The organism is Streptomyces sp. R-74717 (assembly GCF_047305335.1).
In the GTDB taxonomy this organism is placed as follows: domain Bacteria; phylum Actinomycetota; class Actinomycetes; order Streptomycetales; family Streptomycetaceae; genus Streptomyces; species Streptomyces atratus.
Genome location: NZ_CP102361.1, coordinates 1,254,775 through 1,309,308, shown reverse-complemented (window position 1 = coordinate 1,309,308; position 54,534 = coordinate 1,254,775). Strand labels below are relative to the sequence as shown.

At 68.9% G+C, this 54,534-nt stretch carries 57 protein-coding genes and 4 pseudogenes (2 of these 61 cut by a window edge); 29 read left to right on the top strand and 32 right to left on the bottom strand.

Going from position 1 to position 54,534, the window contains the following annotated elements; all coding sequences use genetic code 11:
- Window positions 1-375, top strand: partial view of a TetR/AcrR family transcriptional regulator gene (locus tag NRF20_RS06020; RefSeq protein WP_413752160.1) — the 3' portion only. The gene continues 222 nt to the left of window position 1, outside the view; 375 of the gene's 597 nt are visible here — the last part of the coding sequence; its start codon lies beyond the left edge, outside the window; it ends in the stop codon at window positions 373-375.
- A 100-nt stretch (window positions 376-475) separates the two neighbouring features.
- Here the strand turns inward: NRF20_RS06020 and NRF20_RS06015 are convergent, their stop codons facing one another.
- A complete protein-coding gene (locus NRF20_RS06015; RefSeq protein WP_413752159.1) occupies window positions 476-841 on the bottom strand; it encodes a hypothetical protein in 366 nt (121 codons plus the stop codon).
- Between the two features lie 189 nt (window positions 842-1,030).
- Complete coding sequence (locus tag NRF20_RS06010) at window positions 1,031-2,245, bottom strand: IS110 family transposase (RefSeq protein ID WP_413751981.1); 1,215 nt, start codon at window positions 2,243-2,245, stop codon at window positions 1,031-1,033.
- A gap of 419 nt (window positions 2,246-2,664) precedes the next feature.
- Between NRF20_RS06010 and NRF20_RS06005 the strand changes: the two are divergent.
- Both NRF20_RS06005 and NRF20_RS06000 read left to right on the top strand, forming a co-directional pair.
- Window positions 2,665-2,721, top strand: a pseudogene (locus NRF20_RS06005) (hypothetical protein); the annotation flags it as partial.
- Window positions 2,722-2,925: 204 nt separating this feature from the next.
- Window positions 2,926-3,168 (top strand): hypothetical protein, encoded by a 243-nt coding sequence (locus tag NRF20_RS06000; protein ID WP_413752158.1) that lies wholly within the window; start codon window positions 2,926-2,928, stop codon window positions 3,166-3,168.
- A gap of 483 nt (window positions 3,169-3,651) precedes the next feature.
- Here NRF20_RS06000 and NRF20_RS05995 read toward each other — a convergent pair whose 3' ends face one another.
- Together NRF20_RS05995 and NRF20_RS05990 are read right to left on the bottom strand one after the other, a co-directional pair.
- Window positions 3,652-4,893: an IS4 family transposase gene (locus NRF20_RS05995; RefSeq protein ID WP_413754530.1), complete on the bottom strand. Its 1,242-nt coding sequence runs from the start codon at window positions 4,891-4,893 to the stop codon at window positions 3,652-3,654.
- 140 nt (window positions 4,894-5,033) lie between these two features.
- Complete coding sequence (locus tag NRF20_RS05990; protein WP_398634966.1) at window positions 5,034-5,237, bottom strand: hypothetical protein; 204 nt, start codon at window positions 5,235-5,237, stop codon at window positions 5,034-5,036.
- On the opposite strand from NRF20_RS05990, the gene NRF20_RS05985 reads away from it, so the two are divergent.
- Entirely contained in the window at window positions 5,236-6,138 is a 903-nt protein-coding gene (locus tag NRF20_RS05985) for an NAD-dependent epimerase/dehydratase family protein (RefSeq protein ID WP_413752157.1), read from the top strand. The genes NRF20_RS05990 and NRF20_RS05985 overlap by 2 nt on opposite strands.
- A 364-nt stretch (window positions 6,139-6,502) precedes the next feature.
- Here the strand turns inward: NRF20_RS05985 and NRF20_RS05980 are convergent, their stop codons facing one another.
- Window positions 6,503-7,837 (bottom strand): alpha/beta fold hydrolase, encoded by a 1,335-nt coding sequence (locus tag NRF20_RS05980; protein WP_398635171.1) that lies wholly within the window; start codon window positions 7,835-7,837, stop codon window positions 6,503-6,505.
- A gap of 68 nt (window positions 7,838-7,905) precedes the next feature.
- Between NRF20_RS05980 and NRF20_RS05975 the strand changes: the two genes are divergently transcribed.
- Window positions 7,906-8,523 (top strand): TetR/AcrR family transcriptional regulator, encoded by a 618-nt coding sequence (locus NRF20_RS05975; RefSeq protein ID WP_398635170.1) that lies wholly within the window; start codon window positions 7,906-7,908, stop codon window positions 8,521-8,523.
- Between the two features lie 319 nt (window positions 8,524-8,842).
- On the opposite strand, the gene NRF20_RS05970 is transcribed toward NRF20_RS05975, so the two are convergent.
- Both NRF20_RS05970 and NRF20_RS05965 read right to left on the bottom strand, forming a co-directional pair.
- Window positions 8,843-9,358 carry a hypothetical protein gene (locus tag NRF20_RS05970; protein WP_398635169.1) on the bottom strand — a complete coding sequence of 172 codons (516 nt, stop codon included), beginning with the start codon at window positions 9,356-9,358 and terminating at the stop codon, window positions 8,843-8,845.
- A 781-nt stretch (window positions 9,359-10,139) separates the two neighbouring features.
- Window positions 10,140-10,430 carry a hypothetical protein gene (locus tag NRF20_RS05965; protein ID WP_398635168.1) on the bottom strand — a complete coding sequence of 97 codons (291 nt, stop codon included), beginning with the start codon at window positions 10,428-10,430 and terminating at the stop codon, window positions 10,140-10,142.
- A gap of 532 nt (window positions 10,431-10,962) precedes the next feature.
- Between NRF20_RS05965 and tcmP the strand changes: the two genes are divergently transcribed.
- Window positions 10,963-11,415, top strand: a complete 453-nt coding sequence (tcmP, locus tag NRF20_RS05960) for a three-Cys-motif partner protein TcmP (protein WP_398635167.1) — start codon at window positions 10,963-10,965, stop codon at window positions 11,413-11,415.
- Here the strand turns inward: tcmP and NRF20_RS05955 are convergent.
- Complete coding sequence (locus tag NRF20_RS05955; protein WP_413752156.1) at window positions 11,412-12,119, bottom strand: nitroreductase; 708 nt, start codon at window positions 12,117-12,119, stop codon at window positions 11,412-11,414. The two genes, tcmP and NRF20_RS05955, sit on opposite strands and share 4 nt — an antisense overlap.
- Before the next feature lie 102 nt (window positions 12,120-12,221).
- On the opposite strand from NRF20_RS05955, the gene NRF20_RS05950 reads away from it, so the two are divergent.
- On the top strand, window positions 12,222-12,815 hold the full coding sequence (locus tag NRF20_RS05950) for a TetR/AcrR family transcriptional regulator (RefSeq protein WP_398635165.1): 594 nt from the start codon (window positions 12,222-12,224) through the stop codon (window positions 12,813-12,815).
- Window positions 12,816-13,113: 298 nt separating this feature from the next.
- The gene (locus tag NRF20_RS05945; RefSeq protein ID WP_413752155.1) at window positions 13,114-13,776 is read left to right on the top strand and encodes a class I SAM-dependent methyltransferase; all 663 of its coding nucleotides are present in this window, start codon (window positions 13,114-13,116) and stop codon (window positions 13,774-13,776) included.
- A 63-nt stretch (window positions 13,777-13,839) separates the two neighbouring features.
- Here NRF20_RS05945 and NRF20_RS05940 read toward each other — a convergent pair whose 3' ends face one another.
- Window positions 13,840-15,090 (bottom strand): IS256 family transposase, encoded by a 1,251-nt coding sequence (locus tag NRF20_RS05940; protein WP_413752154.1) that lies wholly within the window; start codon window positions 15,088-15,090, stop codon window positions 13,840-13,842.
- Between the two features lie 110 nt (window positions 15,091-15,200).
- Between NRF20_RS05940 and NRF20_RS05935 the strand changes: the two genes are divergently transcribed.
- Both NRF20_RS05935 and NRF20_RS05930 read left to right on the top strand, forming a co-directional pair.
- Entirely contained in the window at window positions 15,201-15,551 is a 351-nt protein-coding gene (locus NRF20_RS05935) for a hypothetical protein (protein ID WP_398635164.1), read from the top strand.
- Window positions 15,494-15,897, top strand: a pseudogene (locus NRF20_RS05930) (IS6 family transposase); the annotation flags it as partial. The gene NRF20_RS05935 and the pseudogene NRF20_RS05930, both read left to right, overlap by 58 nt.
- A gap of 41 nt (window positions 15,898-15,938) precedes the next feature.
- On the opposite strand, the gene NRF20_RS05925 reads toward NRF20_RS05930, so the two are convergent.
- Together NRF20_RS05925 and NRF20_RS05920 are read right to left on the bottom strand one after the other, a co-directional pair.
- Window positions 15,939-16,337, bottom strand: a complete 399-nt coding sequence (locus NRF20_RS05925; RefSeq protein WP_413752153.1) for a TnsA-like heteromeric transposase endonuclease subunit — start codon at window positions 16,335-16,337, stop codon at window positions 15,939-15,941.
- A complete protein-coding gene (locus tag NRF20_RS05920) occupies window positions 16,334-16,903 on the bottom strand; it encodes a class I SAM-dependent methyltransferase (protein ID WP_413752152.1) in 570 nt (189 codons plus the stop codon). Before NRF20_RS05920 ends, NRF20_RS05925 begins: the two co-directional genes overlap by 4 nt.
- A 630-nt stretch (window positions 16,904-17,533) precedes the next feature.
- Here NRF20_RS05920 and tap point away from each other — a divergent pair.
- The 4 genes from tap (at window position 17,534) to NRF20_RS05900 (ending at window position 21,261) form a co-directional block, all read left to right on the top strand.
- Window positions 17,534-19,654, top strand: coding sequence for a telomere-associated protein Tap (gene tap, locus NRF20_RS05915; protein ID WP_413752151.1), 2,121 nt, complete (start codon window positions 17,534-17,536; stop codon window positions 19,652-19,654).
- Between the two features lie 88 nt (window positions 19,655-19,742).
- On the top strand, window positions 19,743-19,886 hold the full coding sequence (locus NRF20_RS05910; RefSeq protein WP_398635120.1) for a hypothetical protein: 144 nt from the start codon (window positions 19,743-19,745) through the stop codon (window positions 19,884-19,886).
- 8 nt (window positions 19,887-19,894) lie between these two features.
- Window positions 19,895-20,452: a telomere-protecting terminal protein Tpg gene (gene tpg / locus NRF20_RS05905; protein ID WP_398635119.1), complete on the top strand. Its 558-nt coding sequence runs from the start codon at window positions 19,895-19,897 to the stop codon at window positions 20,450-20,452.
- 335 nt (window positions 20,453-20,787) lie between these two features.
- Window positions 20,788-21,261, top strand: a complete 474-nt coding sequence (locus NRF20_RS05900) for a nuclear transport factor 2 family protein (protein WP_413752150.1) — start codon at window positions 20,788-20,790, stop codon at window positions 21,259-21,261.
- Window positions 21,262-21,478: 217 nt separating this feature from the next.
- Here the strand turns inward: NRF20_RS05900 and NRF20_RS05895 are convergent, their stop codons facing one another.
- The 3 genes from NRF20_RS05895 to NRF20_RS05885 all read right to left on the bottom strand — a co-directional run bounded on the left by NRF20_RS05895 (window position 21,479) and on the right by NRF20_RS05885 (window position 23,748).
- Window positions 21,479-22,216, bottom strand: a complete 738-nt coding sequence (locus NRF20_RS05895) for a hypothetical protein (protein ID WP_413752149.1) — start codon at window positions 22,214-22,216, stop codon at window positions 21,479-21,481.
- A 92-nt stretch (window positions 22,217-22,308) separates the two neighbouring features.
- Entirely contained in the window at window positions 22,309-22,974 is a 666-nt protein-coding gene (locus NRF20_RS05890) for a hypothetical protein (protein ID WP_398635116.1), read from the bottom strand.
- 39 nt (window positions 22,975-23,013) lie between these two features.
- Entirely contained in the window at window positions 23,014-23,748 is a 735-nt protein-coding gene (locus NRF20_RS05885; protein ID WP_398635115.1) for a hypothetical protein, read from the bottom strand.
- Window positions 23,749-23,768: 20 nt separating this feature from the next.
- On the opposite strand from NRF20_RS05885, the gene NRF20_RS05880 reads away from it, so the two are divergent.
- On the top strand, window positions 23,769-24,173 hold the full coding sequence (locus NRF20_RS05880; RefSeq protein ID WP_398635114.1) for a hypothetical protein: 405 nt from the start codon (window positions 23,769-23,771) through the stop codon (window positions 24,171-24,173).
- 55 nt (window positions 24,174-24,228) lie between these two features.
- Here NRF20_RS05880 and NRF20_RS05875 read toward each other — a convergent pair whose 3' ends face one another.
- The 4 genes and pseudogenes from NRF20_RS05875 to NRF20_RS05860 form a co-directional block, all read right to left on the bottom strand.
- On the bottom strand, window positions 24,229-25,764 hold the full coding sequence (locus NRF20_RS05875) for a hypothetical protein (protein WP_398635113.1): 1,536 nt from the start codon (window positions 25,762-25,764) through the stop codon (window positions 24,229-24,231).
- Between the two features lie 356 nt (window positions 25,765-26,120).
- Complete coding sequence (locus NRF20_RS05870; protein WP_398635112.1) at window positions 26,121-26,447, bottom strand: hypothetical protein; 327 nt, start codon at window positions 26,445-26,447, stop codon at window positions 26,121-26,123.
- A gap of 388 nt (window positions 26,448-26,835) precedes the next feature.
- Window positions 26,836-27,231, bottom strand: coding sequence for a RidA family protein (locus NRF20_RS05865; protein ID WP_398635111.1), 396 nt, complete (start codon window positions 27,229-27,231; stop codon window positions 26,836-26,838).
- Window positions 27,232-27,410: 179 nt separating this feature from the next.
- Window positions 27,411-28,250, bottom strand: a pseudogene (locus NRF20_RS05860) (IS3 family transposase); the annotation flags it as partial.
- 51 nt (window positions 28,251-28,301) lie between these two features.
- Here NRF20_RS05860 and NRF20_RS05855 point away from each other — a divergent pair.
- A protein-coding gene (locus tag NRF20_RS05855; RefSeq protein ID WP_413752148.1) for an IS3 family transposase occupies window positions 28,302-29,554 on the top strand; the annotation gives its coding sequence in 2 pieces (ribosomal slippage) (window positions 28,302-28,584 and window positions 28,584-29,554; 1,254 coding nt in all).
- On the opposite strand, the gene NRF20_RS05850 is transcribed toward NRF20_RS05855, so the two are convergent.
- Window positions 29,538-29,948 (bottom strand): MarR family transcriptional regulator, encoded by a 411-nt coding sequence (locus NRF20_RS05850; RefSeq protein WP_413752147.1) that lies wholly within the window; start codon window positions 29,946-29,948, stop codon window positions 29,538-29,540. The genes NRF20_RS05855 and NRF20_RS05850 overlap by 17 nt on opposite strands.
- Before the next feature lie 26 nt (window positions 29,949-29,974).
- The gene (gene xerC / locus NRF20_RS05845) at window positions 29,975-31,153 is read right to left on the bottom strand and encodes a tyrosine recombinase XerC (RefSeq protein ID WP_413752146.1); all 1,179 of its coding nucleotides are present in this window, start codon (window positions 31,151-31,153) and stop codon (window positions 29,975-29,977) included.
- A 569-nt stretch (window positions 31,154-31,722) separates the two neighbouring features.
- Here xerC and NRF20_RS05840 point away from each other — a divergent pair.
- From NRF20_RS05840 to NRF20_RS05810, 7 genes are all read left to right on the top strand, one after another.
- Window positions 31,723-32,184: a hypothetical protein gene (locus NRF20_RS05840; RefSeq protein WP_398634570.1), complete on the top strand. Its 462-nt coding sequence runs from the start codon at window positions 31,723-31,725 to the stop codon at window positions 32,182-32,184.
- Window positions 32,185-32,224: 40 nt separating this feature from the next.
- On the top strand, window positions 32,225-32,884 hold the full coding sequence (locus NRF20_RS05835; RefSeq protein WP_413752145.1) for a Crp/Fnr family transcriptional regulator: 660 nt from the start codon (window positions 32,225-32,227) through the stop codon (window positions 32,882-32,884).
- 105 nt (window positions 32,885-32,989) lie between these two features.
- Window positions 32,990-33,820: a hypothetical protein gene (locus tag NRF20_RS05830; RefSeq protein WP_398634568.1), complete on the top strand. Its 831-nt coding sequence runs from the start codon at window positions 32,990-32,992 to the stop codon at window positions 33,818-33,820.
- A gap of 50 nt (window positions 33,821-33,870) precedes the next feature.
- Window positions 33,871-36,018 (top strand): hypothetical protein, encoded by a 2,148-nt coding sequence (locus NRF20_RS05825; protein ID WP_398634567.1) that lies wholly within the window; start codon window positions 33,871-33,873, stop codon window positions 36,016-36,018.
- On the top strand, window positions 36,015-36,725 hold the full coding sequence (locus NRF20_RS05820; protein ID WP_413752143.1) for a hypothetical protein: 711 nt from the start codon (window positions 36,015-36,017) through the stop codon (window positions 36,723-36,725). Before NRF20_RS05825 ends, NRF20_RS05820 begins: the two co-directional genes overlap by 4 nt.
- Window positions 36,722-36,925: a hypothetical protein gene (locus tag NRF20_RS05815; RefSeq protein WP_398634565.1), complete on the top strand. Its 204-nt coding sequence runs from the start codon at window positions 36,722-36,724 to the stop codon at window positions 36,923-36,925. Before NRF20_RS05820 ends, NRF20_RS05815 begins: the two co-directional genes overlap by 4 nt.
- A gap of 987 nt (window positions 36,926-37,912) precedes the next feature.
- Window positions 37,913-38,158, top strand: a complete 246-nt coding sequence (locus tag NRF20_RS05810) for a hypothetical protein (protein WP_413752142.1) — start codon at window positions 37,913-37,915, stop codon at window positions 38,156-38,158.
- A 131-nt stretch (window positions 38,159-38,289) separates the two neighbouring features.
- Here the strand turns inward: NRF20_RS05810 and NRF20_RS05805 are convergent, their stop codons facing one another.
- Window positions 38,290-39,222, bottom strand: coding sequence for a LysR family transcriptional regulator (locus NRF20_RS05805; RefSeq protein WP_413752141.1), 933 nt, complete (start codon window positions 39,220-39,222; stop codon window positions 38,290-38,292).
- Window positions 39,223-39,317: 95 nt separating this feature from the next.
- Between NRF20_RS05805 and NRF20_RS05800 the strand changes: the two genes are divergently transcribed.
- Both NRF20_RS05800 and NRF20_RS05795 read left to right on the top strand, forming a co-directional pair.
- Window positions 39,318-40,256, top strand: a complete 939-nt coding sequence (locus NRF20_RS05800; protein ID WP_413752140.1) for a DMT family transporter — start codon at window positions 39,318-39,320, stop codon at window positions 40,254-40,256.
- Between the two features lie 57 nt (window positions 40,257-40,313).
- Window positions 40,314-41,525 carry an MFS transporter gene (locus NRF20_RS05795; RefSeq protein WP_413752139.1) on the top strand — a complete coding sequence of 404 codons (1,212 nt, stop codon included), beginning with the start codon at window positions 40,314-40,316 and terminating at the stop codon, window positions 41,523-41,525.
- On the opposite strand, the gene NRF20_RS05790 is transcribed toward NRF20_RS05795, so the two are convergent.
- The gene (locus NRF20_RS05790) at window positions 41,515-41,742 is read right to left on the bottom strand and encodes a hypothetical protein (RefSeq protein ID WP_398634561.1); all 228 of its coding nucleotides are present in this window, start codon (window positions 41,740-41,742) and stop codon (window positions 41,515-41,517) included. The two genes, NRF20_RS05795 and NRF20_RS05790, sit on opposite strands and share 11 nt — an antisense overlap.
- Window positions 41,743-41,799: 57 nt before the next feature.
- Here NRF20_RS05790 and NRF20_RS05785 point away from each other — a divergent pair, with 57 nt between their 5' ends.
- Window positions 41,800-43,041, top strand: coding sequence for a cytochrome P450 (locus tag NRF20_RS05785; RefSeq protein WP_398634560.1), 1,242 nt, complete (start codon window positions 41,800-41,802; stop codon window positions 43,039-43,041).
- Between the two features lie 68 nt (window positions 43,042-43,109).
- On the opposite strand, the gene NRF20_RS05780 is transcribed toward NRF20_RS05785, so the two are convergent.
- Together NRF20_RS05780 and NRF20_RS05775 are read right to left on the bottom strand one after the other, a co-directional pair.
- Window positions 43,110-43,802 carry a formylglycine-generating enzyme family protein gene (locus tag NRF20_RS05780; protein ID WP_413752138.1) on the bottom strand — a complete coding sequence of 231 codons (693 nt, stop codon included), beginning with the start codon at window positions 43,800-43,802 and terminating at the stop codon, window positions 43,110-43,112.
- Window positions 43,803-44,075: 273 nt separating this feature from the next.
- Window positions 44,076-44,447: pseudogene (locus tag NRF20_RS05775) on the bottom strand (metallophosphoesterase family protein); the annotation flags it as partial.
- Window positions 44,448-44,876: 429 nt separating this feature from the next.
- Here NRF20_RS05775 and NRF20_RS05770 point away from each other — a divergent pair.
- Complete coding sequence (locus tag NRF20_RS05770) at window positions 44,877-45,983, top strand: PP2C family protein-serine/threonine phosphatase (protein WP_413752137.1); 1,107 nt, start codon at window positions 44,877-44,879, stop codon at window positions 45,981-45,983.
- A 47-nt stretch (window positions 45,984-46,030) separates the two neighbouring features.
- On the opposite strand, the gene NRF20_RS05765 is transcribed toward NRF20_RS05770, so the two are convergent.
- The 6 genes from NRF20_RS05765 to NRF20_RS05740 form a co-directional block, all read right to left on the bottom strand.
- Entirely contained in the window at window positions 46,031-46,531 is a 501-nt protein-coding gene (locus tag NRF20_RS05765; RefSeq protein WP_398634557.1) for an NUDIX hydrolase, read from the bottom strand.
- A gap of 143 nt (window positions 46,532-46,674) precedes the next feature.
- Window positions 46,675-47,088 carry a hypothetical protein gene (locus NRF20_RS05760; protein ID WP_413752136.1) on the bottom strand — a complete coding sequence of 138 codons (414 nt, stop codon included), beginning with the start codon at window positions 47,086-47,088 and terminating at the stop codon, window positions 46,675-46,677.
- A gap of 305 nt (window positions 47,089-47,393) precedes the next feature.
- Entirely contained in the window at window positions 47,394-48,293 is a 900-nt protein-coding gene (locus NRF20_RS05755) for a hypothetical protein (protein ID WP_398634555.1), read from the bottom strand.
- Entirely contained in the window at window positions 48,290-49,303 is a 1,014-nt protein-coding gene (locus NRF20_RS05750) for an SPFH domain-containing protein (RefSeq protein WP_413752135.1), read from the bottom strand. Before NRF20_RS05750 ends, NRF20_RS05755 begins: the two co-directional genes overlap by 4 nt.
- A gap of 55 nt (window positions 49,304-49,358) precedes the next feature.
- Complete coding sequence (locus NRF20_RS05745) at window positions 49,359-50,165, bottom strand: SDR family oxidoreductase (protein ID WP_398634553.1); 807 nt, start codon at window positions 50,163-50,165, stop codon at window positions 49,359-49,361.
- Window positions 50,166-50,406: 241 nt separating this feature from the next.
- Window positions 50,407-51,030 (bottom strand): TetR/AcrR family transcriptional regulator, encoded by a 624-nt coding sequence (locus NRF20_RS05740; RefSeq protein WP_398634552.1) that lies wholly within the window; start codon window positions 51,028-51,030, stop codon window positions 50,407-50,409.
- Between the two features lie 165 nt (window positions 51,031-51,195).
- Between NRF20_RS05740 and NRF20_RS05735 the strand changes: the two genes are divergently transcribed.
- Together NRF20_RS05735 and NRF20_RS05730 are read left to right on the top strand one after the other, a co-directional pair.
- A complete protein-coding gene (locus tag NRF20_RS05735; protein ID WP_413754529.1) occupies window positions 51,196-52,074 on the top strand; it encodes a phosphatase PAP2 family protein in 879 nt (292 codons plus the stop codon).
- On the top strand, window positions 52,071-53,036 hold the full coding sequence (locus NRF20_RS05730; protein WP_413752134.1) for a DMT family transporter: 966 nt from the start codon (window positions 52,071-52,073) through the stop codon (window positions 53,034-53,036). Before NRF20_RS05735 ends, NRF20_RS05730 begins: the two co-directional genes overlap by 4 nt.
- Window positions 53,037-53,126: 90 nt before the next feature.
- On the opposite strand, the gene NRF20_RS05725 is transcribed toward NRF20_RS05730, so the two are convergent.
- Both NRF20_RS05725 and NRF20_RS05720 read right to left on the bottom strand, forming a co-directional pair.
- A complete protein-coding gene (locus tag NRF20_RS05725) occupies window positions 53,127-53,666 on the bottom strand; it encodes a PadR family transcriptional regulator (RefSeq protein ID WP_413752133.1) in 540 nt (179 codons plus the stop codon).
- A 91-nt stretch (window positions 53,667-53,757) separates the two neighbouring features.
- A protein-coding gene (locus NRF20_RS05720) for an FAD-dependent oxidoreductase (RefSeq protein WP_413752132.1) crosses the window boundary here: on the bottom strand, window positions 53,758-54,534 show its 3' end. Its footprint extends 1,239 nt past the window's final position; the window shows 777 of its 2,016 coding nt (coding positions 1,240-2,016); its start codon lies beyond the right edge, outside the window; it ends in the stop codon at window positions 53,758-53,760.

The following is a 54,534-nucleotide window of genomic DNA, read 5'->3' as shown; positions in this document are numbered from 1 at the left end:
CACGTCGTACGTGACCGTAAGTCCGGCATCAAGCCGGTAACGGCGCTGCACCGGCACTTCCGGGCCGGCCTCGATCGGTACGACCCCGTCACCGGCCTCAGCGATCATCCCGAGGTGGTGGTGTTCCATCGGCTGGTGTTCACCACACCAAGCCTGGCAGGACGGCTCACGTGGTACCAGCTCGAGGACGAGGAGGCACTGGCGGACGCCCTCGGCGAAGGCATCCAGGCACACCTGCTAGCCGCCCAGGTACTCGCGGTCCAACGGGTGCTCGCCCGGACCAACTGGCAGAAGATTGCCGACGGTCGCACCGCCCACGACGTCCACCCCGAAGCCGTAGCCGATGCCGACCAGGCATTCAACCAACTGCCGTGACAGACGACGCTCCCAGCCGAAGAAGGCTCCGCGGCCCGGTGCAGGCACGGCCAGATAGCTCCCTGTGGCCGCCGGTGGGGGAATCTGAACCGGCCACTGATCAAGATCCCTCCGACGATCCCGCTTCGTCGTTGGAGCAGGCAGAGAGGTAGTCCGTCCAGCTGTCCTGGGCGAACCGAGCCCACCTGTGGGCGCTGCTTGCGCTGACGCCGAAGAGGTCACTGATCACGATCGGAGGAAGGTCGGCGACGGCTTCGAGCATGGCGGTGTTGCGGGCGCTGATGACTTCCAGGCCGTGTTTTCGCAGCTTGTTCACGATCCTCTGCGCCGTGATCGGACGGTGGGCGGGCACTCCCGGAAGCAAGTAGGTGGGGCGACCGTCCTGTGGCGGCCGGAGCATGGAGCGGACCGTCGGTCGTGCGATCTGTTCCTCGATGAGCAGTGCCAGCTTGGGCGGCAGGAGCACGGGGTTCCGTTCGATGGTGCGGTAGGCGTCGTCCCCAGTGCGTTCGAATCGGTCAGTGGTCAGTTCGACCAGGCGAACGACGGGCAGGCCGTAGAGCCCGATCAGCCCGCCTGCGATTCGGACGTGGGGGGGGTGCCTCTATGTCCTTCGTCAAGGACGTGGTGCCGGGTGTGCGGGTTTTTGGGGTGGTTATGCGGCCAGGATGGCGGTGGGGGCTTTGGACTCGTAGAAGGTGCCGTCGCGGAGCATGGCGAACAGGACGCTGATGCGTTGGCGGGCGAGGCGGAGGAGTGCTTGGGTGTGGGTCTTGCCGCGGGCGCGCTGGCGGTCGTAGTAGGTGCGGGAGGCGGGGTCTGCGTTCATGCAGGCGAAGGCGGAGAGGAACATCGCGCGTTTGAGCTGCCGGTTTCCTCCTCGTGGTGCGTGTTCGCCGTGGATCGAGGTCCCGGACGACTTGGTTGTGGGGGCGAGGCCGGCGTAGGAGGCGAGGTGGGCTGCGCTGGGAAACCCGGTGCCGTCGCCGACCGTGACCAGCAGGACGGCGGCGGTCCTGACTCCGACTCCGGGCATCGAGGTCAGGACCGGGTGAAGAGGGTGGGCCTCCAACAGGGTGGTGATCTGGGCTTCGAGCGCTCTGCGCTGGTCGTGGACCGCTGCGAGCGAGGCGGCCAGGGACGGGATCACGATGTCGAGGGTGCCCGTGCCGGGAACGATGACGGTCTGTTCGTCGAGGGCGTCGAAGATGTCGTCGATCAGCCTCTGTGCCATCCGCGGGGCCTTGGGCCGGATGAGTTCGACGAGTCTGCGGCGGCCGGCTTTCCTCAGGGCGGCCGGGGATCCGTATCGTTCGAGGAGCCAGGTGACGGCCCGGTGGTCCAGTCGTGGGCCCAGGACGCGCTCGAGGCTGGGGTGGAACTGGGTGAGCAGGCCGCGTATCCGGTTGCTGGTGCGGGTGGCTTCCGCGGCGAGGTCCTGGTCGAAGCCGGTCAGGACGGTGAGCTCGGCGGTGATCTCGTCGGTCAGCTCCAGCGAGCGCAGGGTGTGGGGCATCGTCCGGGCGGCGTCCGCGATCACCGCCGCGTCCTTCGCGTCGGTCTTCGCCTCGCCGGGATACAGATCGGCGATCCGCCGCATCGCGAGTCCGGGCAGGTAGGCGACCTGGCAGCCCGCGTCCCGGGCGACGGTCAGGGGCAGAGCACCGATCGATGCGGGCTGGTCGACGATCACCAGCACGGTGCCGAACTTCGCGGTCAGCTTGTCGAGGACGGCCCTCAGTTTCGGTTCGCTGTTGGGCATCGGCTTGTCGAAGACCTTCTTCCCGGCCGGGGTCAGCCCGTGGCCGTGATGGGCACTCTTGCCGACGTCCATGCCCAGGAAGACGCCCACATCGCCGGTGTCGAACATCGCACCCCTCCCAAGTGGTTGACCTTGCCGGCCTCGGCGGTGGCACCGTGCTCGCGCATCCACGTTATGCAGACCTGCCGCCCGCGAGCTGCCCGGCATTGCACCGGGCCAGGCGGTGGCCGGACCTCTCATCAGCGTCTCCGACGGCACCCCACGGACCCGGCGACACCACCCCCCAGGTCATCGCTTCGACAGAGGGGACACAGTCATACCGGGCCCGGAGGCCAACGGCCCCATTGCAGGACCGCGAAAAAGATAACGGGGGAGCTGGTCGTCGTTCAGGCAGCGTTTCAGTTGTTCGTTCAGCGCGGCCTCGGTGATGAATTGGGATGGGAGGCCGGTTCTCTCTGCCGTGAGGGCCGCTGTGGGATCGCACGCGACAGCTGGCCGCCCAGGAGATCCTCCAGACCGCGTAGCGCCTGTTCACGCAGCAGGGATACGACGAGACGACCATCGCGCAGATCGCCCGCGAAGCCGGCGTCTCTCAGCGCACCCTCTTCCGCTACTTCGGCACCAAGGAGGACCTCATCGGCGGCAGCGAGGAACAGTTCGTCACCCTCCTGACGGAAACCATCCGCAACCAGCCCATCGGTGCCGGCGCCTGGGAGGCGCGTGCCGCGTTCAAGGCCGCGCTCTGCCTCCACACGAGTCCTGAGGAGGCGCTGGAGCGCTTCCGCCTGGTGCACCACACCGACTCGCTGCGGGCCGCCTACCTTGGGAAGCGTGTGCGCTGCCAGGAGGAGCTGCTGCCACTGCTCGAAGCCAGACTGACGCCCTCGAGGACGGACAGAGGGCAGGCCCGCGCCATCGTCGCGACCGCGTTCGCATGCTTCGATGCCGCCACTGCGACGTGGCTTGAGGGCAACGGACAGGGCGACATCCTTGACTTGTACGACCAGGGCCTGGCTGCGGTACGCGGCTAGCGTTCGCGCAAACGTTCCTTTGCGCGAACAAGATCAATAACGGCCCGCCGGCCCGCCGCCGATCCCGGATTCGTTCACACAACCCGTTCTCACTCAAAAGCGGGGCAGACCCCCTTCTGAGACTCGCATTATGCGAAAGGCCGGGCCCATGACGGACCCTCAGCAGCCCTCCCCGGCCGAATCGGAGAAGTACCTGGGCCCCGCCCCGCTCTTCCTGGCCAAGCGTCACTCTGATTACAGAGAGCTACTTGTCACTTCGCCGTAGCTTCGGGAGAACAGGGCCTAGAGGCAATACCGGTGATTTAGGTCTTTTTCCGGGAGGTCGGGGCTGGTTTGGTGGGTCCGACGAGGGTGATGACTGGGGTGTCCAGCCTGGGCTGGTTGTTGTGTTCGGTGCGTTTGAGGGCCCAGTTGGACATCTTGCGTTTGATGACACGGGGATTGGAGCGTAACCGCCTTGGTTCCAGGAGCCGTTGACCGATTTCAAGCAGAGTCTGTGCGAGGGCCCGCGTGAGTCGGGAGGGGGGAAAAACCCGCCTGGGCGGTGACCTGGCGGCGGACAACGCGCACGGCGCGCGTGAAAGAGATCCGGTCCGGATCGTGTCCCTCCTGTCGTGCGGCTCCGTGCATGAGGTCCCGCACGGCATGGTGAACGAGGAGGAACGCGAAGATCTCCTGCTCGGCCCCGGCCGGGTGCTGGGAGCGCAAGACCAGCCGTGGCCCGCCCAGGTGGGTCTTGATCTCGTCCAGCGTGGTCTCGATCTCCCAGCGTTCGGCGTAGAGCGCGGCAAGTTCCGCCGCCGGCGCAGTGTCCGGGTCGAGGAGGGTGGTGACCAGCCGGTAGACGGTGCCGTCCTTCCCGCGTGGGCCAAGGGTGTACTCGATGACGCGGACCCGGGCCGGGTCGGCCCGCCGGTTCCTGTCACGGGCGGCGACGATCTCCGACAGGTAGGAACCATCGGGCAGCGACTTCACCACAGGCAGCACCGCGTTGCTCTTGACCCGCCAGAGCAGGTCGGCGCCGGTTGCCGCGGCGGCCCGCCACAGGTCGAATCCGAGGAACCCGCGGTCGGCCATCAGCAGCATCCCCCCGGTCAACGAAGAGAACAGGCGCCCGGCCAGCACGGTCTCGTGCACCGCCAGCGGACCGACCTCGGCAGCAAAGACCGCATGAGTGCCGCACTCGACCAGAGCCGCAACCCTGGCCTGCGGATACGCACTCCTGCCCTGACCACGACCTGTCCCCGGACGCCCGAAAGACCCGGCATTCGCCACCGTGTCCGGCAGATCGAACGTCGTCCCGTCCACAGCAACCAACCGCAGCCCCCGAAACCACGCGCCACGCGACCCCGGGACCGCCACCGGCCGACACACCCGGGCGAACAACGCCTTCAACACCTCCGGCCCCAGCCGCAGCCGCGCCCGCCCAATCGCTCCGCTCGTAGGCACCCGCCACCCCTTTGCCCAGCGGCCCTGGCGCTCCAGACCCTGCGTGAGAAGACGCCCGACCTCCTCATACCCCTGCCCCGAAAACAGGCACATCGCCAGCACGAAATACACCACCACCCGAGCCGGAAGCAGCCGCTGGCGCTGCTCAACACGCCCGCACTCCGCCACCACCTCGTCCACCAGATCCGGCGTAAACGTGCGCGTTAACACTCCGAGAGCGATGCGATCCGAAAACCGCTCGCCCCCGACCGACTTCACCTGTCCCGGCCTTGGCACACTCAACACAACGAACCGACACCCTCAAAGTCACCGGTATTGGGCCTAGAGGCCCGCGAGTTCGCGGAAACTGAAGGTTCTTCACGCGAACCCGAGGGTGCGGTGTCCCGATTCTTGGGGATGCACCCGCGGGTTCGCGGTCAACCCGCAGGGTCTGCCTCGGCTGTCTGCTCCAGCAGGGCGCGTGCGGAGTCCGCGTAGCGCATCGCGGTCTTCTCGTCGAGCCCGAACACCTCGGCGAGGTGGAGCGGGTCGGGCCCGTGGGTCAGGGTCTCCGAGGCTTGGGTCGCTTCCGATCTAGGCTGAGCTCGCACCGCCGCCCCCTCTGGGACTGGAGTCTTCATGCGTGTCTTCGTCGCTGGCGCCACCGGCGCTGTCGGCAGTCTGCTCGTCCCGATGCTGGTTGCGGCTGGGCACGAGGTCACCGGGACCTCACGGACCCTGGCCGGGATCGAGCGGATCAGAAGCCTCGGAGCGACGGGAGTCCAGGCGGACGCGCTCGACGCGGACAGACTGCGGCGCGCGGTCTGCGCGGCAGCACCGGAGGCAGTGATCCACCAGCTCACCGACCTCTCCGGCGCGGACGGGGCCGCCAACGGCCGAATGCGCCGAGAGGGTACCCGGAACCTGGTGGAGGCTGCGAAGGCGGCTGGGGTCGGCCGGATCGTCGCACAGTCGATTTCCTGGACGTACGCGCCGGGCGAAGGCCCGGCCGAGGAGGTGGTACCGCTCGACAGCACGGCTGCTCAACCTCGAGCCCGGATGGTGGCCGCCGTCAGGGCCCTGGAGGAGACGGCAGCCGAGTTGGAGACAGCGGTCTTGCTGCGCTACGGCCTGCTGTACGGGCCCGGCACCTGGTACGCACCGGGCGGCGCTGTCGCGGCGGCCCTGGCGGGCGAACGGTCGGCGCCCTTCCTGGGGAGCACCGTGGCGAACGATGCGGTGAGCTCCTTCGTCCACGTCGCCGACGCGGCAGGCGCGGCGCTGGCCGCGCTCGACTGGCCAAGCGGACCGGTCAACATCGTGGACGATGAGCCCGCCCCCGCCCGCGAGTGGCTTCCGGCCCTGGCCGAAGCCCTTGGCCTGCCCGCACCCGCCCCGGTGGCGGGTCGGCAGGAGTGGGAGCGCGGCGCCCTCAACACGCTTGCCCGCAGCCGGGGTTGGCAGCCCGAGTGGCCGACCTGGCGGACCGGTTTCGCCGCCCAGCGCGACGGTGGTCGTCGGTGGGGTCGTCGATCCCGGTGACGAACAGGCCCTGGTGGGCGATGAACCCGTTGTCGGCGGCGTCGTCGGCGCAGGGGGTCCAGAGCTGTTCGGCCGGCTGCGTGGTGCCGTCGTCGGCTTCGCTGGTCTCGATCTCGTACAGGGCTGTGGTGGTCATGCGCTCGCTCCGGTGCTGGTGTCGGCCGCCTTGAGCACGCGCGGCAGATGGACGTGGAGGTGTTCGACGTGGATCTGGCGGCCGCGGTCGTGGAGTTCTCGGGCAAGCAGTTCGGTGAGACCGGATGCCCTTTTCCGGACTAAGAGGTCGTCCTTGGCTGTACTCGGCGCAGGGCCCGGACGGCTTCGAGGGTTCGCCCGCCGTTGCCGGTGACGGGCTGAAGCGACTTCATTTGTGGTCGCGCAGGAAGGTAGGGATCTCGTCGCGGGTCGGGGAGTTCGGCAGGGGTGCTGGCTTGTCCTGAAGGAACGCAGCGATGACGGCGGCGGCCCGGTCGTTGTTGTCGTCGAGGCCGTTCCACATGTGGTGTCCGACTCCGGGCACGTACTGCGTGCGTTGGATGGCGGGGTCATTGGCAAGGATGGCGGTCGCCCATTGACGGACCTGGGAGGAGCACTCGGCGATCATCAGCATCGCGGGGGTCCGGGACTGCCTCAGTTGCGAGGCGATGGAGGGTGAGTCCTTGACCGTCTGCTGGATGCGGAGGCTGGCGGCGGGGCTGAAGGAGAAGTTCTCTGCGGTGTCCTCGGCAGGGATGCGGTGCGCGTCGCGCGCGCAGTAGGCGGATGCGGTGTCGCTGCCGAGGTCGGCGGCGGTGAAGGCATTGTCGCCTTCGGCCTGTCCGATCAGTCCGGTGTCGGGGGTGAGGATTCCGAGTCGCATGAGGCCGAATGCCACGGCGTACCGGGGGACGTGCGTCGATCGCGGCCCGGTCATGGCCGGCGCGAGGCCGCGCGCGGATTCTCGGCCTTTGTGCCCGGTGATGTGTGCGGTGGGGCCGTCCATGGGGCCGGGCTCGGCGATGATCGCCCGGTGCAAGCGTGCGGCGACGCTCGGGTCGGCCAGGGCTCGGGTGAGCACGGCCCCGCCTGAGGAGAATCCGAGGATGTCGACCTTGCCCTTGTTCAGGCGGTCGACGAAGGCGGCGAGGTCGCGGACCGACCTGGAGATCGCGTACTGGCCCATGGGGAGCAGGTCGCTTCGTCCGCCACCGGCCTGTTCGTAGGCGTAGACGTCGTAGCCCTGGCGTGCCAGGAGTTGCAGGAACCGGTGGTCGAGCACCGAGATGTCGCGGACCGGTCCGCCGTTGAGAGACACGAGCGGGATGGGGTGCCGGGTGCCGGGGTGCGCGGGCGGGTAGTGGTACACCGCTACCCGGCTGCCTGTGGCCAGGCTCCAGTGCTGCGTGGCCACGAAGGGTAGGGCGGGCGGGTACCGCCGGGCCGTCGGCACTGTCGGGATGCAGATCGTCGCTGTCAACGCCGCCGCGACGACTACCGGCAGGAACGGCACGAGCCGCGCCGGCCAGGTGCGGTGCCGGCCCCGCCACATGGCGAGGACAGTCCCGGCCCCGAGGGCCGTTAACCATGCGGCGAGCCCCGAGCCTGCCCCGTCTGTGAGGGCGATCAGTGCGAGAAAGGCGACGACCAACGTCGCGACGGCGGCCAGGGCCAGCAGTAAGCGTCCGGTGAAGCGGACGAGGCGTATGGCGGACGTGGGCACGGCGGACCTCCGACAGTTTCAGAACGCTGTTTCAAAACGACGTTATCAGAGGGGGTAGGCTGCTGGCCGTGGGTAGGCCGAGAACAAACGACGAGGTCGTCAAAGAGCGGCTTGTGGAGTGCGCGACCGAGATGCTCGCCACCCGTCCGCGAGAGTCAGTCACGGTCCGCGCCGTGGCCGCTGCTGCCGAGGCGTCGACGACGGCGGTGTACTCCTTGTTCGGTGGTAAGGACGGGCTGATCGGTGCAGTGCGCGACAGAGCCGTCACCGGCCTGTTCCAGGACCTGTCGGCGGTGCAGACCTCCGTGGACCCTCTCGCCGACCTCTACGCGCTGGCCGTCGCCTACCGTCGTTGGGGGCGCGGACACAGCCACCTGTACACGGTGCTGTTCGGTGGTGTGCAGTCCTTCGACCCGTCGGGGGAGGCCGGTGCCAGTGACCCGATCCGTCCGCTCCTCGCGGCGATCGATCGCGCCTTGACGGCGTCCGTCCTCGTCGGCGAAGCAACGTCGATCGCCCTGTCGATCTGGGCCGCCCTGCACGGGCTTGTGACTCTCGAACTGGCCGGGGCCCTCGACGCCGCCACGGCCGAGGCCGCATTCCGCTCGTCGATTCACGCCACGCTGCGCGGATGGACGACCGCGGAGGTGTTCCGCAGTCTTCGCCAAGCCGAACTCGCTCTTTGACAAGGATCAGGGCCGGTATCCGGACCCTCCCGGTCCCTGCCGGGGCGGGGGTGCGTGGTCGGTGAAGACCGGCATGCCAAGGTCCACCAGCTGCGGCCGACCATCGGTCGGAGCCCGTTTGAGGCTGTTGAGCTTGGCCATCGCAGCGTCATGAAGGGGCCGACTCGCACGGCGATGTCCTGGCAGCGGCCGGGCGTCCAGGGCTCCGGGGTGCGGAGGGCGGCGAGCATCGCGCGGAACGCGTCGACGACGGCCTGGTCCTCGGGGGAGGGGGCGCCGGGCGCGTGGCCGGATCGGCGGAACAGCTGGGCCAGTCGCTTCATCGGGTGGGCTCCTGGTCGTGGGTGAGGCGGGTGGCGGTGTGCTGGCCGAGTACGTAGCAGCGCAGGTCTATGTCTGCGGGCAGGGCGGGCGCGTGGTGACCGAGGAGTGCGGCTCCGGCTGCGACGGTGAAGGTCCGGTTGACGGCGTCGGAGCCCTTTTTGGTGCGCGGTGCCTGGAACAGCAGGTACCGGGCGGTCACGAAGTCGGCAGGGGTGAGGTCGGGGTCGGCGAGGATTTGCAGCGCGGCGGCGAAAAGGGTGTCGCTGTTGGCGGGGTCCGGGGTCGCTGTGTACATGGGATCGCCGCCGGTCTCCATGCGTGAGACGTCCAGGCCGCGGGCGGCGACTCGTGCCGCGAGTTCCGCGCCAATGGTGTGGGCGGCCTCGCCGCGGATGATGCGGTTGCCGGCCACCCGGCGCCCGTCGGGGAGTTCGACCCAGTTCTGGAGCACGTCTCCCTCGATGTCCTCTGAGGCGAACCTCGCGGCGGCCTCCTTTCCGTAGGTGGCCATCGCGTCGTAGGCGGGTGTTGCCGTGCCGCCTCGGTAGGTGTGTGACGGGCCGTCCCACGTCGCCCCGTCACGCAGCCGGCCTACCGGGCCGAGCCGGTCGTAGTTGGTGGTGCTGGCCGTGATGGGGGTCCGGAACCGCTCGGCGCTGTAGGCGATCCCGGTGCCGAGCCGGCCTGTGGCGCGGGCCGCCAGGTCTTCAGGAGGATGTCCCGGACGGTGGCGGCGGCCGTGGCCTGTTCAGCCGCGAACAGCCTGACCCGGGCTTGTTTGGCGGGGTCGGCGGTACGAAGCGCCAGCGGTGAGGTGGGGAAAAGATCAGCGGTGATGGTCGTCACAGGGTCTCCTGGGTGAGCGAAGAGCGGCAGTGGTGGGCCGTGCCGTGGGTTCGTGGAAGGCGTCGACGTTGCGGGCCGCGACGGCGGGTAGCGGGGTGGTGGCATCCGGGGCGGCCGGGCTCGTGGCCGGCGGCCGCCCCGGGCCGGACAGACGAAGCGGCCGCCGGCAGGGCGGCCGCTTCGTGATGGTGGACGTGTAGGGGGAGTGCGTGGTGAGGGGCGCATTGGACGTGGAAGGGTGGGGTGCGCCCCGGGGTGTCTGGCTGGCCACATGGCTGGTGACGGAACGGATCTCCTCGGGGCATTGCCGTGGTGTCAGGCGTGGCCTTGCGGCACAGCGCGTAGGGCGCGGGCCAGGCGAAATGCGTCCGTTGCGCCAGTCCAGGAGTTGGACCGGCGCAACGGATGGCTCGGGCCTCGCGGGTACGGGGTGGCGCCCGCGGTGGTCATGGCCGCAGGTGGGGCAGCTGCTGCAGCACTCGGGCGACCAGGTCCGGCGACGGCTTCCAGGGACCGAGCTGCCCGCCAGTGAGAATGGGCAGGGCGAGGGCCTGGACGTCGGCGAGCACCAGGTGGTGCTCGCCGACCTGTGCCCAGGGGCTGCACGGTTCGGATCTGTCGGGGTCTTGGTGGCAGCTGGTGATCCGGGCAACGCCGATCACTGCACCCGTTGGCAGTTGCAGACCGCGGATCGTGCGGGCGACCAGCGGGACCCGGACCAGGTCGAAGCCGGTCATCTCGCTGACACGAACTCAACCTGACCGCGACCGCGTAGCGCGTCGGCCCACCTGCCGGTCCACGCAGGACGACCGTCCCAACCTCAACGCCGCCATCAGCGAGACGGAAACCGGCGCCTGAACACGCGCCACGAGCCCGTAGGCACTTCTGGGCGGCACACCCTGTACAGCCGATAGTCCGAGCCCCCACGCCGCCGGGCTGCGACTCACTCCCGTGCTTCGGCTGGCGTCATGATGTCGAGCAAGAGGTGAGCGCTGTACCTCCTGGCTGCGGTCACGCTGTTGGCTGGACGCGGCCGGCTCGTTCGTCGGCGAGCCGCTTGAACGCGCGGGCCTGGCTGGCGCGTCGGCCGACGGCGCCTGTGTCGGGCCCGCTCGTGCATCTGCTCCAGGGTGCCCAAGCCGCGGCCGCCCAACGTGCCTACGGCCCGTGTTCCCGGGAAAGCCGGCACGGCCTGCCGCCCTCTTTACGGTGCGTGACGCTTACCTCAATATCGGTTATCACAGTGGATTCTGGGGTGGGGAGAAAGCCATGGCAACGGGCACGGACAAGGATTATTGGGCTTCACAGGCGCTGCCGAGCGTTCTCAAGCACAAGCTGCTGGGCCAGTACATTCCCCGCTTCGGCGGGATGACCGGCTCGCGTGGTCGGCACCAGGTCGTGTACCTCGACGGCTATGCGGGCGAAGGGCGGTACGAGAGCGGCGACCGCGGCTCTGCGGAGATCGCGATGCAGGTGGCCGCTCATCACCTGGAGAAGAACGCGCTGTTATGGAACTGCTTCTTCGTGGAGCAGAAACCCGATTCCGTTGCTCGTCTGGACCTGGTTGCTGCCCACTACCGCGCCCTGGGCGTGGACGCGAGGGTGCACCACGGCGCGACGCCCACGCAAGGCGTCCACGTACGACAGCTCGACGTACGGCTCCGCAAGATCCACCCCGGTACAGCTACCTGCCACCCCCAGCACGATCACCCGCACGACTAGTCGTGGAAGGCCGTGGTCGCCTCGAGCGCGGCGCGCCCAGTCGTCACCCGGTTCACTGGCGCGGTCTCATCGGCATAACCGAAGGAGATGCCCACGAGCGGCTTTCCTCCGGTGACGCCGAGCTCGCCTCGGACCGTGTCGGCGTAGAAGCTGAGCAGTCCCTGCGGGCAGCTGTCCACGCCGTACGCAGTCATCGCCAGGAGAAGGGTCTGCATGTAGCCGCCGACGTCAGCGGCCAGCCGTGGCCCGCCGTCACCGTTGACGAACAGGAACGCCGCGTGTGGCGCGCCGTAGAAACGCAAGCTCTCCGCGTCGTAGGCCGCACGTGCCGCATGGTTGTCAGGGTCGATGCCCAGCGCTCCGTACAGCTCGGCTCCGAATGCGGCCCGGCGAACCTGCTGCACCTGCGCGTACATGTCCTCGGAATACGGGAGGTCCGCCGAGGTGCGCTTCTCGGCGTGGGCCGCCTGCAAAGCATGCGCCAGGCGCTCACGCGTCGCGCCGCTCACCACCTCCACCTGCCAGGGCTGCGCATTGGAGTTGGACGGCGCGGCGCCGGCCAGGGAGAAGATCGCGCGCATCGTGTCCACAGGCACGGCCTCCGGACGGAACGCGCGTGTCGCGTGACGGTCGCGTATCAGCTTCTCCGCGCAGCCACTCAGCTCGGTGGGGTCGGCGGGACCGGCGGGGACTGGCCTGTTCATGGAACACTCCTCAGGGACAGCGCATGTAAACGGAAGCGTTTACTTGGGGGCAATCCTAGCGAGCCGACCCTGCCGAGGTAAACGCCTACGTATACTTGCTTCATGGGTACGACGACTAGCGCACTTCGACGAGGGGGGCGTGGGGGCCGGGAGCGCATCCTGGCTGCCGCCGCCCAGCTGTTCGCGGCCCAGGGGATCAATGCGACCGGTATGGAACAGGTCGCGGAGGAAGCACCGGTGTCCAAGCGCACGCTCTACGCGCACTTTCGGACCAAGAGCGACCTGGTCATCGCCCACCTGCAGGACCTCGTGTCGTCGGGCGCCACCCTGGAGAGCGTGCTGACCCGCGAGGACATCCCCCCAAGGGAGCGGATCCTCGGACTGTTCGACCAACCCGCGGCGGACGCGGCTCTGGTGCGCGGATGCCCGTTCATCGATGCCGCCGCGGAGTTCCCCGACCCGAAGAGCGCGGTCCATTCCCACGCCCGCGAACAGAAACTGCGGATGACTGAGCTGGTCACTTCCTTGGTGAGGGAGCTGGGCTGCCGGGAACCCGTCGCACTCGCCGAACAACTGGTCACCCTCGCGGACGGTGCGGCCAGTCGCGCCATGGTCCTGGGCGAAGCGGACTACGGCCGCCACGCGCGAGCAGCAGCCGAGGTCCTCCTCGAACGCGCTCTACCGGGCACGAACTGACGAGGAAGAGGGCCGCGCTGGACAAAGGTCCACCGAGGCATCGCTCGACGGGCCTATCACCTGCGTGACGGTTTCCTGCTCGATGACAGGCCCGGCCAGACAACGCCAAGTCGGGCTCCGGCGGAGGCGAGTAATTGTCAAGACTTGTGGATAGCCGCTCGACGGTTGTCCCGATGACGGAGGACGTGACCGCCGCGATCTGACGGGCTGTGACTCGTTTTTCGCCGCTGCAGCGGCTGCCCCTGCGGTGATCGAAATTGGATCGTCTGCGGCTCGTGGTCAGCCGTAGGGTGCGGCAATGGACTGGAACGCCTGGCATGGCAAGTACGACGTAGCGGACTCCTGGATGGCACGGAGGCTGCGGACCGTTCAATCGCAGACCCGGGCTGCCCTGGACGATGCCCCGGCCGGGCCGCTGAAGGTGATCAGCTTGTGCGCCGGGGACGGTCGTGACCTCCTCCACGTCCTGTCCGATCATCCGCGCCGCCACGAGGTGCGGGCGCGGCTTGTCGAGTTGGACGCCTGCAACACCGCCGCGGCTTCGGAGACGGCCCGCCTGGCAAAGCTGGACCAGGTCGAGGTAGTGACGGGCGACGCCTCCCTCATCGACCAGTACCGGGACATGACCCCCGCGGACCTCGTTCTGGTCTGCGGTGTCTTCGGAAACATAACCGACAGCGACATCGAGGGCACCATCGGCGCCTGCAACCAGTTGTGCAAGACCGGTGGCACCGTCATCTGGACCCGCAACCGTGCCGCCCCCGACCGAGTGCCCATGATCTGCCAGTGGTTCGACGAGCAGGGTTTCGAACTGCAGTGGCTGTCCGAACCGGGTGCTGGCTACGGGGTCGGTGTGCACCGGTTCACCGGCACGCCTCGACCCCTGCACACCGGCACCCGACTGTTCGAGTTCGTGGGCTACGACGTGCTCCGTCAGCGTGAGACTGCACAATCCGGCTGACCTCTGTCATGGCAGCCCCACTCCTGTCTGAGTAATTGCCCTATCCGACCAGCCGCCACAAGATCAGGCAGCGCCCCGCGAACCTTCGACCAGGACGCCACTCTCGAACCGGGCGCCCGTGCGAACCAGGGGCACGAGGTGGGCTCCGGTGATCGCCCGCCAGCGGGCCTGGGCGGACTCGACGACTTTGAACACCATCGCGAGAGCTGCGGCGGGGCTGCCGGCGCCGCGGGTGACCTTGGTGCGGAGCTTGACGGTGGAGAAGGTCGACTCGATGGGGTTCGTGGTCCGCAGGTGGATCCAGTGCTCGGCCGGGAAGTCGTAAAACGCCAGCAGCTCGTCGCGGTCGTCGGTGATCTTCGCGACGGCCTTGGGAAACTTGGCGCCGTATGTCTTCGCGAAAGCCTCGATCGCCTTCTCGGCGTGGCCGCGGTCCTCGGCGTTGTAGATCTCCTGCATCGCCTTCGTCGTGCTCGGCTGCGCGGACTTCGGCAGCGCGTTCGTGATATTCCGGGCCTTGTGGACCCAGCACCGCTGGTGGCGGGCAGCCGGGAACACCTCGGCCAGCGCCTTCCACAGGCCCATCGCGCCGTCGCCGACGACCAGCTCGGGATCGCGCATGCCGCGCCGGCGGCAGTCGCGCAGCAGATCCGCCCACGACTCGGTCGACTCACGCAGCCCCTCGGCCAGAGCGATCAGCTCCTTGGTGCCGTCCAGGCGCACGCCCATCAGCACCAGGACGCAGGAGTGCGCCTGCCCGAGCCGGACCTTGGGGTGCACCCCGTCCGCCCACACGTACACGTAGTCGGACTCGGCGAGGTCGCGCTGCTGGAAGGCGGCGTGGTCGTCCTGCCACTGCTTGGTCAGCCGGGTCACGGTGGCCGGCGACAGGCCGGCCGCCGAGCCGAGGAACTGCTCCAGCGCGGGCACGAAGTCCCCCGAGGAGAGCCCGTGCAGGTAGAGCAGCGGCAGTACCTCGCTGACCTTGGGCGACTTGCGGCACCACGGCGGCAGGATCTTCGAGGAGAACCGCATCCGCTCGCCGGTGGCCGCGTCCACCCGCCTGTCGTTCACGCGCGGGGCTGTGACCTCGACGGAACCTGCGGCAGTGGTCACAGTCCTCGGCCGGTGGTGGCCGTTGCGGACCACTAGGCGGCGCCTGGCCTCGTCCGTCACCGCGGCCAACTCGGCTATGTACTGGTTGACTTCAGCCTCCAGCGCGGCGGCGAGCATCCGCCGGGCGCCCACGCGGACGATCTCGTCGATCAGGGAGCCGGACTCGGTCGAACCGTCGGCGTTCACTACGCTGAGCACGGGCGTGCCTTCCCGACCCGCGCTGCGAACGCGGGCCTACTCGGTGACCATCACAGGATCATTCGGGAAGATACGCCCTCCGCGTCCAACCCGAAGTCGATCCACAGGTCTTGAGCATTGCTCCCGCGGGCGGTGAACTGCTGTCCACCGTGAAGTTCATGGTGCAGACCCTCGCCGCCGCCGGCGAACTCCAGCGTGACCTCCAGCGCGAGCTGACGTACGACGGACTGCGCGCCGCCGAGGCCAAGGGCAGCAAGGGTGGGCGCCGCCCCGCCGTGGCGGCCGCGACCGACAACGTGCGCACCGCGTACCTGGAGGGCCGCTCCATCGCCGCCCTCGCCCGCGACCACGGCGTCAGCCGCGGCGCGATCCGCACGGCCGTCGCCGACCTCATGCCCGACACGTCCTCGTTCAGAACCGGCGGGACAAGGCCGCAGCCAGGCGATTCTTCCGCAGGCTGATGACGAAGACGGGCAGGGTGCCGCGGGTGGTCGTCACCGACAAGCTGCGTTCCTACGGCGCCGCTCACCGCGAGGTCATGCCCTCGGTGGAGCATCGCTCGCACAAGGGCCTGAACAACCGGGCCGAGAACAGCCACCAGCCGACGAGGCAACGCGAACGGGCGATGAAGGACTTCCGCAGCGTGGGCGGGCCCAGCGGTTCCTATCCGCGTTCAGCGGTATCTCACCCCACTTCCGGCCCCGACGCCACCTGATGACCGCATCCGAACACCGAGCCGAAATGACCATCCGCTTCACCATCTGGGAGCAGATCACCGGCGTCATCGGCCGACCGGCCTCGGCCTGAGCCCAGGCCGGCACCCGGCCCCACCACACCTCGACGCACCGTCAGACACCCACGCACCCAACAACGTGACAACGCCGTACGAAGTAGTCCGGCGCGTGCGAGACGGACTTGCCCCGCTCGTTCTCCCAGAACAGCCACAGCGGCTGCGAGGCCAACGCGGTCACAGCCGGGTCGAAGTCGAGGACCATCGCGTGATCGCGCTCCAGCCACGACTCGTATCCGACGTGCGTGCCGACCGTCGCGGACCAGTACAGGCCCGGGTAGTTCCGCTGCCCGCGGTACGAGGGGAACTCGCGTACCGGACACCCGTCCTCGAACCGCACCCCTGCGGCTCTGGCCAGCGGCACCCGGCGTTCCACCCCGTCACCTCCCATGTAACCCACCTCGAAGCCCTCGACCCGGGCGGGCGCCGCCCCGGAGACGGCCGACAGCCGCGTCACTGGACCTCGCCCCCGTTCGGCGGAGCTGTCCAGGCCATAGCCAAGGCGAAGCCGAGGTCATCGAACCGGGCCCCGGGGAAGACGCTTCCGTAGAGCTCGCGGAACTGTTCGCGCGAGAGGTAGTGGTCGCTGAGCAGGTGGGCCAGCCAAGGTCGGCTGTGCCAGAAGCGCAGCTGGAACCACGCGTCGCGAAGACCCACGCGTCGGATCTCACCGGGGAAACCCCACAGTGCAGGCCAGGTGTATGCCTTGCGCGGCGGCGTCGGATACAGATCACACACGTTATCGATCAGCGCGACGGTGCCGCCAGGCCTCACGAGGCCCTTCAAGTGCTCCAAACCCGCGCGGTAGTCCTCCAGATGGTGCAGCATCGTGTGGCTGTAGACCAGGTCGAAGCCACCTTCGTCTTCCAGGTCGAACAGGTTCTCCACCACGTAGCGCACGTTGGGCCGCGCCCTCTTGGCCCTGGCGATCTCGATCAGGGGACCGCTCAGGTCCAGGCCGATGACTTCCTCGAAAGTCGTCGGCCAGGGCCTCGACCGCGTGCCCCGAGCCGCAGCCGGCATCCAGAGCACGTTTGCCCTTCAAGCCAAGACCGAGCAGCCAGGCGGTGTTTCGCCCCGGAAGCAGGCTCACGAAGCGGTCGTAGTCGAGGGCGAACCGGTCGAAGGACTGAGGATCAGCTATCTGCGTCATACCTCTCCCGTACACGGTATGGCCCCGCGAGCGCAGAGGATCGCCAGAACCCTCGCCAGATCGAATGAGAACTCGCCACGGTTCTCGCCAGATCACGTGCGCACTCGCCACATCACACGCGACCACCTGACCTCTCGCAGTGAAGGTTGAGCTTTCTCACCGAACATTGAGCGCAGGAACACCGCAGGCCAGAGGCCCCGTAGAGGCTCCTGAGCGGGCGTGTGCAACACAGACCGAGCCGCAGCGGCCAGCTCTTCCGCCGGGGCGGCGCGACGCTCTGACCTGCGTGCTTAACCATCGGTGAGAAAGGTTGCCGGTCACCAGCCTTCGCTGAGAATCGCTCAACCTTCACTGCGAGAGGTCACGACCCGACAGTTTCGGCCGCCATCCCTGGCAACACCACGCAACATACATTGACCGAACGGGTTAAATGTACAGGCTAAATTGAATCTTCCGTCAGGGTTAAAGTGTGCTAGTGTTCAGGGTGGAGGTAGACAGATATGGCATCCGAGGAAGAGCTGTTCGCGAACATCGACGCCCTGCTGGCAGAGGAGCCGCAGCTCCCGCCCCCGGCGGAGCGCGCCCGGCTCCGTGAGGCCGCCGGCATCACGCAGGCCCGTCTCGCTCAGGCCCTGAAGTCGACGACCCAGACGGTGAAGAACTGGGAGAACGGCCGGAGCGAGCCGAAGCCGCCACGCCTGGAGGCGTACCAGCGGCTGCTGAACGGCTGGGCCGCGAAGTACCCCGCCCACGGATCTTCCGCCGCCATGCCCGCCCCGGTGGCCACGCCGCCGCAGCCGGCGGTGCCGCAGACGTTCACCGGCCCGGCCGCGACCGAGCCCACGGAGGCCGCTGCCCCGGCACAGGCCCCGGCCACCCCGGCCGCGGCCGAGCGTCCCCGCCCGGTCGCGACGTCGAGGCGCCCCGCAGCGAAGAAGGCGGCGGCGCCCGCGACCAATCCGCGGTTCCCGCACGGCCCGCTCGCCGTACTGGACGGCGACGGCTCCGCGTACGGCGTCGACGGCATCGTGCTCGACTGCCCCGCGACCACGATCCCGCAGCTGGTGGAGTGGACCCTCAAGGAATCCGGTCTCGGTGCGCCGAAACTGCACCGCAACGGCAAGGACTCCGACCCGCTGATCGTGCTCACCGCGGCCGCCGCCGTGAAGCTCGGACTGCCGGAGCGCCTGGAGGGCCACGAGCAGCGCCGCTCCCTGCGCCTGCCCGAGGACCACCCCGTGGTCAAGCAGGTGACAAAGGCGAAGTGGCAGCTCACGCAGCGGGGGTTCGGCCCGTGGGCGAGGATCTACCGCAAAGCCACCGGAACCCAGCGCCAGTGCGTGCAGCTCGCCGTCCTCTCGTGGGACGCCCTCGATGAGCGGTCGTGGCCGGGGGTGTCGGAGATGGAGCCGGCCGACGTCGCCCGTGTGCTCGGCGTCTACGCTCAGCGGGTCATCACCCCGCGCGGCAGCACGGCCGTGTCCGGGCTGGAGCTGATGACCGCGCTGCGCCCGCCAACCCGGGCCGTGCAGGACAAGGAGACAGGGAACTGGGTCTCCGGCCACAACCCCGGGTCGCTGGGCACGGAGCCGATGGATCCGGCGCCGCCGGAGGCCCGCCCCGAGCACCCCGTGGTCGTCAACTCCGGCTGGACCGGCGGCTTCCTGAACGAGGAGGCGTACCAGTGGGTGCGCGACGTGTCGCTGCTGTCCGATGAGGAGTGCCTGCTGCCGTGGGCGGTGGGACTCGACTTGAACACCGCGTTCCTCGCGGCCGCGGCGAGGCTGACGGTGGGGCTTTCTGCGCCCGACCACTTCCACGCCCCGACGTTCAACCCGAAGATCCCCGGCTCCTGGCGGGTGGACCTCTCCCACATCGAGCTGGACCCGCGCCTGCCCTCGCCGTTCACGCCGACCGGCGAGCGCCCGACGGGACCGGCCTGGTACCAGACGCACGCCGTCGCCTACGCCCAGGAGCTCGGCTACAACGTCGCCCCGATCGAGGCGTACCTGCGCCGGGAGACCGGTGCGTACCTGGACCCGTGGCACGACCGGCTCAAGAACGCCTACGTCGACACGCTCGCCGACCTGGGCGTCACGAAGGACCTCACCGACACCGAGTTCCTCGCCGCGATGGAGCAGCACAAACAGGTCGACCCGGCCCTGGCGGCCGTCCTCGCCGCCATCAAGGGCACCGTCAAGGGCGGCATCGGCAAGCTCCGCGAGGGCCCGCAGGGCAAGCAGTACCGCGACGGCGAGACGTGGCCGGCCCTTCAGCGGCCGACCTGGCGCCCGGACATCCGGGCCGCCGTCATCAGCAAGGCCCGGGTCAACATGCACCGCAAGCTCAACAACATGGCCAAAATGACGGGCCTGTACCCGCTGGCCGTGCTGTCCGACTGCGTCGTCTACCCCTCACCCGGGGCCTCGCCGATGGACTTCCTGCCGTACGCCGCCTCCGGCAAGCCGCAGCCGGGCGGCTTCCGCCTTGGCCCCACCCCGGGCCTGGCGAAGCTGGAGGGCGTCCAGGAGATGGCCTGGGCGGTCGACCTGATGGAGAAGGGCCTCAACCCCGCCCGCCACATCAAGGGCGGCGACGCCGTCCTCGAAGAGGGCGAGTAGGCCGTGCCCGACGCCGACACCGGCACGACGTCCCCGGCTGGAGGCCGGTGCGGAGCTGGAGCGGACGCTGGACCGCCTGCAGGCGCGCATGGAGGCCCTGCAGTTCTCCATGCGCGCCCACCGCGCCTCGCCGCGGTTCGAACTGCGGCGGCATGACCTGCGCGAGACGCGCGAGACCTGGTTCCGGCTCGTCGACCCCGACGGCCGGGGCCCCATCCCCGAAGGGAGCTGAGCGAAGCCGTGGGAGACATCGAGGACGCCATCGAGCGGGCCGACCGGGAGGCATTCACCCGGGAGCCGCCCAAGACCCTCCAGGGCCGCATCAACTTCCTGATGAAGCAGCTCAAGACAACCAAGGCCGTCGCGGCGGAGCTCGGGGTCAGCCAGCGGTCGGTGGAGCGTTACCGCAAGGGCGAGCGCAAACACCCGCCGAAGGACATCGCAGCGAAGATCGACGGCGCCGTCCGGTCCCGCTGGCAGCCCCAGGTCCGCAAGCGCCGGCGCAAGCAGGCCGCCGCCGCGACCGGGATCACGGTGGAGACCAGGGCCCGGTTCGGCTACACCGCGCCGATCGGCACCACCGACGACGGCCGCTTCCGCCGCCTCACCGTCCACCTTCCCGCGACGTACGCGCAACGCCTGTTCGACGCCCGCGACGCCGGGGCCAGCGACCAACAGATGCGCGACATTATCGCCGAAGGATTCAAAGACGTGTATTTCCAGGACGGCGGAGGCCGCGCCATGGGAATCTCAGACGTCGCTATCAACGACATCGACTATTTGGATCTGGATTTCTGATCGGATAGCCAACCACAGCGGATACGACAACGCCCCGTTCCCGGCAGGTCCAATGCCGGGGACGGGGCGTTTCGCATCGTAGCCACCGCCGTATCCAGCCGGGCGACAACGCGTATCCACTCGTATTGCCAGAAGGCAGGCCTGCCTCCCGCGCGGCTGGCTTTGTTCACGAGAACCGGTTCTGGCTCAGGTTCTGTGGACCGGCCACGCTGAGTCACGGATCGGCACGTGGGGGCGCTCACGGAGGGGCACTGCTCCGGAGAGCATGAGCCCGGAACCGGGGCCCAGCTCGGGTGAGGCTCCCTCAGCCAGGGGCGACCTGATATGAGTTGATCATGAATGCTGAAACTCTTGACCCGATGGAGCGCCTGCTCGCAGAGCGGGCCTGTGAGCGGCTGGTCGTCGAGTTCGTCCACCGGCTCGACCTCGGGAACCCGAGCTCGGTGGCGGACCTGTTCACGCGGGACGGCACCTGGGTATGGCCCGCCGGCGACCGCCGCATTGCGGGTCGCGACGCCCTGCGCATCTACTTCGGCGACCGGCCCGCAGACCGACTGTCACGCCGTATATGTACCAACATCCTGGTTACCGTGGCCTCTGCGGATACCGCCTCCGCCACCACCTACTTCACCACGTACCGTGTCGACGGCTACAGCGAGGGCCTTGTACCGCCGCGGCCCCCGGTTCAAGTGGGGCACTACGAAGATACGTTCCGCAAGGTGGACGAAACCTGGCTGCTCACCACGCGGACTCTCTTCCTCTCCTTTGCCGGTCCCACGGAACGCCTCGACGGGCCCGGCCAGTCATGAGCTCGGCTCCCGGTCGGCCAGCCGTCAAGGGTCCTGCGCCACGGGGAGTGACACTCCACAGAACCTGAGCCAGAGCCGGTTCTCGTGAACAAAGCCACGCGGCACCCACCGAGACCGGAACACCCGAACTGGCACAGCGCTCACCCCACAGCGGTAGGGGGTGGCGAGCACCGCCGCGCGTTACGCCCCACCAGGCCCGACAGCGACATGGGTGCCCTCAGTGCGGGGTGCGGCAGTTCGGGTCGGTGCAGCTACCGGCCAGCGCCAGCGTGCGGTCCTCGGGCGGCGAGTCCAGCCACTCCGCGCGCATAGCCTGGAGCCGGGTGACGTCCGAGGCCAGGTCCGGAACCTCGGCCCGCAGGTTCTCGGCCCACTGCTGGGTGAGCGCCCGGCCGTTGACGTACAGCTCGCCGTCCCGGCCACCGACCGCGAACAGCACGCCGTTCTGAGCGGGGATCACCATCGCGCCCACCGGCTCGGAGACCTTGCCCTGGCGCACGAGCACCGCGGTGGCGGCCTGAGCGTCGCCCAGAGCTTTCTCGTCCAGCGGAGGCATCGGGTCCGGGGCGGCCGCAGTCGGCAGAGGCATCACGCCGTCCTCGGGCGCTCCGTCCAGGCCGCGGCCAGCGAGCTGGTTGTTCTCGTAGAAGGTGATCAACCCGGCTAGCAGCGGCATTTCCCTCCGCAGCCGCTCCGCCATCGATGGGGTGAGCCGCTCGCCATTGGCCAGCACCTGCCCGCTCCGGCCAACCGCGACCGACAGCACCTTGCCGTCCGGGGTGAAGTGGTACTTCGTCTCTGTGCCGCTCTTCATCAGCCCGGTGTCCACCGCCCGGTCCCAGGCGCGCAGGACGCGCTCCATCTCGGCCTGCGGGAACGGCGGAGCTACTCCCGGCCGTACTCCAGACTGACGGCGCACGTCCCGCTCGGTGCGCTTCTTCTTGATTCGCCCCATCGGCAGCCTCCTCGCTCATCGGCCCCCGTGCGACCAACGAGCACCCCGCGTGCCGGACACGACGTGGCATCCCCCGAACGGCCCCACGTGCTCTACAGCGGGTCAGGGCCGCACATGCCGCACAGTCGCTTGCGGCAGCCCTTGAGCCGCAGTTCCTGCGCGGTGTAGAGGTCGGGCAAGCGCGACCAGTAGAGCCCACCGGCCTTACGGGCATAGGGGCGTGAGAGCTCCAGTTGCGCCAGGCTCTTCTCTGGTGAGTTCAAACTCGGACAGTCCCAGCGGTGCAGCCGGGTAGCCTGCCGCCCAATGGCGTAGGTAGCTCCCTCGTCTCGCTGCCTCTTCCAACGGTCGATGTCCTTCCGGGCCTCCTCCTCGGCGCGGCCGATCTGGTCACAGATACGGCAGAGACCCTTGGTGTGCTCGCAGGAACACTCACCGCACCGCCCGCACGGGACGCACCCGTGCGTACGGCGTTCCTGCGACAGCGGGGACTGGTAGACCAGGATGCGGGGCGGCCGGCCGTGGTGCGGGCGACTCTCGACGAGCCCGGCGTCGATCAGCTCGTCAAAGAACGGCCGCACCCGCTGCACGTCCTCCAAACCAATCAACGGGGCCACGTCCTCCACGCTGATGCCGTCATCTACCCGGGCCTGCAGAACGACGTAAAGCAACCGGCTGGTGACGCTCAACTCGATGTTGAGAACCACGTCCTGGTGAATGGTCACCAACGGCGAGCAGTTGTCTCGGTACACGGGCATGATCATGCTCCGGACGTAGAGGTCGGACACTGGCGCGGGTCAGGCACCCAGGAATAGCTGGGGCAGCTGCTCGACCGTCTCCAGGGCCACGGCGTAGTTCTCCCGGGCCTGCTTGATGCGGCGAACGTCCGCGACCAGATCGGCATACAGATCCTGGGCACTGCGCTCACACTGCCGCTGCAGAGCCTCTGCGACGGCTTCCAGCTGCTTCTCGGCCGTCGCGGCGGCCTCGGCAGCAAAGCCAGGGACCTTGGGGTGCGTGGGCCAGCCCGTCGAGGAGGCGGCCCGTTCTGTTGCGGCGCGATGATCCTTCCTGGCGGTGCGCAGCTTCAGCACGGCGGCGGAGCACGACAGGTAGACCTTGGTGTCCTCGATCGTCGCCGCGATCTGATCGTCGCGGATCAGGTCGAACACCTTGCCCTGGAAGAAGTCGGTGGAGCCCCGGTGGGTCTCCAGGGCGCAGGCGTCCAGGAACTCCTCGTCGACACGGGAGCGCGGCTCGTACGGGCCGCCGGCGATCAGGTTGTACGGAGCGTTCTTCGCCCCCTGCGGCACCTTCCACACAGCCAGCTCGCCATCGTGCTCGAACACGACGTGCCAGTGCGGCTGACCGGCCAGGCGCATGCTGTGGCAGCACTTCGGGTCGACCACGATCCCCCAGAGCCTCCCCTGTGTCGTGCAGTCGTGATCAGTCAAGGGACTACGCCGGGGCAGCTGGTTGTAGATAGCCTTCGACATCCGCTTGCTGCCCACGGACAGGACCTTGATGGTCACCGCGCCGCTGGGACCCTGGCATGAATCAGCAGCACCAAGACGAACGGACGCGCATCCGCGGGGCCATGGACCGGCTCCTCTCCGGTCAGGCCACCGCCTCCAATGGCAGTCTCACCGTCGTTGCCCTCGCCGCCGAGGCCGGTGTCCACCGCATGGCCCTCCTCAAACGGCACGTCGACCTGAAGAACGAGTTTTACGAACGTGTTCGCAACGAGACGCAGCAGATCCCGGAAACGGAGAAACGACTCAGGGAAACCGTCACCAAACTCAAAAAGACCATCGCCGAGCAGAGAACCGAGATCCAAGAGCTCCGCGACCTGGTCACTCGCCTGACCCTCGCCAGTGCCGTTCTCACGCAGGGGAAGGCAGCATCAGCAGAACCGGCCTCCGACAACGTCATTCCGTTCCCTCGATCGACAACGTGACAGGGCTGCTCTGGTCGGTAAGGCTCGCAGCGTGCCTGCACAGCATTGGCACTTCCTAGACGGTCGAGCAGTCCAGGAGTCGCCCGTCGGTGGTGCCAATGAGCAGTCGGCCGGGTTCGGTAACGGTCAGTGCGGTCGCCACGACGGGAACTCTGGCAACAGTCAGGTGCTGACGCCAGCGGACGTTGCCGTCACGTAGATCGAGTCCGACGATCTCGCCATCGTCGTACGTGACATAGACGGTCTCCATGTCGTGGTCGAGGTCCGTGGCCTTCCGGTCTGTCCGAAAGACCCAAGTCGGCTCTGCACTGGCCACCGCGCGCCGTACGACGAACGAGCCGCCGGGCTGCAACCCGTGGCCGTGATAGGCGGTGCCGGCATAAATCAGGTCGCCGTCGGCGGTCTCCACGCCGGGGCCAGCGAAGTGTGTCTCACCTGGCTTCCAGGAGTAGGGAAACAACTGATTGACCTCCGCCCCACTCGGCTCACGCGGACGTTCGGCAACCGGTATGGACCCCAGTTCCGCTGCCGCAAGCCAGGTTTCACCTGGTCCAGGCTTCTGCCCGCCCTTCGTGGAAACGGTTTCCTGAAAGTAGATCCGGCTGCCACGCCGGATACGCAACCTGCTCCGCTCCGCGTTCCGCCCAGCGGGTGCGAGGGCGGGCAGGCCGTCAGCACATCGCACCAGGGACACTGAGCTGGAGGGAGTGAGGTGGTCGAGCTGCGCCCCGTCCTGGAGCGCGAGTCGGACCACGGCCTGAGCACGCTCCTCCCACGGAGGGCGCACCAGACCAACCCAGGCCGATCGCTCATCTGCGGCGATGACAATGTCACGGCCGCCACCATCGTCGTCCCGGACAGCCCACTGCCGTCGCCCCGAGGGCAACCAGGACTCCAACTGGACCCCGTCGAGCGTCGCCACGATCCTGCCGTCGGACAGTTCCTCAACCGCGCGGACGTTGCGTCGTGGGTCCCAGGTCGTACTCAGACCGGAGACCGTCTGGCGGGCATCCTCTCGACGGTCGGTTCGCGGGGCCGCTACCCGTGGTCCGGCCAGGTCATATCCGGTGATCGACTGGGGCGGTACGACCCTCCAGTCGGGCCGATGAACCACTGCGATGTGCCCTTCGCTCCACGCGTTTTTGTCCTGCCAGTCGTCAGGCGGTGCCATCAGCACGCGTAGTTCCTGTTCGCTGAGCCATTCCAGGCCAAGGACCTGGCGGCCGAGTTCGTGTTCGATGAGCGACGTGGCGCTGCCCGTCTCCAGGTCCAGTAGGAGCAGTTCCCCTTCGAAGAAGTAGCCGCCGTCGTAGTCGCCCGTACCGACTGCAAGGAGGGGGAGCCTAGGGTGGAAAGCCATCGCGTGCACGGGATAGCGCGCACGGAGAAGGGCGCGGCAGGCCAGATCATCGGTGCCGTAGACACCAACCGGCGTAGTACTGCCGAACCAGTGCACGCCCGCCACTGCCACGTGCGTGCCTGCCACTGCTAGCAATCCGCGGCCCTCGTCATCGACGGCGAGGACGGGATCACCGACCTCGGCGAAGGGACGGTCACCGAGGATTCGGTCGATGCGGAACGAGATGGTCATGGTGGTGATCTTCTCAGCGGCCAGAAGCTGCGTGAAGCCACGGACCTCAAGAAGCCGAACAGAAGAACTTGACGGGGAAGTGCGCTGAGGACTGGATCGCCGCGAACCCGGTTGAGGCCCGCCTCGGCCGGTTCGCCTCCGACGCCCAGCCCAAACGCCGGCGCGACGACGACCACGCCTGACTCCTCCACCTGGAGGCCCCCCATGAGCAGCAACCCAAAGCACGACGTCGACCACCTCGCCTACCCCGAGCCGCGAGCCCGTCCAGGACGTCTCCGGGCCCGGCACCGCGCTCATGGAGCTGGACCTTCTCTGCACCAACTCAGCGGGTAGGAAGAGAAAGCCCGGTTCGCTTCTCAGACGATCACTTGCACGCAATCCGGCTTGGGGAACGGCATCATCTCCCAGCCCGAGGGCCAACCCCGTTCGCGGCGTTCTCCGGCTTCACCCTCAAGCAGTCGAGGGATGCGCCACTTCCACCACTGGCTCTCTTCCTCCCCCCGACCGGGCCACTGGATCGTTGCCGCGCGGAACCGCTCGTCAAGTTCATGCAGTGGTGATTGCTGGATGAACTGGACGCGCGGGGGCAACAGGGGCCAGACGCGCGCCAGCGCACTCCGACACCAGATGTCGTTGTCGAGCTCTGGCGCGCACTTTGAATAGCCCTCTTCCAGCTCTGCCACAACATCACTCCACCGCGTGAGCAATGAGTTGAGCGTGCATGGCTGTCCGCCAGCCCAGCGGCCAGCACCAGCAGATACCGCGGCATGCACTGCCTCGTACTCCTCCTGAGACAGGAGCATCCCGTCGCTGTGCTGGGGCGTTCGATCCATTCGTCGACTATCCCAGGGATGTCAATGTCGTTGAGGCGGGATAGAGGGAATGCCCAGGTCCATGAGGGGAAGCTGCTGCGAGCGGTGGACCTGGGACCACCTATGAAACGCTGATATCCAGCCCGTCGGCCGAAACGGGGGACACCTTCCGTCGTTGCACCGGTCACGGCGACGACTCATCTGTGGGCTTGCGACGTTCCCGAGGTTCCGCCAGGGGCTGCTTCAGTGGACCCAACCGTTATCCAGCGCTCGGTGCCACGGCCAATGCGTCGACCTCGACCCGGAAGTCTGGGTGAACCAGGCCAGCGACCCTCACCAAGGAGCAGGCGGGCGGGTGTTCTGCGTCCTGGTATTCGTCTCGCACTTTGCGGAACGCGCCCAGATCGTCCAGATCAGTCAGGTAGACCGTCAGTTTGACTACGTGCTCCAGGCCGGAGCCCGCTGCCTCCAGCGCGGCGGTCAGATTCGCGTAGACCTGCCGCACCTGGGCCTCAGCGTCCTCTTTGCCGACCAGATTGCCGTCGCCGTCCACCGGAACCTGGCCCGAGACGGCGACCATCGCTCCGGTGAAGGCGACCGCGTGGCTGTAGCCGTTGACGGGCGGTGAACCGTTGGGACGTATGAAGTGCTCCATAGCGCCGATCATGCCACGACCGGAAATCGGCTCCTTACCGACACAGGGGGGTCACCAATCAAGGTTCAGACCCAGGCACTCACGGATCAGGCGGCCTGGCCGAGGCCGGCGGCAGTGAGGTCCTGCTTGCGCAGCGGGGTGAAGTCGACGTGGGCCTTGACCCCGGATTTTGAACACGTCTATGCCGCTTGGGCCAGGGTAGTTGCTGTGGGTTGGAAGTCGTTCTCGTAGGCGATCGGAGATCGCTGACCGAGGCGGGAGTGCCGGCGTCGGGTGTTGTATCGGGTCAGCCAGCGGAAGGCTTCGAGTCGCGCTTCACGCTCGCTCGACCAGCCTTTGCGGCCCTTGAGCGTCTCCCTCTTGAAGGCGGCATTGAAGCTTTCCGCAGCGGCATTGTCCGCGCTGGACCCGATCGCGCCCATGCTCTGCCGGACCCCTGCTGACCTGCAGATTTCAGCGAAGGCCCTACTCGTATATTGCGAGCCGTGATCGGTGTGCATCACTGCTCCGGCCAGGCTCCCGCGGGTCCGCTCGGCGGCCGCCAGGGCGTCGATGACGAGCTCGGTCTGCATGTGCTCAGCGATCGCCCACCCGGCCAGCCGGCGTGAGGCGAGGTCGATGACGGTCGCGAGATAGAGCGGCTTCGCGCCGCTGACCGGCAGGTATGTGATGTCGCCGACGTACTTCGTGTTCACCGCGGCCGCGGTGAAGTCACGGCCGATCAGATCCGGCGCCTTCGGCGCCGCCTGGTCCGCGAGCGTGGTGTGGTGCCGGGGGCGCAGACGGACTCCCTTGAGCCCGATGGTCCGCATGATCCTCGCGACGAGCTTGTGGTTGACCACCGGGCCGCCCTCGTCACGGAGCTCGGCGGTGATCCTGGGGGCTCCGTAGGTGCCGTCGGAGTCCTGGTGGACCTTGCGTATCCGGGCTGCGAGCCCGGCCTCGGCGGTCTGCCGGGCCGGGCGCGCGGCCGCGGTGCGACGCCAGTAGTAGAAGCTCGACCGGGAGAGGCCGAGAATGTGAACCGCCCCGGCTCGAATGGAGACTCGATTTCATGAAAGGATCGAGTCATGGCACGACCTTCCCGTTACCCGCTTGAGCTCCGCCGCCGCGCGGTGCGCATGGTCGCCGAGGTGCGCGACGACTACCCGAACGAGACGGCCGCTCTGCAGGCGGTGACCGAGAAGCTCGGTATCGGGTCCCGCGAAACACTGCGGAACTGGCTGAAGCAGCACGAGATCGACGCAGGCACGCGGCCGGGGACGACGACGGAGGAGTCCGCTCAGCTCAAGGCGTTGAAGAAGGAGAATGCCGAACTCGAGCGGGCGAATGAGATCCTGAAGGCCGCGGCGAGTTTCTTTGCGGCCGAGCTCGACCGGCCACACACACGCTCGTAGCGTTCATCGACGAGCACCGGGACCGCTTCGGCGGCGTCGAGCCGATCTGCAGGACGCTCACCGAGCACGACTGCAAGATCGCCCCTTCAACCTACTACGCCAACAAGAAACGACAGGCCGCTCCGTCAACACGTTCAGTGCGGGACGCGGAGCTCAAGGAGCTGATCAGCCAGGTCCACACCGCCAACTACCGTGTCTACGGGGCCCGGAAGATCTGGCGCGAGCTGAACCGGCAGGGGCATACCGCAGCCCGCTGCACCGTCGAGCGTCTCATGCGCGAACTCGGCATCCAGGGCGCGATCCGCGGCAAACGCGTGATCACCACGCTCCCCGGCGGGCAGGTCGACCGGGCCCCGGACCGCCTCGACCGTGACTTCGTCGCCCAGGCCCCGAACCGGTGCTGGGTGGCGGACTTCACCCACATCAAGACCTGGTCCGGCGTCGTCTATGTCGCGTTCGTCTTGGATACCTTCTCCCGCCGGATCGTCGGCTGGTCGGCCGCCACCGTGAAGGAGACCGTCTTCGTCCTGGACGCCCTGGAGATGGCCATCTGGCAACGTGACCGCGACCAACACCCCATACAGCCAGGTGAGTTGATCCATCACTCGGACGCCGGGTCGCAGTACACGAGTTTCAGGCTCGCCGAGCATCTGGACGCCGCCGACATTGCCGCCTCCATCGGCTTGGTCGGCGATGCCTACGACAATGCCCTGATGGAGAGCGCGATCGGCCTGTACAAAACCGAGTTGATCAAACCCCAGCGGCCCTGGAAGACACTCTCCCAGGTCGAGCTCGCCACCGCCGAGTGGGCCGACTGGTACAACCATCGCCGGCTCCACGGAGAGATAGGGCACATCCCACCCGTCGAGTACGAAACCAACTACTACACGGAACTCACGAAACCCCAGGTCACAACCACAATCTGAGATCTCTACCGAACCCGGGGCGGTTCAGCCGCACCCTGGCAGCCTCCCCGGCATCGGTAAGCTGCAGGCGCTGCCCGGCGTCGATCCGGAGCCAGCCGCGGTGGAACAGCTGGTCGATGACACGAGCGATCGCATGCGGCCCGTCCGCGAGGGGCGTCAGCTGGATGACGACCTCCTCGCGACTCGGCGCCGCGGGGCCGCCGTTTACCCGGTTGAGCACCCAGTACTGCGGCTGCGTGACGTCGATCCTGGCCATAGCGTCACGCAGATGCCGGGTGACGGCTACGTGGGCGAGGCCACTCCAGTAGCCAATGGGCTGGGTGGCCAGCATGTCGTCGGTGGCGGCCGGATCAGCCGGCGCCTGGTCGGTGGTGATGTCAGTCAGCGTTCCCATGACCGCGACGCTATATCCCCCAACGCTCACACACCCCCATCCGAGGGACGAATAGTCGTACCGGGCAGGGAGGTCAACTGTCCGCGCACAAGGATCTGAGATGTCCGCTCACCCGGACGGCCCGCTGTCCGTTGACAGTGGAGAGCTGTACGGAGGCGGTGGATGTGGTCGCGCGGTGGTCGCAGCCATGCCGGCCGGGGCGGGCGGCCAGCGGATCGTGCCGCCGTGGTGAGGGTGTGGTCGATGGTGTCAACGGCCTGGTGTGCAGCCTGTTGGGTGAGGTGGCTATAGAGGTTCGCGGTGGTCGACAGGGTGGAGTGCCGCAGCGTTTTGGAGACCACGGTGAGCGGGACGCCGGCGGTGATCGTGATGGTGGCGGCGAGGTGGCGCAGGTCGTGGACCGTGACCCGGGGGACGCCGGCTTCCTTGGACAGTCGGCGGAGCCGGTCGAGCACTTGGTGCGGCCCGAGCGGGCCGCCGTCGGGACGACAGAAGACCAGCTCCGCGAACGGGTCGTTGGGGTCGCCGCGGGTTCGGGGTGCTGATCGTGCTCGGCGGCGGAGAGCGGTGGCGACGCGGGGTGAGATGGCGACCCAGCCTCTGCTCGACCGGGTCTTGGGTGTGGTGATGACGAGATGGTTGTTGTCGACGGCGGAGAGCGCGCAGCGCACGTAGAGCGCGCCCTGGTCGAGGTGGATGTCGTCCCAGTGCAGGCCGAGGGCTTCGCCCTTGCGCATGCCGGTGCCGATGAGGACCTCGAACAGATCGGCCATCTCGGGGTCGGCCTGGTGGCAGTGGGCGAGGAAGCGGGCCGCCTCGTGCGCCGTCCAGATCCGCCGCTCCGGCGACGGCGGCCGGCGCAGTACTGGGGGAGAGGCCGGGTTGTGGGGGAGGCGATGTTGGCGGACGGCGTCGCCAAGGGCGCTGGAGAGGGTGGCCAGGCACCGGTAGAGGGTGGTGCGTCCGCGGCCGGCGGCGAGCTGCCTGGTGACGAAGGCCGAGATGTGTCGGTGGGCGAGCTGGTCGAGCCTGAGGGTGCCGAATGCGGGGACGAGGTCGTTGCGAACGTAGTCGCGGTACCGGGCCATCGTCGTCGGCTTCAGCACGAGCGCCTTCGCGGCCAGCCACGCGTCCAGATAGGAGGTGACGGTCTGGTTCGGGTCGGCATCGAACCCGCCGGCCTCACCCTCGAGGAACCGCCGCAAGGCCTCTTCGGCCGAGTCCTGGCTAGCGAAACCGCCTCGGCGCACCGTCGTCCGACGGTGGCCCGGGGCGGGTACATCGACGGCGAAGGTCCAGGTCCCGTGCTTGCTGTCGGCGAGCAGATGGGGACAGTGGGCACCGATTTGGTGGCGGTGGGTGTCCCGGCAACCGCAGCGACGGTAAACACGGCCGCGGCCGGCGCTGGTACGCCTCCTGGAGGCGGAGAAGAATCCGTCACCCTCAGCGTGCGACCACATGCGACCACCACGCCTGCCGGAGGCACCCTGATCAGTATGTTTCCCTTGTCTGTGCGCTCCGCAGACGTCCAGCAGATTCTTTGTCTGCTGGGTGTACGTGCATATTGATCAGAACTGACGGGATTCTGATCAGTATGTGTGTGGCGCAGTTGCCTGCCGTCGTGCCCTCTGCTGGGCACCTGCCGCATCCGTCTTCCTGGCACCTTGGGGTCTCGTGACAGGGCTGGTCCTGTTGTGGCGGAAAGGTGGCGGGTGACGTGTCCGGATCGGTTGTGCGGGCTGAAGGCGCTCTGTCTTGCGATGCGGTGGGCAGGATGCGTACGAGGACGGCCGAGTTGTTCGTGGAGGTGCAGCGGGCCGACACCAAGGCGACCGTGCTGTGCGGTTTGGACGTGGCACTCCTGGCCGTCGTGGTCGCGGCGCTGCCGGTGGCCGCGGAAGCCGGCTGGGTGGTGAGGACGACCCTGGCGGTGATGTGCGCGGGGGCGGCCGCTGCGCTCGTCGCGGCGCTCCTGGCTCTGCGCCCCGTCCTGCCGGGTGGTACGGCGCTTACGGGGATGGACGGACCATGTCCCGATGAGGTTCCTGAAGCCGTCGTGTCCGCCGCAGCGTGGCAGGCCGCCGGAGGACGGCACCAGGCAGACGCCCGAAACGTGGCGCGGCTGGCCGCTCTCGCGCACCGCAAGTTCCGGATCATCAAGGTGGCCGTGGACCTGACGGTCATCACCCTGGGGGTGGCCGGAATCGGTGTGTTGATCAGCTGCTTCGTCTCCTGAGAGCATCCCACCTCTGACGCTTCCTCACATCGGAGGTGCTATGTATCAGCCGCACGCCGCCGTGTTCGACAAGGTCTTGTGGGCGAAGCTGCGTGGTTTGGCTCCGTTGCGGTCACGGCCCGCCAGGAGTGTTCTTCTGCGGCAGGGGGATCCGGGGACGCATGTCCTGCTGCTGGAGTCCGGCTCCGCGATCGTGACCCTGACCGGTGAGAACGGTGAGCGGACCCTGCTGGCCGTCCGGGGGGCGGGTGAACTGCTGGGGGAGCTGGCCGTGCTGGACGCCCAGCCGCGCACGGCGTCCGTCATCGCGGCGGAGGCGTGCCAGGTCCGGGTCATCCCCGCTCCCGAGTTCCTCGGTTTCGTCGACGAGCACGGTCTGACGGCTTCGATACTGCGCCATGCCATCGCTCGTGTGCGTGAGGCGGAGGCGGTGCGGCTCGAACTCGCGACCGCTCCGGTACCGGCGCGACTCGCGTCGGCTCTGGGGCGGCTGGTCCAGTCGGCTTCCTGCAGGGCCGGCCACGTCCATGTGCGCCTGACGCAGGTGGAGCTCTCCCAGCTGATCGGGGCGTCGCGGAACGCCGTCGGAACGGCGATCAAGGCGTGGCGCGATCACGGATGGCTGGAGACGGAGCCCGGGGGCGGCCTGCTGATCAGGGACATCGCCCGGATCAAGACCCATCCCCTCGGTCGAGGGTGACGGAGCGCACCGGCTCGGTGCCCAGTAGTGGGCACCGAGCTGCCTCCGACCCGGCCAGCATGGTGCGCCAGCCGCGAAGGTCGTGGCGGAAGGGCTGGTGTTCCTATGAGGTCTCCTGCGCAGCCGGACCCGGTCGACGTACCACCGGAGCACGCGCTGCTGGTCGTCGACATGAAGGGTTACAGCCGGATCCCCGAAGCGCGGATGGCACCGGCGCGCTTCGACCTGAACAGCATCCTCGACACCGTGTTCGACCAGAGCGGGCTGGACATGCCGCGGCGGGTCGACGGTGCGTTCGGTGACACCGGCGACGGCGGCATCTTCGTCCTGCCAGCTCGGGACACCACGCGGTTGGTCGATCCGCTGCTCGGACACCTCAACGCGGCCCTGTCCCGGTATGACAAGAACGCGCGCCTGCACAGCGGACCGGAGATCCGTCTGCGGGCCAGCGTCCATGTCGGGCCGGTGTCACTGCCCGGCCGCCGCAATCGGGCCGTCGTCGAGGCGTGCCGGCTGGTCGACAGCGAGGCGGTGCGGGAAGCACTGGACGCGGCCGAGGCCCATGGCGCCTACTTGGCCGCCGTGGTCTCGGAGATCGCTTTTCGTCGGACGGTGAGGGACGGCCGCACACTCGATCTCGACGAGCGCCACTTTCTGCGGGCCACGGCCCGCGTGGACGGTAAGCCGGAGTTCGAGGAGCCCTGCCGGCTTCTCGTCCCCGGGGTGTCACCCGTACTGCTGGGCCCCTCCATCACGGACGCGGCCGGTCCCCGGCCGTCGCCCGCTCCGGCCCCTGCGCCGGCGCACGGAGCTGCGAACAGCTCCTCTCCGGAGGCGGGCCACCGCGGTCCTGTCCTGAACTTCCTCGGCGCCATGGACCGCCCGACGGTCATCGGCGAGCTCGACACGCTCAACCTCGACCAGCGTCAGCGCTGACGGGCACGCGCCGTCCTACCTCCTTCCCCTTCCAGAAGAGGAACCAATCCATGGCAGAGAACGCCTTCACCTCGCTCGAACCTGACGAACCCAAGAATCCGGAATCCGATGGCACGTCTCCGGATCTCACCTCCCCCGCTTCCGTCCCCACCCCCCGGCCCGGCGACTTCCACATCCAGCAGGTCGGCGTGGCCGCCGCGCACGTCGATGAGCTGAACGTGCTGCAGGAGTTGCGCAAACGGGACGTGCTCGAGGGGGTGGAGCGGGATCGGCAGCAGATCATCGAGCAGCCCTTCATCCTCGCGGGGCGCTGGAAGGAAGCCTGGGACCAGGTCGTCGACGGGGAGACGCACCTTCTGCGACCGCGCATCCTGCTGGTCGTGGCACCGCGCTCGTTCGGCTCCACGACCTTTGCTCTCCAGCTGCTGGCGCGCCACACCGAAGCGGACACCACGCTGGTGAAGCTGGACGCCGACTGGAGCGCGCCCAGCCGGGGCCGACTTCCGGTGGACCACCGGCACGCCTACCAGGTCGACCTGAAGGACACGAGTACGGATCGACTCTCGGCCGACTTCCTCGACTCCCTTACCCGGCATGCCGAGGACCTCGCGCCGGCGCGTTCGTTCCTGGTGATGACCGTGGCGAAGGAGCTCTGGCCCGACCACTACCTCAGCCCGCGCGGCGACGTCAGGGTCGTGCACATCGACGAGCCGCCGGAGGCGGAGCTCGTGGTCGAGGAGCACCTGGAGTACCACGGACATCCTCAACTGGTGTCCCACTTCCAGTCCCTCGACGAGGCGGTCGTCTCCCTGCGCGGGCTCAACGCTGTCGAGGCGGTTCGGGCCGCGCTCACCGCCATGACGGTGTGGGAGGAGTGTCACGGCGGGCAGCCCCACCTGTCGGTCGCCGCCGTGCGCACGGGTGGACAGGAGCGGCCCGCCGGCTTCGCGGAGCGTCTGACGGCCGCGCTGTCGGACTGGAGGCAGAAGCTGGACGGCCTGTTCGGGGAGACGACCACCACGTACGACGGGCGAATCCCCTCACTCACCCTGGAGGACCGCTGTCTGCTGCTGGCTCTGGCCGTCCGCCAGTCCGCGCCCATGACGGAGGTGGCGGCCACGGCGGGCAGCCTGCGGACCCTGCTCGCGGTGCCGAACGGCGACAAGCCCGCCACCGAAGCGCTGGTCCAGTCCGTCTTCGCCGGGCGCGGCCTGCGCCGCCGTATCCATGACGTGGGCGCACGCGTGAACACGCACGACTCGGTGGTCTTCGACCAGCCTGCCTACGGGCGGGCCGTCCTGACCTATGTGTGGGACAACTACGAGGTGATGCGCGGGCCCTTGCTCATCTGGCTCACTCAGCCCGGCGACGGCTCCGTTTTGGCCCAGCCGATGGTCGACGCCCTTGCCGGTCTCGTCCTGCGGCACGGCACCGCCGACCATCTGGACACGCTGGGAAGCATCGCCTGTGCCGAAAATCCCGAGCTGCTCGGCGCCGTGCTACTGCGCGCCGTGGGAGACGAGCACGTCGGTCGCGCCGCCTGGGCCACGCTCTATCGGTGGGCCGGACAGCAGGAGTACACCCGCACGGTGGTCGACACCTGCCGCAGCGTGCTCCTGGACGAGACCTCGGGCCCGTCCGCAGCCAAGATGGCCTTGGTCCGGCTGCGCCGGGTCGCCCGGAAGAGCGACGATCCCGCGACTCGGCTCGGTGTCCTCTCGGCCTTGAAGGAGCTGGTCTCGCGGCCGGCCCGCACCGCGATGCTCGTTGCCGAAGTCGCCGCTTGGCAGGCGTCCAAGGTCTCCGTCAGGTCCGGCAGCCTCGCCTTCCTCGCTCTGATGGAGAAGGAGCACACGAAGGTGCCGTGGCTCATGTCCGAGGAAGCGGCCGGCATTGACGTCGACCGCGCGTTGCGGGACCTCCTCGGCGACGCCGCCATCGCGCAGGAGGTCATCCCCCAACTGACGAAGTGGATCGGCCCGTACGCCACCGACGCCGTCGGGTACGAGCGCTTGCGCGACCGGCTCGTCCACATTCTGCGGGGCAACGGCATGTTCCAGGCGTACTGGGCGTTCATGCGGGCCCTGGCCGACGCACCCGTGACCGTCGAGGGGGTCGACGTGGCGGAGGACTTCCACCGGCACCTCGTCGACCCGCGGCTCCACTCGGTGTTCGCGCTCGAAACGGGGTCCGCGTGAGATGGCCCTGGCAGCGCGTGGAGCGCATCAGCGACTGTCCCCACCAGCGCCTCCTGCCGAGCGCCACGGCCGGAGTCCCCTTCGACGCGGTCTTCGTCATCGTCTGGCGGCCGGCGTGGCGTACGGGCTCCAATCTCGAGGACCTGGTGCGCTTCCGGGTCCACGCGGTGGTGGCCGAAGCCGCCGGACGCTGCGAGGCGGCCGATCCGCATGCCGCGCAGGACGCCGTCAACGCTGCCCTGCGTGATCTGCGTGGGACCACTGGTGGGTCCTATCGGATCCTGCACGCGCGTGTCACGCTGCGGTTGTCCGCGGAAAGCCGTCAGGCCGTCGCCCAGAGCCGGGCCGACGAGGACCGGGTCCGGCGTCTGCGGTTCCTCAAGGCCCAGCTGTACGACCATCCCGACCTGGTGGTCCTGGACCGGCTCGAACAGCGCCCCGGCACGCTGGCGGACGAGCACGTTGCCGAACTCCAACGCCTCGCGCGGTCCATCAGAGCGTGTGGGAGCTGGTGGCAGCCCTTGCTCGAACAGTGGGAGGAGGTCGGCCGCGGCTTCAGCGACGCCGACCGGCAGCAGCGGGCGATGCTCGCCCTGCTCGATTCCCTGCAGGCTTTCACCGGCGGATCGGCGTCCCTCCCCGCCGAGTCCGGTCCGCCGAGCCCCCTCGTGGCGTCCGGGGAGTCTGAGCGGGGGGCCTCCCGGTGAGCACTCTGCTCTGGCGGGCGCTGCTGGCGCCGTTCACCAGCGTGCGGGCGTTTCGCCTTTGGCGGCGTGGGAAGGGGGCGCTCTCCTACGACACCGCGTGGCGCGAGGCCCGCATGGTCACGTCTCCGGACGAGATGGTGTACCGCCTGCACGGCCATCACCGGCCCCCGCCGTGCGCGGCATGTGAGGGCGGTCCGTGACTCTGGCGAGACGGATCCTCTGGTCAGCGTCGCAGGGACGCGGCGTCTCACATGGCGATCACGGGGCGCAGAGCGGGGCCGAGGGCGAGGAGGAGTTCCCTCATGTGTGCCTTGGACAGGCTCACGCAGCCCTGCGTGGGCCCGCCCGTGGTCGACATGGACCCATATGCTGCCGCCCTTGTCGGCGCCGACAGCGGTGCCTGCACCAGATGGCGCGCGGACCGTCCGTCGGCCCTTCACGACGAGGTGGTTGCCCGATGGAAGACAATGGACACGAGCCCTGCCACACATAAGAGCGACGGGCACGCTTGACCGATGCCAAGCGTTAGACCTCGCCTTCTGCTCCTGGGCGAGGCGATGCTGACGAGGCGTCAGCCGCCAGCCGCACACACACGTGAGGTGACCGGACGGATCAGGCAGGAGCCTGGTCGCCGGCGCAGCGAGTCTGGGGACCAGTTGGGGACCACACGATGTGCGCGAAGGCGCACGATAGACACTGCTGCACACAACTTGCGCCTTAATTAAGCCGGTTATATCCAGAAAATACCCCCGACTCTCACTCCTGGGGGTCAAGGGGTCGCAGGTTCAAATCCTGTCGTCCCGACTCGAAAGAGTCGCAGGTCGAGGGGCCGTTTTGGAGCAATCCGGAACGGCCCCTCGACCATTTTCGGAACCAGTTGGGGACCAACCCGCTTGACCGCTTCAGCGGACGGCGGCGATGTGCACTGGCAGCGGGCGAGCGGCCGACACGTGCACCGCACCTTCAACAGCGCGGTCAACGCCCCCCAGCAGGGACGGTGCCATCCGGCTGTCGTTCGCGACCGACCTGGAAACGTGCGACATGGGAATCGACCGGATCACGTCCACGCTCGTGCGACTTCGCGAGGAACGGGGCCCCGGCCGCTGACAGCAGCAGCGTCGCGGGGAGGGCGAGAGCCAGAGCCCTCAGTAACGGGCGCGGCTACCTCGGGCGACGAGTCTCAGGCCATGACGATCGAGCGGGCGGTGGCGGCCCGCACCTGCCTGTCGACGCCGGACCGGCCCGCGGGCGGCCCCGATGAGGGCGCCGGCATGATGGGCGAACTCGTCGGCGGCTATGGGCAGTCGGCGAAGGCCGTCACCCCCGTACTGAGCCGGATCGGGGCCGCCGAGAGGTACTGGCCGGATCTGGTCCGCGTCAAAGGCCGCCGGCAGCCGCCGCATCCTTCGGTCGCGCCGGAATGGGGTCAATGAACTCAATGTCCGGGACGATCCCCGCAGTACCTTGCGACGACCTTCGGCAACGACCCCTCGGCCTGAAGACGGTGGCCTCCTCACGGAACATGCGGCCGGTGCGACCGCATCGGCGGCCTCCGTCATGAGTGTCAACAAGCCGCATGACCGGCGCGCACGCAACTGTCGGCACTTGCGGCTGCGGCGTCGGTGAGCGCGTCGAGCAAGCCCCGAAGCGCGGGCTGGGCGAGTGAGACTTCGCGCACCGCCGCATGGATCGCCCTGACCGGCTTCGGGTTCTGGACTTCGCGCACGACGACGGCGGGATGGCGGTTTCCCAGACCCATGAGCGGGATCAGGCCGATACCGAGACCGGCCGCGACGAATCCCTGTGCCGTGGCGTAGTCCTCGCTCTGCACCACGAAGTCGGGGGTGAAGCCCGCCGCGGCACAGGCGTCGATCACGGGATCCAGGCAAGGCCCCGGCGGCTCGCTGCCGACCCACGGTTCGTGGGCGAGTTCGGCCAGGTCGAGCACTTGCTTCGCGGCGAGGGGATGTCCCGCGGGCAGCACGGCAGCGTACGAGTCGTCGAGCAGGTGCACGAGACGGATGCCGTCACCGGGCCGTCCGTCCCGCGACCGGACCATGATGGCCAGGTCGGCCCGGCCCTGCTCCACCTCCGGCAGTGGGTCCTCGGGTTCGATCAGCTTGAGATCGATCCGTACGCCCGGGTGCTCCTTGCGGAACCGGGTCACGGCGGGCGCCACCATGGACGCTCCCGCCGTGGCGAAGTAGCGGATCGCCAGCAGCCCCGTGCGCCCGGCGCGCAGTTCGGCCAGTGCTGTCTCCGCTTCGGCAACGTTCTTGCTGATGATCGCGGCGTGCTCGGTGAGCAGCCGCCCGGCGGCCGTCGGCCGCACGCCCCGGCCGACGCGTTCGAGCAGCGCGATCCCGGCCTCCTTCTCCAGCGCTGCCACCTGCTGGCTCACAGCGGACGGTGTGTAGCCGAGATGCGCTGCTGCCGCGGTGACCGACCCGCTGCTGACCACCGCGCGCAGAACCTGCATACGCCTCACATCAAGCATGTAGGAGAGCTTAACGAGGGTGCACTTCTTTTCACTTGTCCTGTCAGATCTCCTCGGGCACCGTTCCTGGGGACGGACGAGCAGGGAGACGGATCATGATCAACAGACGACCCGGAACATTGGCCTGGGCACGGGTAGGCGTGCTCGCACTGTTGTGGGGGTCGACCTTCCTGTGGATCAAGCTGGCTCTGAAGGGTCTGTCGCCCGCCCAGGTCACCGTCATCCGCTGTGCGCTCGGCGCGCTTGTCCTGGCGGTGGTGTGCTTGTTCATACGGCAACGCCTGCCACGCGGCCGTGCGATCTGGGGTCACCTCTTCGTGGCCGCCTTCTTCTGCAACGCTCTGCCGTTCACGTTGTTCAGCATCGCTCAGCAGACCGTTGACTCCGGCCTGGCAGGCGTACTGAACGCGACGACTCCGTTGTGGTCGCTGCTGATCGGTCTCGCGATGGGCACCGAACGCGGACTCCACCCGATCCGGCTGAGCGGACTCGTGGTCGGACTCGGGGGAACGGTGCTCATCTTCGCCCCCTGGCAGCAGAGCGGAGGCGTGAGTCCGGGTGCTGTCGCCATCCTCGGCGCAGCGGCGAGCTATGCCGTCGCCTTCGCCTACATGCAGCGCAATCTCGTCGGCAAGGGCGCTTCCACCCTCTCCCTCTCCGCGGCCCAGCTCATCGCCGCGACCGGACTGACCGCGCTGAGTTTGCCCGTAGGCGGCCCGGCGTCCCTGCACATCGGCCCGACAGCCTTGACCGCCGTTGCTGTCCTCGGGATATTCGCGACCGGGATCACCTTCCACCTCACATATCGGATCATCGCTGACGAAGGCGCCACCGACGCCGCCACCGTCGGATACCTACTGCCCGTGGTCTCCCTGGTGCTGGGCGCGATTGTGCTCAACGAGGAAATCGGCCTCCGTGCTGTCACGGGAATGATCGTCGTGCTCGCCGGTGTGGCCATGACGCGGCGACGGCGACGGACACCTCCACAGTCGGCCGCTGTGGCGGCCGCGGCTCCGGTCGCGCAAGAGAGCTGACACCGGACCGTGCCGCGCCCGGCCCGGCCGTACCCTCGCCCTCTGGATGAACGGACCATGCAGCCCAACTCCCCTTTTCGGACAGTTGATTTCCGCACCCTCTTCACCGCGACAGCCCTGAGCCGGCTGGGCACCCACACCGGCTACGTCGCCGTCCCCCTCATCGCCCTGTCCGCCCTGGACGCAAATCCTGGCCAAGTCGGGGCACTCGCCACCCTGAGCACCGTCGCCTTCCTCCTCATCGGTCTGCCCGCCGGGGCGTGGGTGGACCGGATGCGCCACAGGCGTGTGCCGATCACGGCGGACCTGGTGCGTGCAGGGCTGTTCGCCTCCGTTCCCGTGGCCTGGTGGCTGGGGTGCCTCACACTCTGGCAGCTCTATACGGTGGTCCTGTTGAACGGCTGCGCCACCGTGTTCTTCGACGTCGGCTCGCAGAGCGTGCTGCCGCAACTGGTCGGTCGCGACGGCCTCATCCAGGCCAACGCTGCCGTGGTGAGCCTCATGGCCGTCGGCAATGTGGCCGGGCGGGGCGCGGGCGGAGGGCTCGCGCAACTGCTCACCCCACCTGTGGCCGTAGCGTGCACCGCCGTGAGTTACCTGGCTTCGGCCCTTCGGTTCACCGCCGTCCGTCGCACGCCGGCGCCGAGCCCGCCCGTTCCCGGGCGGCGTGCCCCGCTGGGAGCGCAGATTGCGGCGGGGCTACGGCATGTCTTCGGCAACAAGGAACTACGGGCGCTCGCGCTCACCGCGGCCCTGTCCAATCTCGGCTCCCAGATCATCAACACCATGCTCCCCGTGCTGTTCGTCCGCGAACTCGGCCTCCCGGCAGGTGCGCTGGGGCTCTTCTGGGCGGTGGGCGGAACCGGTCTCCTCCTCGGAGCCCGGTGCGCCCGCCCCATTGCTGTGCGTCTGGGCCACGGTCGTACCCTCGGCCTCGCCGGCCTCTGCCTGGCGCCCGCAGGACTCCTCGTGCCGCTCATCGACCGAAGTGCCTGGCTGTGGCCGGCAGGGGCCGGCTGGCTACTGGCCATGCTCAAGACGGGTATGGACAATGTGCTCGGCGTCAGCCTGCGCCGGCGCATGACGCCGGACTCCCTCCTCGGCCGAATGAACGCCACCTTCCGCTTCCTGCTCACCGGCGCACTCGCCGTCGGTTCCGCGATCGCGGGCCTGAGGTCGTACCGGATGTGTCATATACGACTCCGGCCCGTTCTCGTGCCCTGCCCCTCGGCTTCAGTCCGGCTGGTGAACCGTCTCGTCAGGAGCTGATCGCGAAGGCCGGCGGGTGCACCGTTCCGTGGGCGGCTTCGACGGTCAGCGCGGAGCCGAGCACGAGGTCTTCGCGGTGATGCGGGGCGACGAACTGCACCGCGCAGGGCAGTCCGTCCGGCCCCAGCCCTGCCGGGACGCTGATCGCCGACCCGCCGGGCTCGGCTCGCGACGCCCTTCCCCTGGGTGGCGCCCCGGGCCCATTACGCTGGGGCATATCGCTCAGAGCGGTTCAATTGTGTGTGAAGAGGCGCGATGCCCTACGGGAGGCATGATGAGCCAGCAGCCGGTCCTCCTTCCCTACGCCGACCCGGCCTTCGTGGCGGATCCCTTTCCGCTCTACCGACAGCTTCGCGATGACGGCCCGGTGCGACGCGCCGTCATCGCAGGAGGCCTGGAAGCCTGGCTGGTCACGCGGTATGAAGACGGCCTCGCGGCCCTGTCCCACCCGCAGCTGAGCAGTGACGTCCGCGACGCGTCGGATCCCCGGCTCATCGAGCGGCTGCCCGCCACCGACCGCGAGTCCGTGCTGCGCAACATGCTCCGCTCCGATCCGCCCGATCACACCCGCCTGCGCCGCCTGGTCTCCAAGGCGTTCACTGCGCACAGGGTGGCGGAACTGCGGCCCCGCGTCCAGGGGATCGCCGACCGACTGCTCGACGAGATCGTGCCCGCCGGTCGCGCCGACCTCATCGAGACCTACGCGCTGCCGCTTCCGGTCACCGTGATCAGCGAACTGCTCGGGGTACCCGCGACCGACCGGCACGACTTCCAGCGGTGGACCGACGACATGATCCTGCGGGGGATCGAGCCGCCGGACCCGGCCCGGGTGGACGGGGCGTGGCGGCAGATGCGGTCATACCTGACCACGCTCCTGGAGGCCAAACGAGCCCGGCCCGGGGACGACCTGCTCAGCGCGCTGATCGTTGCCAGGGACGAGGAACAGCGGCTGGACGAGGACGAGCTGATCGCCATGGCCTTCCTGCTGCTGGCGGCCGGATACATCACCACGGTCAACCTGATCGGCAGCGGTATTGCCGCACTGCTCGCCCACCCCGACCAGCTTCGGATGCTGCGGGACGACCCGGCGCTGCTGCCGGGCGCGATCGAGGAATTCCTGCGCTACGACGGCCCCGTCAACCCCGGCATCGCCAGGTTCGCGCGCAAGGACATCACCATCGCCGGGGTGAACATCCCTCGCGGCGCGACCGTGCTGGTCGCCTCCGCCATCGCGGACCGCGACCCGGAGCACTTCCCCGAACCCGACCGCCTGGACATCGCCCGGCAGGACAACGCCCACCTCGCGTTCGGACACGGCATCCACTACTGCCTGGGTGCGCCGCTGGCCCGGCTCGAGGGCCAGATCGCCATCGGCACCGTGCTGCGCCGCCTTCCACATCTCGCCCTGGCCGTTCCCCCGGACGAACTGCGGTGGCGGCCGGGCGGATTACGTGGCCCCGAACACCTGCCGGTCACGTTCACATTCGATGACGCGACCGTCGGCAGCCGTTCCTGAGCCGCGTGCCGGGTGATGGGGCGCCCCGGGACGAACGGCATCGGCCGGACGCGTTGCGTGTCCGCCGCTCAGAGTGATCGGGCGAGCCGGAACCCGAGGTCGTCGATGCGGAAGGTCGGGTGACTCTTGCGGCGGCACGACGCCCGGCACCCTCGGGGGTGATCGTATCCACCTCCGCCACGGAACACGCGGTACGGGCCGTAGACCCGGGGATCGTAGACATCCCAGCACCACTCCCACACGTTGCCGATCAAGTCGTGGAGGCCCCACGCGTTCGGCGCCTTGGTCGCGACATCGTGCACCTCGCCGCCGGAGTTCCCGCGGTACCAGGCGATCTCGTCCAGCTCTCCGTAGCGCGCACCGGAGGTTCCGGCCCTGCACGCGTACTCCCACTCCGCCTCCGACGGGAGCCGATAGCCGTCGGCCTCCCAGTCGCAGATCACGCCCTGCCCGTCCGGGTCGTCGTCGATCGAGTAGCAGGGTTCGAGTCCCGTAGCCTGCGAGAGCAGGTTGCAGAATCGAACGGCTTCCTTCCAGGAGACCTCGGTCACCGGTGTCCGCGGCCCCGCCGAACTCGCGGGCGCCTCGCCCCGAACGGCGTGGTACAGCTCGCGGGTCACGGGATACGGTGCCAGCCGGAAGGCGGCGACCTGGACGTTCCAGTTCGTCTGCGTGCCCTCGTCCCGCAGGACGATCTCCCCGGCGGGGATGCCCCTCATGCCCTCGGCGACCGCCTGTCGGAGCAGGGATTCAGGGCTCATCGCAGCTCCTCATGTGCACCAGCGGATCGGACCGACGCGCCGGCCTGTCAGCAGCCCGGAGGACGGACCGTGCCTCCGGACTTTCGAACAAGTGACGATACAGGCCCAGAACGTCACGTCGGCGCACAGTGGTTCAGATTGTCCCGGCAGATATCGGAATGTCTCCCGCTCTGCGTGCCGGATCATCTCGCCGGTGCAGGGGTGTACTTGAGGTCCATACGTGTGGTTCCCTTCTCCGTCGGCGCCGTGACACTCACCCGGGGAGGGTGAGTGTCACGGCGCGTGGCGGCGGCCGTCGCGTGGGGCGAAGGCTTCAAGGGCGTCTTCGTCCGTTGCGCGGGCGTGCAGGAAGTAGTCGGCCCACTCGGTGATTTCGGGGTAGGTGGAGTCCCGGCCGATCCGAGTGGCGGCGGCCTCGATGCCGAAGTCCGTGGTTCGCAGTTCGACGCCCGGGCGGAGGATGGCCCAGTGGGCTCCGGCCCTTCCGTACGGCATGCCGACGCTGCCGGGATTGATCACGAGCCGGCCGTGGGCGAGGCGCACGAACGGCATATGGGTGTGGCCGCAGACGACGGTGCGGACATCGGCATCGAGTCCGCTGAAGACTTCCTTCCAGCGGTCGAGGCGGGAGTCGACGAGGACGACCAACCGCGGCGAACCCGCGACGGACTGGGACACCTGTCGCGAACCGTGGACCGCAGCCCTCCAGTACTGCGGCGGCTATGACCCGCAGACCGCCGAGCAGACTCTGCACGCCGTTCTGCCGGACGTCCTGCGCTTCGACCGAACCAGGCCCGCCGCCTACCCCAACGGCCGCACTCTCACCGACGACGTCACCTCTGCCCGCCTGGCCATGCTCACCAACGGCAAGGTCAGCAGCGACCACATCGGCCCCCACAGCGACCTGCTCCCCGAAATCCCGTACCTCGGCGCCCCTCACCCGGCGCCGCCGGCCGGTCAGGTCCGGGCGGAGGCGGAAGCCGGAATCAGGAGGCCCGACGATGACGTATATATGGATATTTTGGGTGGTACGTTCAAATTTAGGGCCTGGAGGGGGAGCGACAGGGAGCACAGGTGAAGGAGAGTGGGCGCACGGCGGCATGGGCCGGTTGGCTGCTCGTCGTTCCGGCCCTGGTCTCGGGCGTACTGCTGAACATCCTCGCGCCCCAGCCGTACATGGGACTTCCGCTCCTGGCCGCGGCGCCGCTGATCGCCGGAGCGATGCTGTCGTTCCGGGCCGGCGTTCTCGTCGCGAGCCTCGCCTGCGCGGTCTCGGTGGGGTTGGATTACGTCCAAGGGCGTTCCGCTTCTGAGACTTTCGTCGATCTCGCCGTGATCGGCCTCATCGGAATTCTGGCCCTCGCCGTCAACCTGCTGTTGCGGCGTCAGGGGCGGGATCTCGCGAGGGCGCGGGTCATCGCTGAGGCGGTGCAGCTGGCGGTTCTGCCGGATCCGCCGTCGCGGGCCGGGCCGCTCGCCGTCGCCGCCGGATACACCCCCGCACAGGCCGAGGCCAGAATCGGCGGCGACCTCTTCGCGGTGCAGGAGACTCCGTACGGCGTGCGCATGATCATCGGGGATGTGAAGGGCAAGGGACTCCAGGCGGTCGCATCCGTTTCGGTGGCGATCGGTGCGTTCCGTCAGGAGGCCGAGAACGCCCCCACGCTGGCCGAGCTGGCGCAGCGCCTGGACGACGCGCTGAGCAGGGAGTCGGGCCGCTGCGGAAGCGAGACATCGGGCGAGGACTTCACCACGGCCGTGCTGGTCGAGGTCCCCGGCGACGGCGAGCTGCTCCGCCTGGTCAACCGTGGTCATCCGGGCCCGTACCTGATCCACGACGGCGCGATCGTACGGCTTGATGCGACCCGTCCGCAGCTGCCCCTGGGCATGGGGCTGGGGGCGGTCCCGGCACCCGACGGCGAGGCACTCACCGATGTCTTCCCGATGCCGCCCGGAGCGCTGCTGCTCTTGATCACGGACGGCGTCACCGAGGCACGCAACCGGACGGGCACCTTCTACGATCCCTGTGCGTCCGCCGTGCTCACCGGCGCCCGTTTCATGGATCCCGGCGACCTGGTCCACGCGGTGACCGCGGATGTCGCACGGTGGAGCGGCGGCGGTCACCAGGACGACATGGCCATCCTCGCCGTCGCCCGGCGCGGCGGCCACCGGCTCGGCTGAAGCCGACTCCGCCTGCGAACCCCGGGCACCGGGCTGAGGGGCCAGGGCTACGAGCCGTCTCCGGTGGCCGAGACCGTCAGCCGGTGCGCGGGAGGGTGCTCGATCGAGAGATCCGGGCGCCAGGCCGCGAGTACCTGCGCCGAGGGACCGAACAACGGACCCGGCAGAGCGTCGAGCGCGGTCCACTGCCAGGTGCTGATCAGATGGGGCTCGGTCACCCGTGGGCTCCCCGATTCCAGGGTTGTCACGGCAGCCATCGACACCCGGTTGATCCCCGCAACCACATCGTGGAGCATGGCGAAAACCGTCATGCTGTCCACGTCGACCTCCAGGCCCGTCTCCTCGCGGAGCTCACGCACGGCCGCCGCGGCGATGGACTCATTGGTCGGGTCGACCTTGCCGCCGGGAAGCTCCCAGGTTCCGCTGTGGTGCCTGCCGAGCAGCACGCGCCCCTGGGTGTCCTGCACGATGACGCCCACGCCGAGCGCCGCCTGCGCCAGCGGCGGACGGGCATTGCGGGAGAGGGTGTCCGTGGAGGTGGTGTCCATGGTGCTCCTAGTGGTTGGGCGTGGGGGTGCCGCGGGCGTGAGGCCTCGGCGTTCCGGTGTACCCGGCAGCCTACGTACCACCGCACGCGGCCCCATCGAGGTGGCCCGCTGCCCGGCGGAGGCCCGGTGTTCGCCGCGGCCGGTCAGCTGCCATGTCGGGTGAGCAAGCCGTACTCGCTCGCATACCGGCCCGGATGGAGCCGGCTCGTTGCCCCGCTCAGATCCATCAGCCGCTTGATCCGCCGCTGGACGGTCCGCGCCTCGAGATCGAGTTCCTTGGCCACACTCACATCGGTGAGCCCGGCCAGCAGAAGTGAGAGGATCTGCAGATCGACGGCGTCGGGGCCCGGCTCCTGTGCCATCACGGCCTGTTCTCCGCTGCTGAGGCTTAGCGGCAGCGCATGACGCCACACCGACTCGAACAGCGCGGCCAGCGATACCAGCAGACCGCTGGAGCGCACCACCAGAGCGGCCGGTTCCGCGGGCAGGGCATCCAGGGGAAGCATGCCGAGCGAGCCGTCGGCGATGACGAGCTTCGTCGGGATCTCGTCCGCCATCCGGACCTCCATACCCCGCCCCAGGGAATCGGCCAACTCGGCCGGCTGGAGATGATGACCGGACAACATCTCGCGTCCGATCACGACCGGTAGTTCACCCCGCGCGACCGAATCCGACGCGGTACGTCTGGCCGCACTTCCCGATGTGGCCGAGGTCGCGGCGCCGGTCACCTACGAGGCACCCCGTCGCCGACGCCCGTCTCGGCGGAAACGGCACGCCGGGCCGTCGCGGACGCGGCCCGGGGCGATGGGCCCGGGACCAGGGAGAGTTCGCCGTCCGGACGCGAGGTGCGAGGTCCGGGCCGTCAGACGGTCAGTCGCAGCGATGTCGCCGAGATGCCCAGCCGTACCGTCTGACCCCATGTCAGCTCCAGCGCGTCCGTCTCCATCCCGTCGCCGAAGACCACGACCCGGTCGGACTCCACGGTGAGTCTCAGCCGCTGTCCGCGCCCCAGTTCGCCCGCGACCAGTGAGGTGCCGGTCGCCGGTGACGGCCAGGCCTCGCGGACGAACCAGAGCAGCCGCGGGTCGGTGGGTGCGGGGAGCCGCAGGGCGCTGTGGCGTTCCTGCCACAGTGAGCGGAGCCAGCCCGTGGCGCCGGTGCCCGTGCCGACCAGGACGCCGGACGAGGCCTGTGGTTCGGTGGGAGCATCGGGCGCGTCGGGGCCGAGCCGGTAGCGGGCGGTCTGGTGGCCGGGCGGGCCGAGGTAGATCTCGTTGAGGGCCAGGAGGCGCTGGGTGTCGTCGGTGACCGCCTCGACCATGGTGAGTTCGTCCGCCGCGCCGCCGGGGGATGCGGCCGCCCGGAGCAGGGCGGCCGCATCGGAGGGCCGGTGGCGTACGAGCACGCCCGGATTGCGTCCGGGGTCGGTGTCGATGCCCACGACGGTCTGGCCGGACAGGTACTTGGCGGCATTGGCGACGAGTCCGTCCTGTCCGACGATGACCACCACGTCCTCGGGCGCGAACAGGAAACGGTCGAGATCGGCGCGTTCCACCCGTGACTGACGCCACTGGAGCGGTACGGCCGCCGCCACGTCGGCGAGCGCCTGCTGGGTCTGCCGGTGCCGCAGGGCCACCTCGTCGATGGACCGGCCACGGCTGGAGAGGAAGAACGCGGCCTGGCCGTGAGTGCCGTGCCGGGCCAGCAACTCGTCGTACTCGGTGGTGCGGTGGACCAGCACAGCGCGCGGGGCGAGGCTCATGCCCGGGGCCCCGGGCCGGTCCTGCCGAGTTTGCTGAGCAGGCCGGTGAGGACGTCGGGGGAGAGGGTGAGGCTGTCGATGCGCGGCAGGTTCTCGGCGAGCCTGGTCGCTGCCAGGGCGTGCAGGGTCGCGGCGTCCACCTCGCCGTGTACCCGCAGCCAAGCCGCCTGGGACTCCGCGCGTGCGGCGCCGACCTCGCGGGCGGCTTCGGCCTCGGTCCGGGCCAGCCGCACCTTGCGTGCCGCTTCGGCCTCGGCGCGTACCCCGTCGGCCGCGGCGTTCTCCTCGGCCTCACGGCGGGTGTTGGTGCCGCGTTGCTCGACCAACTGTTCCTCGCGGCGGGCCAGTTCGATCTGGCTGGCGAGCTCGTTCTCGGCGATGGCCCGTTCCCGTTCCACGGCCACGGCACGGCGCTCGTAGGTGGCCCGGTCGGCCTCCTGCTGGATCTGCTCGCGGGCGGGGGTGCGCAGCGCGCGCTCCACCTCGGCCTCGGGACGGATGGCGACCACCCGCACCGCGACCACGTCGATGCCGGTGGCGGGCAGCCGGGGTTCGGCGGCAAGCCCTGCTGCGACGCGGTTGCGTACCGATGCGACTCCGTCGACCAGGGCCTCGGCCAGCGCTGTTCTGGCCAGCACGTCCAGAGTGTGCTGCTGGGCGGTCTCCGTGAGCAGCGTGGCGATCTGCTCCAGTGGCGCGCCGCGCCAGACCCCGGTGTCGGGGTCGACGGAGAAGTCCAGGCGGGCGGCGGCCTCGGCCGGGTCGCTGATCCGGTACGTCACGGTGGCCTGCACGGTGACGTCCTGGAAATCGGACGTGCGGGCATGGAAGGCCATGGCCAACTCCCGGTCGTTGACCGGCACTTCAGAGAGTGCGGCGGTCAGTGACCGGTACCAGAAACTCAGCCCGGGTCCGTCGTGCGCGAGCCGGCCGCGCTTGTGGTGGCGGATGTGGGCAGTGGGTGCGGAGCGCAAATGGCGCCAGCCGAAGCGCCTGGTGATGTCGGCCATGTCGGAATCCCCCTCATTCTCGTCATGGAGACGATAAGGGGGTCCGCCGATATCGTCAAGGGGACGAGAACGATCGTCCGTGTGCACGTCCGCCCTTCGAGGCCAGGAACCTGGCCGGCATCTCGCCCCCGCCGTGCACCGCCAGATCGGCCCCACTGACGTACTCGGCCAGGCCGCCCGCCAGGTACAGGCAGGCGCGCGCAACATCGTCCGGTACGGCCATCCGTCGCATCGGAATCACCTCGGCGACGGCGGCGCCGCCGTCCTCCCCGTACACCGGTGCCGCGCTCTCGGTGCGGATCAGTCCGGTCGTGATGTGGTTGACGCGTACCTTGGGCGCCCACTCGAGAGCCAGCGCCCGGGTCAGTGCCAGCAGTCCGGCCTTCGCCGCCGTGTAGGCGGCCGTGCCCGGCTGCGGGGTGTGCGCGGAGACGCTGCCGATATTGATGACCGAGCCGCCCTCGTTCTGGCCCTGCATGATCCGGTTGGCGGCCTGCGCCACATAGAAAGGGGCCAGCAGATTGAGTGCGACGACCCTCTCGACGAACCGCGGCGAAGCGGTGGCCGCGTCGCTGGCGGGGGAGCCGCCCGCGTTGTTGACGAGCACATCCAGCCGCCCGAACCGTTCCGCCGCCGTGTCGACCAGTGCGGCGGCGGCTGCAGGGTCGCGGACATCGGTTGCGCGGAAGTGTGCCTGCCGGGCGCCGCTTCCCGGCAGTTCCGGCGGTTCGCTGCGGCCGCAGACCAGTACATCCGCACCGGCGGAGAGAAAGGCCTTGGCGATCGCGGCGCCGATGCCCTTCGTGCCACCGGTGACGAGCACTGCCCGTCCCGTGAAGTCGATGGGATTGCCGATGTCCATGGTCCGCCTCTGCTGTGGCCGAAGTGCACACTGGTCGATTCCGTAAAGCTACCAATCGTTTGTTTGGTAGAACAGTCGCCGCTTTGGGCGGGTGGGGCGAGCCGCGGGGAAAGAAGCGCGGGCGGCCGGTGGCTCCCTGAGGAGTCACCGGCCGCCCGGATGGTGCGCCGCCCCCGTCCCCACGGTGCGGCGCGAGCGGGCCGTCGTCATCCGCTCGGACAACGGCCCACGTCTCTGGGGGCTAGGGCGCGGACGCCTCCAGTCCAAGTGCGGGAAGGACGGCGTTCTCCACGAAGCGGGTGAGATATGCCTCATCCGCGAACTTCCCCTCCAGCAGCGGCCGGGCACGCACCACGCCCAGCAACTGCGCGGAGATGAACTCGGCCGCGGGAGTGTCCGCCGGAATCTCGCCGCGCTCCGCTCCGCGCCGGACCATCGCTTCGATCGCCGCGATCTCCGGCAGGATCAGCGCCTCGCGCAACGCGCACAGCAGCTCGGGGCTCTGCAGCGCGGCGTGGCTGAGCGCGTGCATCAGCGGGGTGTCGCGGCCCGAGCCCGCACCGATGGCCTGGGCGGCCTCGCGCAGATCCCCTGCCAGGGTGCCGGTGTCGATGTGCGGAAGCAGCACCCGCCGGGTGCCGTGCAGCGCCGCCACGACCAGTTCGGGCTTGGAGCCCCACTGCCGGTAGAGCGTGGACTTGCCGCAGCGCGTCCGCGAGGCGACCCCTTCCATGGTGAGGGCCTCATAGCCGGACTCTCTCAGCATGTCGAGCACGGCCGCGTAGAACTCCTGCGCCCGCTCCGGCGTGATCTTCGAGCGACGTGGCGTGTGTGCCGTTTCCTGCGCGGCTTCCTGCGGCGACATGCGTTTTCCCTCTCAGCGATTCTGCGACGAGGTCCATCGATACGCCAGTGTACCGAAACGCACGTGTACCGATACGTTCGCGTATCGGTACACTGGCGTATCGATGCGGCGTGGACTGGACCATGCCGCCGCAACACTGCTTCGTCAGCAAAGGGGCACCGGGTGATGTACGCCGGTAGCGAGCCCGCAGATCAGGAGCCGGACAGTTCTGCCCGACCGCCCCTCGTCCGCGAGCTTCTTCTCGTCGTAGGGCTCTTCGTGATCTACAAACTCGGCCGGCAGGCCGCGAACGGTCACGTCGAGGAGGCGTATCGCAACGCCGGAAACGTCTGGGACTTCGAACGGTCCGTGCACCTGCCCGGCGAGGGCACTGTGCAGAATCTGCTGCTGCACAACGAGACGCTGATCCACCTCGCGAACACGTACTACGCGACCGTGCACTTCCCGGCCACGCTGCTCTTCCTCGCGTGGCTCTACTGGCGCCGCCCGCGCCACTACGTCTGGTCGCGCCGCATCCTCGCCGCGTTCACCGGTGCCGCGCTCGCACTCCATCTGCTGTTCCCGCTCGCCCCGCCGCGGCTGCTTGCCGCCGCCGGACTCGTCGACACCGGCCAGGTGTACGGACCGACGGTGTACGCAGCGACGCCGGCGACCGACTCGATGGCGAACCAGTTCGCCGCCATGCCCTCCCTGCACTTCGGCTGGGCGATGATGGTCGCCGTCGGGCTGATCGTCGCCACCCGCACCCGGTGGCGCTGGCTGTGGCTGCTGCATCCGCTCATCACGCTGCTGGTGATAGTCGGCACGGCCAATCACTACTGGCTCGACTCGATCGTGGTCTCCGCGCTCCTCGCGGTGGCGTTCGTGGCGCTGCCGCTGAAGGGCGCGGTGCCGGTACGGGCACACATCCCGTGGCCCTCCACGGCGAACGAGCCCGCGCCGACGGCCGTGCCCCGGCCCGCCGAACCCGCCGTGTCGACCGCCGGCGCCGAGCCGCAGACCCACTCCGCCCGCTCGTACGCCTCGTCCGGGACCCGGCGATGAACGCCACCCTGATCGCCGTCGCGCTGTCGCTGGTCTCCGCCGCCGCGTACGCCTCGGCCGCGGTGGCGCAGGCCCGGCTCGCCGGGCGCACCGAGTCGGACGCCGGGGTCCTGAGGCTGCTCGGGCGCGGCGCCTGGTGGTCGGCGGTCGGACTGAACGCCGGTGGCGCGCTGCTGCATGTCGCGGCGCTCAGGTACGGCCCGCTCACCCTTGTCCAGCCGCTCGGCGCCCTCACCCTGGTTGCCGCAGTCCCGCTGGGCGCGAGGGTCGCCGGACGCCGGGTCACCAGGATCGAATGGCGCGGCACGGTCCTCACCCTGCTCGGCCTCGGTGCCCTGCTGATGACCGCGGGCGGCACCGCCCCGCACGAAACGCTCAGCCTCCCCGAAGCCCTGGCCGTCGGCGCCGGGACCATGGCCGTCGTCGCCGGACTCAGCCGCCCGGGAGCACGCCCCGGCCTGCGGCATGCGGCGGCGTCCGGCATCACCTCCGGGGTCGCCTCCGCGCTCACCCAGACCCTGACCGTCTCCGTCACCGACCACACCGGCCCGCTGTTCGGCTGGCGCCTGGTGATCGTCGCGCTTCTCGTCTCCGTGTTCGCGATGAGCGGGCTGCTGCTCTCCCAGACCGCCTACCGGGGTGGTCTGGGCGCGCCGCTGGCCGTCGTCACACTCGCAAATCCGGTGGCCGCGGCCGCCATAGGACTGGCCCTGCTCGGCGAACGCCTCCAGGGGGGCACGATCAGCCTGGTCCCGGCAGTGCTCGGCACGGCAGCGGCCGTACGGGGCGTGATTCTGCTCAGCCGCGCACAGGCGGAGACCTCGGCCGTCGCCGACCGGGCCACGGCCGAGCCGAAGCCCGGGGCCGGATCACCGTCTCGCGTCGTGATCGGGAGCCGAGGGCCGATGGACCAGCCGACGCTACGACCGGAGCTGGGCCGGATCCCGGTGGGCGGACCGTAACGAGTGGATGCGACGCCCGCCGCCCGCCGGGGGCATGCCGCGAAGACGTGACATGTGCCCGCCGAACTGTCACGTACGGGAACAACCCGACTACGGACTCGGCTGCTCGTCCTGGGCCAGTGCCCGCGTCAGCCAGCCGATCCAGAAGTTCTCCAGATCGATGCCGCCACGCAGCACCAGATGCCGCAGCCGGTCCTCGTCGGAGTTCCGCTCGGGCGGGAAGTCCCGCTTCTCGATCTCCAGGTACTCCGCCAGCTGCCGACGGTGCAGCTCCAGATGGCGGCGCAGCTCCGCATCCAGGCCGGTTGCCCCGACGACCGCCGCCGCCCGCATCCGCAGCAGCAGCGGATCCCGGATCTGTTTGGGGTCCTCGGAGCGGACCACCCATGCGGACAGCGCCTCGCGGCCCGCGGGCAGCACCTCGTACTCCTTCTTCTGCCCACGGGCGGGCTGCTCCGACGGCAGCGCCCGGATCTGCCCGGCCTGCTCCAGCTTCCCCAGCTCGCGGTAGATCTGCTGGTGCGTGGCGGACCAGAAATAGCCGATCGACCGGTCGAACCTGCGGGTCAGCTCCAGCCCCGACGACGGCTTTTCGAGCAGGGCGGTGAGGATCGCATGCGGGAGTGACATGGGGTGCATCCTAAGGACGGCCGGGCAGTGGCCCCATGGCGGAGGGGCCGGGCCGGTCGGGAACCCCCGGGCCGGGGGGTTCCCGTATCCGTCACAGCGCAGCGGCGAGCTCCGTGCCCTGGCGGATCGCGCGCTTGGCGTCCAGCTCGGCGGCCACATCGGCGCCGCCGATCAGATGCGCCGGTCGGCCCGCGGCGAGCAGCTCCTCGTACAGCTCGCGGCGCGGCTCCTGGCCCGCGCAGAGCACTACCGTGTCGACCGGCAGGAGGCGTTGTTCGCCGTCGACCGTGAGGTGCAGCCCGTCGTCGTCGATCCGGTCGTAGGCGGCGCCCGAAGTCATCGTGACGCCGCGGTGCCGCAGCTCGGTGCGGTGGATCCACCCGGTCGTCTTGCCCAGCCCCTCACCGACCTTGCTGTTCTTGCGCTGGATCAGATGGACGGTGCGCGGCGTCTTCGGACGCTCCGGGGCGCGGAGACCGCCCCGGTCGCGGTAGTCGGTGTCGACGCCCCACTGCCGGAAGAACACCTCGGGGTCGAGGCTTGCCGCATCGCCCGAGTCGGTCAGGAACTCGGCGACATCGAAGCCGATACCGCCCGCCCCGATGATCGCGACCCGGTCACCGACTGGTGCCCCGTTACGCAGGATGTCGAGGTAGCTGACCACGCTGGGGTGGTCCAGGCCCGGTATCGCGGGGGAGCGGGGCGTGACACCGGTGGCGAGGACGATCTCGTCGAAGCCTTCGAGCACATCGGCCGTGGCCCGTGTACCGAGCCGCAGCCCGACCTTCTCCTCCGCGAGCCGGGTACGGAAGTAGCGCAGTGTCTCGTTGAACTCCTCCTTGCCGGGAACCCTGCGCGCCACGTTCAG

What these genes read in the sequence shown, in the direction of transcription:
- NRF20_RS06010 (WP_413751981.1), bottom strand. Translation starts at nt 2,245, where the DNA reads ATGTTCGACACCGGCGATGTGGGCGTCTTCCTGGGCATGGACGTCGGC.
- NRF20_RS05985 (WP_413752157.1), top strand. Translation starts at nt 5,236, where the DNA reads ATGCGTGTCTTCGTCGCTGGCGCCACCGGCGCTGTCGGCAGTCTGCTC.
- NRF20_RS05990 (WP_398634966.1), bottom strand. Translation starts at nt 5,237, where the DNA reads ATGAAGACTCCAGTCCCAGAGGGGGCGGCGGTGCGAGCTCAGCCTAGA.
- NRF20_RS05970 (WP_398635169.1), bottom strand. Translation starts at nt 9,358, where the DNA reads ATGGCCACCTACGGAAAGGAGGCCGCCGCGAGGTTCGCCTCAGAGGAC.
- NRF20_RS05965 (WP_398635168.1), bottom strand. Translation starts at nt 10,430, where the DNA reads ATGACCGGCTTCGACCTGGTCCGGGTCCCGCTGGTCGCCCGCACGATC.
- tcmP (WP_398635167.1), top strand. Translation starts at nt 10,963, where the DNA reads ATGGCAACGGGCACGGACAAGGATTATTGGGCTTCACAGGCGCTGCCG.
- NRF20_RS05955 (WP_413752156.1), bottom strand. Translation starts at nt 12,119, where the DNA reads ATGAACAGGCCAGTCCCCGCCGGTCCCGCCGACCCCACCGAGCTGAGT.
- NRF20_RS05950 (WP_398635165.1), top strand. Translation starts at nt 12,222, where the DNA reads ATGGGTACGACGACTAGCGCACTTCGACGAGGGGGGCGTGGGGGCCGG.
- NRF20_RS05945 (WP_413752155.1), top strand. Translation starts at nt 13,114, where the DNA reads ATGGACTGGAACGCCTGGCATGGCAAGTACGACGTAGCGGACTCCTGG.
- NRF20_RS05920 (WP_413752152.1), bottom strand. Translation starts at nt 16,903, where the DNA reads ATGCCGGCTGCGGCTCGGGGCACGCGGTCGAGGCCCTGGCCGACGACT.
- tap (WP_413752151.1), top strand. Translation starts at nt 17,534, where the DNA reads ATGGCATCCGAGGAAGAGCTGTTCGCGAACATCGACGCCCTGCTGGCA.
- NRF20_RS05910 (WP_398635120.1), top strand. Translation starts at nt 19,743, where the DNA reads ATGGAGGCCCTGCAGTTCTCCATGCGCGCCCACCGCGCCTCGCCGCGG.
- NRF20_RS05900 (WP_413752150.1), top strand. Translation starts at nt 20,788, where the DNA reads ATGAATGCTGAAACTCTTGACCCGATGGAGCGCCTGCTCGCAGAGCGG.
- NRF20_RS05895 (WP_413752149.1), bottom strand. Translation starts at nt 22,216, where the DNA reads ATGGGGCGAATCAAGAAGAAGCGCACCGAGCGGGACGTGCGCCGTCAG.
- NRF20_RS05890 (WP_398635116.1), bottom strand. Translation starts at nt 22,974, where the DNA reads ATGCCCGTGTACCGAGACAACTGCTCGCCGTTGGTGACCATTCACCAG.
- NRF20_RS05880 (WP_398635114.1), top strand. Translation starts at nt 23,769, where the DNA reads ATGAATCAGCAGCACCAAGACGAACGGACGCGCATCCGCGGGGCCATG.
- NRF20_RS05875 (WP_398635113.1), bottom strand. Translation starts at nt 25,764, where the DNA reads ATGACCATCTCGTTCCGCATCGACCGAATCCTCGGTGACCGTCCCTTC.
- NRF20_RS05865 (WP_398635111.1), bottom strand. Translation starts at nt 27,231, where the DNA reads ATGGAGCACTTCATACGTCCCAACGGTTCACCGCCCGTCAACGGCTAC.
- NRF20_RS05850 (WP_413752147.1), bottom strand. Translation starts at nt 29,948, where the DNA reads ATGGGAACGCTGACTGACATCACCACCGACCAGGCGCCGGCTGATCCG.
- NRF20_RS05840 (WP_398634570.1), top strand. Translation starts at nt 31,723, where the DNA reads ATGCGTACGAGGACGGCCGAGTTGTTCGTGGAGGTGCAGCGGGCCGAC.
- NRF20_RS05835 (WP_413752145.1), top strand. Translation starts at nt 32,225, where the DNA reads ATGTATCAGCCGCACGCCGCCGTGTTCGACAAGGTCTTGTGGGCGAAG.
- NRF20_RS05830 (WP_398634568.1), top strand. Translation starts at nt 32,990, where the DNA reads ATGAGGTCTCCTGCGCAGCCGGACCCGGTCGACGTACCACCGGAGCAC.
- NRF20_RS05825 (WP_398634567.1), top strand. Translation starts at nt 33,871, where the DNA reads ATGGCAGAGAACGCCTTCACCTCGCTCGAACCTGACGAACCCAAGAAT.
- NRF20_RS05810 (WP_413752142.1), top strand. Translation starts at nt 37,913, where the DNA reads ATGACGATCGAGCGGGCGGTGGCGGCCCGCACCTGCCTGTCGACGCCG.
- NRF20_RS05805 (WP_413752141.1), bottom strand. Translation starts at nt 39,222, where the DNA reads ATGCTTGATGTGAGGCGTATGCAGGTTCTGCGCGCGGTGGTCAGCAGC.
- NRF20_RS05800 (WP_413752140.1), top strand. Translation starts at nt 39,318, where the DNA reads ATGATCAACAGACGACCCGGAACATTGGCCTGGGCACGGGTAGGCGTG.
- NRF20_RS05795 (WP_413752139.1), top strand. Translation starts at nt 40,314, where the DNA reads ATGCAGCCCAACTCCCCTTTTCGGACAGTTGATTTCCGCACCCTCTTC.
- NRF20_RS05790 (WP_398634561.1), bottom strand. Translation starts at nt 41,742, where the DNA reads ATGCCCCAGCGTAATGGGCCCGGGGCGCCACCCAGGGGAAGGGCGTCG.
- NRF20_RS05785 (WP_398634560.1), top strand. Translation starts at nt 41,800, where the DNA reads ATGAGCCAGCAGCCGGTCCTCCTTCCCTACGCCGACCCGGCCTTCGTG.
- NRF20_RS05780 (WP_413752138.1), bottom strand. Translation starts at nt 43,802, where the DNA reads ATGAGCCCTGAATCCCTGCTCCGACAGGCGGTCGCCGAGGGCATGAGG.
- NRF20_RS05765 (WP_398634557.1), bottom strand. Translation starts at nt 46,531, where the DNA reads ATGGACACCACCTCCACGGACACCCTCTCCCGCAATGCCCGTCCGCCG.
- NRF20_RS05760 (WP_413752136.1), bottom strand. Translation starts at nt 47,088, where the DNA reads ATGGCGGACGAGATCCCGACGAAGCTCGTCATCGCCGACGGCTCGCTC.
- NRF20_RS05755 (WP_398634555.1), bottom strand. Translation starts at nt 48,293, where the DNA reads ATGAGCCTCGCCCCGCGCGCTGTGCTGGTCCACCGCACCACCGAGTAC.
- NRF20_RS05750 (WP_413752135.1), bottom strand. Translation starts at nt 49,303, where the DNA reads ATGGCCGACATCACCAGGCGCTTCGGCTGGCGCCATTTGCGCTCCGCA.
- NRF20_RS05745 (WP_398634553.1), bottom strand. Translation starts at nt 50,165, where the DNA reads ATGGACATCGGCAATCCCATCGACTTCACGGGACGGGCAGTGCTCGTC.
- NRF20_RS05740 (WP_398634552.1), bottom strand. Translation starts at nt 51,030, where the DNA reads ATGTCGCCGCAGGAAGCCGCGCAGGAAACGGCACACACGCCACGTCGC.
- NRF20_RS05735 (WP_413754529.1), top strand. Translation starts at nt 51,196, where the DNA reads ATGTACGCCGGTAGCGAGCCCGCAGATCAGGAGCCGGACAGTTCTGCC.
- NRF20_RS05730 (WP_413752134.1), top strand. Translation starts at nt 52,071, where the DNA reads ATGAACGCCACCCTGATCGCCGTCGCGCTGTCGCTGGTCTCCGCCGCC.
- NRF20_RS05725 (WP_413752133.1), bottom strand. Translation starts at nt 53,666, where the DNA reads ATGTCACTCCCGCATGCGATCCTCACCGCCCTGCTCGAAAAGCCGTCG.